The 49,387-nt window shown below is 61.3% G+C and carries 47 protein-coding genes and 1 pseudogene; 17 read left to right on the forward strand and 31 right to left on the reverse strand.

Annotated features, from left to right (window positions below; genetic code table 11):
- Positions 1-442: 442 nt before the first annotated feature.
- The 10 genes and pseudogenes from ABFY71_RS16845 (at position 443) to ABFY71_RS16890 (ending at position 6,693) form a co-directional block, all read left to right on the forward strand.
- A complete protein-coding gene (locus tag ABFY71_RS16845; RefSeq protein WP_371136149.1) occupies positions 443-583 on the forward strand; it encodes an ATP-binding cassette domain-containing protein in 141 nt (46 codons plus the stop codon).
- Between the two features lie 107 nt (positions 584-690).
- Positions 691-852, forward strand: a pseudogene (locus tag ABFY71_RS16850) (ATP-binding cassette domain-containing protein); the annotation flags it as partial.
- A gap of 51 nt (positions 853-903) precedes the next feature.
- Entirely contained in the window at positions 904-1,026 is a 123-nt protein-coding gene (locus ABFY71_RS16855; protein ID WP_347947120.1) for a hypothetical protein, read from the forward strand.
- A gap of 94 nt (positions 1,027-1,120) precedes the next feature.
- Positions 1,121-1,555: an Rrf2 family transcriptional regulator gene (locus tag ABFY71_RS16860; protein ID WP_347947118.1), complete on the forward strand. Its 435-nt coding sequence runs from the start codon at positions 1,121-1,123 to the stop codon at positions 1,553-1,555.
- Positions 1,556-1,711: 156 nt separating this feature from the next.
- On the forward strand, positions 1,712-2,767 hold the full coding sequence (locus tag ABFY71_RS16865; protein WP_305578978.1) for a FecCD family ABC transporter permease: 1,056 nt from the start codon (positions 1,712-1,714) through the stop codon (positions 2,765-2,767).
- Positions 2,764-3,582: an ABC transporter ATP-binding protein gene (locus ABFY71_RS16870; protein WP_347947092.1), complete on the forward strand. Its 819-nt coding sequence runs from the start codon at positions 2,764-2,766 to the stop codon at positions 3,580-3,582. The genes ABFY71_RS16865 and ABFY71_RS16870 overlap by 4 nt, the downstream gene beginning before the upstream one ends.
- A 3-nt stretch (positions 3,583-3,585) precedes the next feature.
- Positions 3,586-4,653: an ABC transporter substrate-binding protein gene (locus tag ABFY71_RS16875; protein WP_347947093.1), complete on the forward strand. Its 1,068-nt coding sequence runs from the start codon at positions 3,586-3,588 to the stop codon at positions 4,651-4,653.
- A 9-nt stretch (positions 4,654-4,662) separates the two neighbouring features.
- Positions 4,663-5,733: an ABC transporter substrate-binding protein gene (locus tag ABFY71_RS16880; RefSeq protein WP_347947094.1), complete on the forward strand. Its 1,071-nt coding sequence runs from the start codon at positions 4,663-4,665 to the stop codon at positions 5,731-5,733.
- Between the two features lie 53 nt (positions 5,734-5,786).
- Entirely contained in the window at positions 5,787-6,407 is a 621-nt protein-coding gene (locus tag ABFY71_RS16885; protein ID WP_347947095.1) for an FmdE family protein, read from the forward strand.
- A complete protein-coding gene (locus ABFY71_RS16890) occupies positions 6,391-6,693 on the forward strand; it encodes a TehB family protein (RefSeq protein ID WP_347947096.1) in 303 nt (100 codons plus the stop codon). Before ABFY71_RS16885 ends, ABFY71_RS16890 begins: the two co-directional genes overlap by 17 nt.
- Here the strand turns inward: ABFY71_RS16890 and ABFY71_RS16895 are convergent.
- The 12 genes from ABFY71_RS16895 to ABFY71_RS16950 form a co-directional block, all read right to left on the reverse strand.
- Positions 6,690-7,886: an NnrS family protein gene (locus ABFY71_RS16895; RefSeq protein WP_347947097.1), complete on the reverse strand. Its 1,197-nt coding sequence runs from the start codon at positions 7,884-7,886 to the stop codon at positions 6,690-6,692. The two genes, ABFY71_RS16890 and ABFY71_RS16895, sit on opposite strands and share 4 nt — an antisense overlap.
- Positions 7,883-8,620: an ABC transporter ATP-binding protein gene (locus ABFY71_RS16900; RefSeq protein ID WP_305578964.1), complete on the reverse strand. Its 738-nt coding sequence runs from the start codon at positions 8,618-8,620 to the stop codon at positions 7,883-7,885. Before ABFY71_RS16900 ends, ABFY71_RS16895 begins: the two co-directional genes overlap by 4 nt.
- Positions 8,617-9,501, reverse strand: a complete 885-nt coding sequence (locus ABFY71_RS16905; RefSeq protein ID WP_347947098.1) for an ABC transporter permease — start codon at positions 9,499-9,501, stop codon at positions 8,617-8,619. Before ABFY71_RS16905 ends, ABFY71_RS16900 begins: the two co-directional genes overlap by 4 nt.
- Positions 9,491-10,471, reverse strand: coding sequence for an ABC transporter substrate-binding protein (locus ABFY71_RS16910; RefSeq protein ID WP_347947099.1), 981 nt, complete (start codon positions 10,469-10,471; stop codon positions 9,491-9,493). The genes ABFY71_RS16905 and ABFY71_RS16910 overlap by 11 nt, the downstream gene beginning before the upstream one ends.
- A 49-nt stretch (positions 10,472-10,520) precedes the next feature.
- Positions 10,521-11,324: a TehB-like domain-containing protein gene (locus ABFY71_RS16915; RefSeq protein ID WP_305578958.1), complete on the reverse strand. Its 804-nt coding sequence runs from the start codon at positions 11,322-11,324 to the stop codon at positions 10,521-10,523.
- A gap of 761 nt (positions 11,325-12,085) precedes the next feature.
- Entirely contained in the window at positions 12,086-12,322 is a 237-nt protein-coding gene (locus ABFY71_RS16920; protein WP_347947100.1) for a hypothetical protein, read from the reverse strand.
- Between the two features lie 270 nt (positions 12,323-12,592).
- On the reverse strand, positions 12,593-13,039 hold the full coding sequence (locus tag ABFY71_RS16925) for a phosphatase domain-containing protein (RefSeq protein WP_305578956.1): 447 nt from the start codon (positions 13,037-13,039) through the stop codon (positions 12,593-12,595).
- The gene (locus tag ABFY71_RS16930; RefSeq protein WP_305578954.1) at positions 13,036-13,593 is read right to left on the reverse strand and encodes a histidine phosphatase family protein; all 558 of its coding nucleotides are present in this window, start codon (positions 13,591-13,593) and stop codon (positions 13,036-13,038) included. Before ABFY71_RS16930 ends, ABFY71_RS16925 begins: the two co-directional genes overlap by 4 nt.
- A complete protein-coding gene (locus ABFY71_RS16935; protein WP_305578952.1) occupies positions 13,590-14,699 on the reverse strand; it encodes an MBL fold metallo-hydrolase in 1,110 nt (369 codons plus the stop codon). The genes ABFY71_RS16930 and ABFY71_RS16935 overlap by 4 nt, the downstream gene beginning before the upstream one ends.
- Positions 14,692-15,765, reverse strand: coding sequence for an ABC transporter ATP-binding protein (locus ABFY71_RS16940; protein WP_305578950.1), 1,074 nt, complete (start codon positions 15,763-15,765; stop codon positions 14,692-14,694). The genes ABFY71_RS16935 and ABFY71_RS16940 overlap by 8 nt, the downstream gene beginning before the upstream one ends.
- Entirely contained in the window at positions 15,753-17,453 is a 1,701-nt protein-coding gene (locus ABFY71_RS16945) for an ABC transporter permease (protein WP_347947101.1), read from the reverse strand. Before ABFY71_RS16945 ends, ABFY71_RS16940 begins: the two co-directional genes overlap by 13 nt.
- Entirely contained in the window at positions 17,450-18,421 is a 972-nt protein-coding gene (locus ABFY71_RS16950; RefSeq protein WP_347947102.1) for an ABC transporter substrate-binding protein, read from the reverse strand. Before ABFY71_RS16950 ends, ABFY71_RS16945 begins: the two co-directional genes overlap by 4 nt.
- Before the next feature lie 172 nt (positions 18,422-18,593).
- Between ABFY71_RS16950 and ABFY71_RS16955 the strand changes: the two genes are divergently transcribed.
- The 3 genes from ABFY71_RS16955 (at position 18,594) to ABFY71_RS16965 (ending at position 20,444) form a co-directional block, all read left to right on the forward strand.
- Entirely contained in the window at positions 18,594-19,361 is a 768-nt protein-coding gene (locus tag ABFY71_RS16955; protein ID WP_347947103.1) for a DeoR/GlpR family DNA-binding transcription regulator, read from the forward strand.
- Between the two features lie 118 nt (positions 19,362-19,479).
- A complete protein-coding gene (locus tag ABFY71_RS16960) occupies positions 19,480-20,031 on the forward strand; it encodes a DUF1622 domain-containing protein (RefSeq protein ID WP_305578942.1) in 552 nt (183 codons plus the stop codon).
- Positions 20,031-20,444: a hypothetical protein gene (locus tag ABFY71_RS16965; RefSeq protein ID WP_347947104.1), complete on the forward strand. Its 414-nt coding sequence runs from the start codon at positions 20,031-20,033 to the stop codon at positions 20,442-20,444. The genes ABFY71_RS16960 and ABFY71_RS16965 overlap by 1 nt, the downstream gene beginning before the upstream one ends.
- Before the next feature lie 185 nt (positions 20,445-20,629).
- Here the strand turns inward: ABFY71_RS16965 and ABFY71_RS16970 are convergent, their stop codons facing one another.
- Together ABFY71_RS16970 and adh are read right to left on the reverse strand one after the other, a co-directional pair.
- On the reverse strand, positions 20,630-21,019 hold the full coding sequence (locus ABFY71_RS16970; RefSeq protein WP_305578938.1) for a DUF779 domain-containing protein: 390 nt from the start codon (positions 21,017-21,019) through the stop codon (positions 20,630-20,632).
- Positions 21,020-21,158: 139 nt separating this feature from the next.
- Positions 21,159-22,679: an aldehyde dehydrogenase gene (gene adh, locus ABFY71_RS16975; RefSeq protein ID WP_347947105.1), complete on the reverse strand. Its 1,521-nt coding sequence runs from the start codon at positions 22,677-22,679 to the stop codon at positions 21,159-21,161.
- 203 nt (positions 22,680-22,882) lie between these two features.
- On the opposite strand from adh, the gene ABFY71_RS16980 reads away from it, so the two are divergent.
- Positions 22,883-24,730: a sigma-54-dependent Fis family transcriptional regulator gene (locus ABFY71_RS16980; RefSeq protein WP_347947106.1), complete on the forward strand. Its 1,848-nt coding sequence runs from the start codon at positions 22,883-22,885 to the stop codon at positions 24,728-24,730.
- 576 nt (positions 24,731-25,306) lie between these two features.
- Positions 25,307-25,738, forward strand: coding sequence for an Rrf2 family transcriptional regulator (locus ABFY71_RS16990; RefSeq protein WP_347947119.1), 432 nt, complete (start codon positions 25,307-25,309; stop codon positions 25,736-25,738).
- A 447-nt stretch (positions 25,739-26,185) separates the two neighbouring features.
- On the opposite strand, the gene mog is transcribed toward ABFY71_RS16990, so the two are convergent.
- From mog to ABFY71_RS17030, 8 genes are read right to left on the reverse strand one after another with little or no spacing between them, the layout of a single operon-like run.
- Positions 26,186-26,707, reverse strand: a complete 522-nt coding sequence (mog, locus tag ABFY71_RS16995) for a molybdopterin adenylyltransferase (protein WP_305578932.1) — start codon at positions 26,705-26,707, stop codon at positions 26,186-26,188.
- Between the two features lie 4 nt (positions 26,708-26,711).
- Positions 26,712-27,722: a GTP 3',8-cyclase MoaA gene (gene moaA / locus ABFY71_RS17000; protein ID WP_347947107.1), complete on the reverse strand. Its 1,011-nt coding sequence runs from the start codon at positions 27,720-27,722 to the stop codon at positions 26,712-26,714.
- An 11-nt stretch (positions 27,723-27,733) separates the two neighbouring features.
- Complete coding sequence (locus ABFY71_RS17005; RefSeq protein ID WP_347947108.1) at positions 27,734-28,609, reverse strand: peptidylprolyl isomerase; 876 nt, start codon at positions 28,607-28,609, stop codon at positions 27,734-27,736.
- 5 nt (positions 28,610-28,614) lie between these two features.
- On the reverse strand, positions 28,615-29,316 hold the full coding sequence (narI, locus tag ABFY71_RS17010) for a respiratory nitrate reductase subunit gamma (RefSeq protein WP_305578926.1): 702 nt from the start codon (positions 29,314-29,316) through the stop codon (positions 28,615-28,617).
- A 1-nt stretch (position 29,317) separates the two neighbouring features.
- A complete protein-coding gene (gene narJ / locus ABFY71_RS17015) occupies positions 29,318-30,028 on the reverse strand; it encodes a nitrate reductase molybdenum cofactor assembly chaperone (RefSeq protein ID WP_305578924.1) in 711 nt (236 codons plus the stop codon).
- Complete coding sequence (gene narH / locus ABFY71_RS17020; protein WP_347947109.1) at positions 30,025-31,569, reverse strand: nitrate reductase subunit beta; 1,545 nt, start codon at positions 31,567-31,569, stop codon at positions 30,025-30,027. The genes narJ and narH overlap by 4 nt, the downstream gene beginning before the upstream one ends.
- On the reverse strand, positions 31,566-35,312 hold the full coding sequence (locus ABFY71_RS17025; RefSeq protein WP_347947110.1) for a nitrate reductase subunit alpha: 3,747 nt from the start codon (positions 35,310-35,312) through the stop codon (positions 31,566-31,568). The genes narH and ABFY71_RS17025 overlap by 4 nt, the downstream gene beginning before the upstream one ends.
- A gap of 11 nt (positions 35,313-35,323) precedes the next feature.
- Positions 35,324-38,059, reverse strand: a complete 2,736-nt coding sequence (locus ABFY71_RS17030; RefSeq protein WP_347947111.1) for a nitrate/nitrite transporter — start codon at positions 38,057-38,059, stop codon at positions 35,324-35,326.
- A 246-nt stretch (positions 38,060-38,305) separates the two neighbouring features.
- Here ABFY71_RS17030 and ABFY71_RS17035 point away from each other — a divergent pair, with 246 nt between their 5' ends.
- Positions 38,306-39,004 (forward strand): cyclic nucleotide-binding domain-containing protein, encoded by a 699-nt coding sequence (locus ABFY71_RS17035; protein WP_305578236.1) that lies wholly within the window; start codon positions 38,306-38,308, stop codon positions 39,002-39,004.
- Positions 39,005-39,725: 721 nt separating this feature from the next.
- Here the strand turns inward: ABFY71_RS17035 and ABFY71_RS17040 are convergent.
- Positions 39,726-40,181, reverse strand: a complete 456-nt coding sequence (locus tag ABFY71_RS17040; RefSeq protein ID WP_305578234.1) for a pseudoazurin — start codon at positions 40,179-40,181, stop codon at positions 39,726-39,728.
- A gap of 474 nt (positions 40,182-40,655) precedes the next feature.
- Here ABFY71_RS17040 and ABFY71_RS17045 point away from each other — a divergent pair, with 474 nt between their 5' ends.
- Positions 40,656-41,120, forward strand: a complete 465-nt coding sequence (locus tag ABFY71_RS17045; protein WP_305578232.1) for a hypothetical protein — start codon at positions 40,656-40,658, stop codon at positions 41,118-41,120.
- Between the two features lie 473 nt (positions 41,121-41,593).
- Here the strand turns inward: ABFY71_RS17045 and ABFY71_RS17050 are convergent, their stop codons facing one another.
- The 8 genes from ABFY71_RS17050 to ABFY71_RS17085 all read right to left on the reverse strand — a co-directional run bounded on the left by ABFY71_RS17050 (position 41,594) and on the right by ABFY71_RS17085 (position 49,140).
- Positions 41,594-42,379, reverse strand: a complete 786-nt coding sequence (locus ABFY71_RS17050; RefSeq protein ID WP_305578230.1) for an IclR family transcriptional regulator — start codon at positions 42,377-42,379, stop codon at positions 41,594-41,596.
- Positions 42,380-42,436: 57 nt separating this feature from the next.
- Positions 42,437-43,753, reverse strand: coding sequence for a TRAP transporter large permease (locus ABFY71_RS17055; protein ID WP_305578228.1), 1,317 nt, complete (start codon positions 43,751-43,753; stop codon positions 42,437-42,439).
- Positions 43,754-43,774: 21 nt separating this feature from the next.
- The gene (locus tag ABFY71_RS17060) at positions 43,775-44,311 is read right to left on the reverse strand and encodes a TRAP transporter small permease (protein WP_347947112.1); all 537 of its coding nucleotides are present in this window, start codon (positions 44,309-44,311) and stop codon (positions 43,775-43,777) included.
- A 29-nt stretch (positions 44,312-44,340) separates the two neighbouring features.
- On the reverse strand, positions 44,341-45,336 hold the full coding sequence (locus ABFY71_RS17065; protein ID WP_347947113.1) for a TRAP transporter substrate-binding protein: 996 nt from the start codon (positions 45,334-45,336) through the stop codon (positions 44,341-44,343).
- Between the two features lie 91 nt (positions 45,337-45,427).
- Positions 45,428-46,408: an aminopeptidase gene (locus ABFY71_RS17070; RefSeq protein WP_347947114.1), complete on the reverse strand. Its 981-nt coding sequence runs from the start codon at positions 46,406-46,408 to the stop codon at positions 45,428-45,430.
- A gap of 8 nt (positions 46,409-46,416) precedes the next feature.
- Positions 46,417-47,790 (reverse strand): MmgE/PrpD family protein, encoded by a 1,374-nt coding sequence (locus tag ABFY71_RS17075; RefSeq protein WP_347947115.1) that lies wholly within the window; start codon positions 47,788-47,790, stop codon positions 46,417-46,419.
- Complete coding sequence (locus ABFY71_RS17080; protein WP_347947116.1) at positions 47,787-48,710, reverse strand: NAD(P)-binding domain-containing protein; 924 nt, start codon at positions 48,708-48,710, stop codon at positions 47,787-47,789. The genes ABFY71_RS17075 and ABFY71_RS17080 overlap by 4 nt, the downstream gene beginning before the upstream one ends.
- A 271-nt stretch (positions 48,711-48,981) precedes the next feature.
- Entirely contained in the window at positions 48,982-49,140 is a 159-nt protein-coding gene (locus tag ABFY71_RS17085) for a hypothetical protein (RefSeq protein ID WP_305578217.1), read from the reverse strand.
- Positions 49,141-49,387 lie beyond the last annotated feature (247 nt).

Consider the following 49,387-nt stretch of genomic DNA (forward strand, 5'->3'; position numbering starts at 1 on the left):
CAGCACTGAGCTTGCTGAACAGGGGCAAGGTGCGCACCAGACTCGGGTCAATTCCGGCCAAAATCACTGCCTCATCGTGTTGTAGACTGTGCCTATCATAACAGCGCTGCGCTCTGATACTCGTCAATCGGCCGCAGCGGACAGCCGCTTGGCCTGCCATTCACCGAAAGCCTGCTGACGTGGCTGCCAGGCGCCATCGCCACGTGGCAGGCTGATCGCGGCCATACCGAGGCGCAGCTTGCCGTGGGCGCGAGTTGGTTGCCGGTTCTGCGATAACCCGCGCCGCAGTCGACGCCACGCAACGTGCAGCCGCAGATGCTGTCGCGGTGGCAGGCACCCGGCCGTCACTTGGCAAGCCGGGCTAGGAAGACCCACCCGATTGCTGACGGGCCTTGGCAAGTCCTTTGGCCATGGCAAACACCACAGGACCATCCTGGATTGTGTGGATCTGGTACTCCATGCTGGAGAGGTGGTCGGTATTACCGGACCCTCTGGCCGCGGAAAATCAACCCTTCTGCGCATTATTGCGGGGCTCGAGCCGACAAGCTCAGGCACAGTTGTCGGCACCGTTGGCAGCAATTAGGGCGGCGCGACCATGCCGGTGTTTCAGTATCCTGTTGCGAGCCTCGACCCGCGCTGGCTCATCTGGCGCAGCCTGGTCAGCCACTGACCGCCCCCCGCCGACCCAGGCTGGCGCAGGCGGAGCACCTAAAACCGGCCCGGCAGGCGCTGGCGCAACTCGGGCTGGCCGATGTTGACCCGTGCAGCCTGCCGGCTGACTTATCGTCGGGACAGTGTCAGCGCGTTTCTGTAGGCCGTGCCCTGATTGCCAGCCCCCGCCTGCTACTTGCGGACGAGCCGGCCAGTGCTCTCGATACCCTGGCCAAGCGACAGGTCCTCGACATGCTCGTTGAAGCCGCCGCGGCAGGCACTGCCATCCTACTGATCAGCCATGACCGCAAGATGCTTGGCACACTGTGCGACCGGGTGCTCGAACTCCAGCAGGGCCAATTGCGCGCTGTTTAACCTTATAATACAGGCGTAAGAGTTGAACTTGCAGCCGTTCTGGGCAAACCTGCACTGGCTTGAAGTGGCCGATCCGCTGGCTTACAGGACGACCATGCGACTCACTCAATTTACCGATTACGCCCTGCGCCTGCTGATCTATGCGGCAATGCATGCCGATCGGCTGGTGACGATTGAAGAAACCGCCGCCGCCTACGGGATTTCGCGCAGCCATCTGATGAAGGTAGCCAACCTGCTGGCGCGCGAAGGCTTCCTCAAGGCGGTGCGCGGCCGCTCAGGGGGACTGACGCTGGGCAAGCCGGCGCAGGAGATCGTGTTGGGGCATGTGGTACGGGCAACCGAGCCCGACTTCGCCATGCTGGAGTGCTTTGGTCGGGAAGAGCAAACTTGCTGCCTCTCACCGGAATGTCATCTGCGCGGCATTCTGGGTGGCGCGCTGCACGCCTTCATGACGGAGATGGATCGGCATACCCTTCAGGATTTGGCCAGCAATCCCGTCCACTTCGGAGTTCAGCGCCCAGCCGACTGAAGATGGTGAGTGCGACATTTTCGCTTGACGCTAAAACATGACTATTAAATACATGTATTTGCTGTATAGCTGATCACACCCATGTGATCTGTGCTCCGGATGTCCGTCACAGACCGGATGTAACAGCATCGTACCATTATTGATCAAAGGCCTTCCATGACCGATTTCGCGCCAGCGAAACGGGCGAGCCTGCATGCGCGCACTGCTACCCGTACCAGCGTCCTCACTGCCATTCTCATTATCCTGCCACTATTGCTCGCCGTGCTGGCTCTGTGCCTAGGACGCTATATCGTCAGTCCCGGCAATACCCTGTCCATCCTGTTCAGCCACGTGTTGCCGATCGAGCCCAATTGGGAGGCGGTGGAAGAGACCGTCGTGCTCAACATTCGCCTGCCGAGGGTGCTGATGGCGCTTTTTATCGGCGCGGGCCTCGCTGTGTCAGGCGCCGCCTTTCAGGGCCTGTTCGGCAATCCATTGGTCAGCCCGCATATTCTAGGAGTATCCTCGGGCGCGGGCTTTGGGGCGGCCCTCACCATCCTGATCTTCCGCCATATGGCATTTGTGCCCGCCGGGGCGCTGGTCTTCGGCATTGTGGCCATGGTGTTGGCGCTGTGGATTTCGCGGCGCGGCGGCAGTTCGTCGCTCTTTATGCTGATCCTGGCCGGCGTTATTACCGCCGCCATGTTCGAGGCGCTGCTGGCGCTGCTCAAATATGTCGCCGACCCCACCGATACTCTACCCACCATTGTCTATTGGCTGATGGGCAGCCTCACCTCCGCATCCTATGAGATGCTGGCCTGGGGCGTGCCCCTGATCGGCATCGGTATTGCCGTATTGTGGGCAGTGCGCTGGCGGCTCAATGTCATGTCGCTGTCGGAGATTGAGGCCCGTTCGCTCGGCACCGATGTGAAGAAAATCCGCTGGGTCGTCATTATCGCTGCCACTCTCGTCACCGCGACCACCGTGTCGCTGGCTGGCATTATTGGCTGGGTAGGCTTGGTCATTCCCCATGTCGCGCGCATGCTGGTGGGCTCTAACCACTCAGCCTTGATCCCCGCATCGATTTCGATGGGCGCCATCTACTTGCTGGTCATCGATACGGTCGCACGCACTGCCACCAGCGCCGAAATCCCGCTGTCTATCCTGACGGCGCTGGTGGGCGCACCGTTCTTTGCCTACCTGCTGAAGCGCAGCAAGGGAGGCTGGTCATGAGCCTCACCATCCGCAATGCCAGCTATGGCTACAGGCCAGGACAGCCGCTGTTTTCGGGTCTCGATTTCGCCCTCTCTCCCGGTGACATCATGGCGGTGCTCGGTCCCAATGGCTCGGGCAAGACGACGCTGCTCAACACCATTACGGGCATGATGGCCTGGCAGCAGGGCGAAACCCGTATCAATGACAAGCCGCTGGCCGCCTATGGCGAACGGGCCTTGTGGCGCCATATCGGCTATGTGCCGCAGGCGCGCGCCAATGCCTTTGCCTATTCGGTTCTGGACATGGTGCTGCTCGGTCGCGCGGCGCATCTGGGCACCTTTTCCCGACCCGGCGCCAAGGATCGCGCCCTGGCCCGCCGGGTGCTGGAGCGCCTCGAAATCGGCCATCTGGAGACGGCCTATTGCAACGCCATCAGCGGGGGTGAACTGCAGTTGGTGTTCATCGCCCGTGCGCTGATCGGCGAACCATCGATCCTGTTTCTCGATGAGCCAGAATCGCATCTCGATTTCAAAAAGCAGCTGATCATCCTCGATATCATCGAGCGTCTCGCCCGCGAGGATCGCCTGACCTGCGTGATGAATACGCATTTTCCCAACCACGCACTACGCATTGCCGATTCCGTGCTGATGCTGGGCGGCGATGGCACCCATCGCTTCGGCCCCACGAACACAGTGCTGACTGAAGACTCTATCCGCGCGTGCTTCGGCGTTAATGCGCGCATCGACACCATTGTCGCCGAAGGTCGCGCCATGCGTGCCATCTATCCAGTGTCGCTCGACCGGCCCCCTGCCCCTTCTCAACCGGAGAGCTGAACCATGTTCAAGCCATCGCTGTTCACCGCCCTGCTCATCAGCACCGCCCTCGCGACCGCGCCAACCCTGGCGCAGGACACTCACAAGGTCACCGACCGCATGGGTCGCGAAGTCAAGTTGCCGATCAAGGTCGATCGCATCGTGACCGAGTTCCTGCCTTTCCCCTCTGCATGGTTCATCTCCACTGGTTCGGCCGACGCCATCGCCGGCATGCATCCGGACTCCATGCGCATGGCCGAACGGGCTTTGCTGGGCCGCATAGCCCCGGCATTGCACAACGCTGAAACTGGCTTCACGCAGGGCAATTCCGTCAATGTCGAAGAACTGCTGCGGCTGGCGCCTGATGTGTTCGTTTCTTATGAAACCATGCCCGCCATTGCCGATGTCGCGCGCACCGGGATTCCGGTTCTGGCGATGGATGTGCTGTCCAATTCCGGCGGCAATGTCATTCAGACCTACAGTGGCTGGATGCAATTGCTCGGTCAGGTGGCCGGGCAGGAGGCGCGCACCCAGGAGATCATCGCCTATGGCCAGGGGACGCTCGATGATACGCGCTCCCGCCTGGCCAGCCTGAGCGATGCCCAGAAGCCTGGCGCCCTGTTCTTCGCACGGCTTGAAGAAAAATCGCTCAAGGTCAACGGCGCCGGTCATTTCGGGAATTTCTGGCTCACCGAGTCAGGTGCCGTCAATCTGGCGCCGCCTGAGTTCACACCGCTAGCCGACATCGACATGGAACAGATCTACAAGCTCGATCCGGAGGTTATGTTCATCTCCAATTTCTCCGCTACCCAGCCGGAAGATCTCTACGAGAACCGCATTCCGGGGCAGGACTGGAGCCACGTCAGGGCGGTGCAGAACCAGCGTGTCTACAAGATTCCGGAGGGCATTTTCCAGTGGTATCCGCCCAGCGCCGACGCGCCGCTAATGCTCAAATGGATGGCCCAGAAAAACCAGCCTGAGCTGTTTTCGCACTTTCGCATCGAGGACGAAATCAAGACCTACTACGGCCACTTCTATGGCTACGACCTTAGTGACACCGACGTTCAGCTCATTCTCAACCCACAATTCTAAGAACCTCCAATGACCCATACCGCCATGTTGCGCATGCTTTGCCTCGCCGCCCTTTTCGTCCCCGTCACCGCTGCCCAGGCGCAGGATACCCATATTATCACCGATGGCATGGACCGGGAGATCGAGCTACCGATCAATACTGAACGCATCGTCGCCGGATTCTTCCCATTCCCCTCGGCGTTCTTCATCGCCACCGGCTCGCTGGATCACCTGGTGGCCATCAGTTCGGACTCCCATCACGCCGCTGAGCGCTCAGTGTTTGGCAAGATCGCGCCGGGAGTGCTTGAGCTGCCCACCAATCACATCGAGGGCGGCGTGCTCAACGCTGAGGAATTGCTCAAGTTCAATCCCGACGTCTACGTGACACATGAGGGCAACGCTTCCATAGAGGTTGCGGAACGGACGGGCGTGCCGACGCTGGTGCTCGACGTGCTCTCCAAAGGCAAGGGCAACACCATCCAGACCTTTGCCAACTGGATGGACATCATCGGCGCCGTAACCGGCGAGACCACCCGGACTGGCGAGTTGATCGACTATGCCAACCAGACGCTGGCAAATACCCGCGCCATCATGGGCGGGCTGGACGCGGCGGATCGACCCGGCGCCCTGTTCTTTGCGCGGCTACATGAAGGCGAGCTCAAGATCAACGGGCCCGGCCACTTCGGGGATTTCTGGGTCACCGAGGCGGGTGGGACCAATCTGGCTGGCGAACGTTTCCCGTCCTTCTCCGATATCAGCATGGAACAGGTTTATGCGCTTGATCCGGAGGTGATCTTCATCACCAACCTCTCTCCCACCCTGCCTGAGGACCTCTATGAGAACCGCATACCTGGGCAGGACTGGAGCCATGTCAGCGCCGTCAAGAACCATCGCGTATACAAGATCCCAGAAGGTGTGTTCCAGTGGTATGTGCCCAATGGGGACGTGCCGATGATGCTGAAGTGGTCAGCGCAGAAAATGCATCCTGAACTGTATGCCGATTACAATTTTGCCGCCGACCTCAAGGCCTACTATCTGCGCTTCTACGACTATGCTCTGACAGATGCAGACGTCGAGTCCATCCTCAACCCCACATTCTGATGCCCCGGCCATCGGTGTCATCCGGTGGCCAAATTTCATTGCCGAGGACGATCATGACTTTTCCTGCTTTCTTTGACGAAGCGCCCGCGGTGCGGTTGCGTGAACCCCTCGCGGCCTTTCTCGGGGCGACCAGTGATGGCACCATCGAGTATCGCTATGCCGATGCCGTGCGGCTGGCGGGACATTCCTGCCCTGCCGTGGCCAGCGCCTGGCTGATGGTCGCCAACGGACTGAGCTACCTCTACGACGACGAGTTGCCCGAGCGCGGCAACATTGAAGTGGCCATGCGCGATGCGCGCGACTATGCCACCACCGGCGTGCTGGCCTCAATCGCGACGCTGCTCACCGGTGCCGCCGCCGAAACCGGCTTTCAGGGCATCGGTCCGACGCACCGCTTTGCCCGGATGAGCCAGCTCTCCTTTAATGCCGAGATCGATGGCAGGCTGGCTTTGCGGCGGCGTGACACCGGCAAGGGCGTGGTGGTCGACATCAATACCGATTGCGTCCCACACGATCCGGCCATGGCGAACCTGATGCCCAAAGCCGTCGCTGGTACGGCCACACCGGACGAGCAGGCCCACTTCGCCCGGCTGTGGCAGGAGCGCGTCCAGCGCATGTTGATCGAGCATCATGACGATCCCAAGCTGGTCCATCTCTATGACTGGGCCCAGTGACGTGGCGGCCGAGCGTCACTGGCCCGCAGGGATCACGCCATACAAGCGCACGCCCGATTTCACCGAAACCACCATCCCCGCGGGCCTGCTCAAAGCGCATTCAACCAAGACCGAGGTCTGGGCCCAAATCCATGTGCAGCAGGGGCAGTTGCGCTTTCGCGATCTCGAAACCGGAACGGAAAGCGTGCTGCCAGTCGGCGTGCACCAGGTGATTTTTCCGCAGGCTTTGCATGAAGTCGAGCCGGCGGGAGCGGTGCGGTTTTACGTCGAGTTTCACCGCGCCTAGTCCGTCGACGGGCTCACCAGCGCCGGAGCCTTGAAATAGGGCAGGAAGGCGTGGAGCCAGACGCCAAAGGCTGCAGCCCATAACAAGGCGGCCAGTGCGTAGTGCAGGCCGAGAAGGCGCTCGCCTATGCCAAGTTCAGGCAGCGTGCGCACCAGGGCTGCCAGCAGCATCAGCGCCAGTGCCCAATGCCCCTGACGCGGTAGAACCAGGTCGCGGCCGGTGTGGCGCAGCCCGGCAATGATGAAGACCGAGATCACCGCCAATCCCAGCGAACCCATAGAGAGCAGGTGCAGGCCGGTATGGGCGGCGACGGGTGCGCCAAGACCGGCCAGGCCGACCACCAGAAAACCCAGCCCGGCCATCAGATTGGCGCCGGCCAGCCCCAACACTTCGGCCTTGAGCACAGCGCGGCCGATAAACCACTCGGCCAGCCGATCAAAGAACGCGGCACCGGCCGCCAGAGCCAGAAAGGCCGGCGCCAGTGAGTCGGGCAGCAATAGCAGGGCGACGACATAAAGCGCGACGAGGCCGGCCGCTAAATTCTGTCGCCCCGGATGGGGGCGGTAGGGGGTCGTCTCGCCGCTCGGATCGAGCGCCAGATTGATCACCACGACATTGATCCGAGCCACCGAGAGCGAAAGGAACACCAGGAAAACCGCAAGCGCGGCCTCGAGCAGGCGCCCTGAAAGTTGGTGGGCGCCGGTTAGCCAGGCCAGCCGAATGGCGATCTCCAGGCCGGCAAACAGGCCGCACCAGACCGGAAAGGACAAGTGCTTGGTGCTGCGCCGGTCAAGCAAGGGCTTGCTGATGAACCACGTCAGCAATAGCAGGAAGAAAGCATCCGTCACTCCGGTCAGCCCCGCCAGCAGATCAGCGCCAAAGAGTCCCGCGATACGCCCGGGCAGCCACAGGCCGAGCAACCACAACAGATCGCGGTCGCGCCGGCGCGGCGTATCGGTCCATTCCGGCAGGGTCGTGGTCAAAAACCCCGCCAACGCCATGCCATAGGTGCCAAATATCATCTCATGGGCATGCCACTGGCTCACCGGGATGGCATGCGCCAGCGGCAGGTCGAGCCCGTAAAGCATGGTCCATAGCAGCGGCCACAGCGCGCCATGAATAGCGGCGGCAGGAAACAGCAGGCGAAAGCCCTCGTCGAGCATGATCGGTGGCAGTAGCGTTCTCCGGGTCACGATTGCCGCCTCGGATCGAACAATTCGGCAAATTCAGGCTCGCGCGACCAGGAATCCACCATATCGAAGATCTCACGATCGCTGCGCCGGCCGCGTTGCCCGGCCACCTGACGGCTGTCAAGCACGCGGCCGTCCTCGCCTGACAGCAGGATCAGCCGGTCCGCGACCCGCACGGCCTCGCTCAAATCGTGGGTGACGAAAATGGCCGAAAAGCTGCGCGTTTCAGCTGCGGCGATCACCAGATCCTGCAGCGCCCGCTTTAGCCCGACATCGACGGCGGTGAAAGGCTCGTCAAACAATACCACATCCGGATCGACAGCCAGCGCCCGGGCCACGGCGGCGCGCTGGCGCATGCCGCCAGACAGTTCGGCGGGATACTTGTCGAAATCTTCCGGCAACAGCCCGACATCGCGGGCCCGGGCCGCGGCCTGCGCGTCCCGCAACGACCGGCTCATGCCCGATGCTGCCAGCCCATAACCGATATTGGCCAAGGTGGTTTGCCAGGGCAGCAGGCGCGGCTCCTGAAACACCACGGCGTGGCGACGATAGGCACGCTCCACACGACCGCGCAGCGGCTCGATCAACCCGGCGGCGATCTGCAGGATTGTGGTCTTGCCGCAGCCCGAGGGGCCCAGCAGAGCCACGACTTCTCCCTCCCCCAGCGTCAGTTGGAAACCCTCGAACACGCTGCGCCCGAGAAACGAGTGGCCCACGCCATGCAGTGCCAGCTTCATCGTTTGACACCCCAGGGCAAGCTGGCGCTGCGCCAACGCTCCACGGCCTCGCGGATGGGATGCAGGATGCCGAAATCGGAAATCAGCGCAAAAATGACGGTAACGACGATCCACGCCGTTACGGCGGGAATGTCAAATAGGGCGCGCGCCGTGGCCAGTTCCCCGCCGACGCCGCCGGTATTGGACAGCAGCTCCGCCATCACCGTCACCTTCCAGGCCGATCCGATGGTCGTGGTCCAGGCCGCAAACATGTAAGAGAGCAGGTGCGGCAGCGTGACGGTGCGAAAGCGCGTGACCGCAGAGACGCCAAAGGTCCGCGCCATGGCGTCGAGCGAGCGATCCCTGGTGGCGACGCCCTCCAGCGCGCCCGCAAAGGAGATCGGCACGCCGGCCAGCACCACGGTCATCACCGCCGAGCCATTGCCCGAACCAAACCAGATCAGCGCCAGCACGATCCAGGCGATGGGCGGGACGCCCAGAATCACTGTGACGATGGGCTTGAGGATACGCATGGTGGCAAAGGAGTAGCCGGCCGCTGCCCCCGCAATCGTCCCGATCCCGGCCGCCAGCGCGAAGCCGGTCAGGGCGCGCTCGGCAGTCACCCCCGCTATGGCCGGAAATCCCGGCGACAGCAGGATCTGCTGCACCTTGGCAAAGGTTTCGCCCGGCGCCGGCAGGATGAACGAGCCATAGAGCTCATGGCCGAGCTGCCAGGCTGCAACGAGGCAGAACAGCCCCGCCAGCCCGGCCCAGCCCGACCAGATATAGCGCCCCAGCCAAGCGCCGGCCCGTCCCAGCAGATTCAGCCCGCCCGCCGCCATGGGCATCGGACGCGGTGCATCGGTCCAAGGCCTCGCCGGCGCCGTGCTGTCAGAGAGCATAGAAAGCATCGTCGGGCAGCTTGCCGCCCAGGATTGCCGGATTAACCGCCGCCAGCACCTCGAAGAATTCGACCAGATCGGGCTTGATCAGGCTGGCCCGCCCGGCGGTGAGATTGCTGAAGGGCAGCGCCCGGGCAATCACTGCAGCTGGCAGGCCGAAGGTTTCGGTCACCAGCGAGGCGGCGCCTTCCGGATCAGCCAGCACGGTGTCAACGGCCTTTTCCATGGCTGCCTGCAACACCTCGATACCATCGGGACCGAGACGCTCAACCAGAGCGTCAGTCAATGCCAGTCCGGCCTGCGGAATCACCGCCTTGCCGGTTACTGCCGTCCACGCCTGCGAGATATCGATGACCCGATGCAGTGGCTTGCCGGCTTCGGCAGAACGCGCCAGGGCGGCCGTTGCGGCCGGCTCGGTGGTCAGCACCGCGTCAAGCCGCTCCGCCAGCAGCATCTGCACCGCCTCGGCCGGTGTGGCGGTATATTCCAGCGTCAGATCAGTGCCCGCTATTAGCCCCGCCTTCTCCAGCAGGCGCGCCAGCACGTAGTCGGGCATGTCGTTCTTGAACGGTACCCCGACCCTCCTACCCTTCAGGCCGGCGATGTCGGCAATGGATCCGCCACTGGCCAACACATAGAGCAGCCCATTAGTATTGATGTTGAGCAGCCGCACGCCCAAGCCGCGGTTGTAGAAATTGGCGGCGACATAACTCGGGACCACGCTGGCGGGCATGGAGCCGGAGCTAAGGCCGGCACGCAACTCGTCGGGCGTCTTCCACGCCTGGAACGTCGCGCCGGGGGCAACGCCATCGAGATCGCCACTGGCTATAGCCTGGGCGACGACAATTGAGGGCGTAGCTCCCGGCCCCCAGAACACGAGCGGCTCCTGGGCGCGCAGCAAAGCCGGCGCGAACAGCGCCGAGCCTGTGGCAATGGCGGTTCCGGTAAGGAAGGTACGACGGTTCAACATTTGGATCTCCAGGGCAGGCGTTGTGAAAGGGACGGGTCGACGTATTGCTCTAGTCAGCCGCTATGACGCCGGCGCGCAGCGGCACGATACCAGCGCTGTCCTCGCCGCGGTGGAAGGCGAGACCAAGCCGGAAACTCTGGGCGATGCGTTCCGACCGGTCGATAAACAGCGCCGCCGTGGGAGGCAGGCACAACTCCTCCACCGTCTGCCGGAACAGCGCCAGCCAACGCACAAAGTGCGGATCGCTCAGTTCGGAGTTCGCCATATGTTTGGGCATTGGCCGACCGTCATAGCGGCCCGAGCCGAGCAGCAGCGAAGACCAAAAGTCATACATCTTGCCCAGATGAATTGGCCAACTCGCGGCCGCGATATGGGTGTCGAACACTGGTCCAATCAGTGGATCGACCCGGACCTTGGCATAGAACGCATCGACAATCCGCGCGATGCCGGCTTCATCCAGACCCGGCGGCGCAATCTTGCCCGGCACCGCAGGATGTATAGGCTTGCTGAGATCAGCAGCGGAGACAGCAACCATCGGCTCGCCGGGCGGTATTTGCTGGGGCTGTCCGGTCGGGGTTTCCGAAAAGAACTCGACGTAAAAGCGCACTGAGCCAAGGGGCTCGAGCTCGTGCGCCTGGCGCGGACAGACGATGCCAAACCGCTCGGGAACGAGCAATTTTTCGCTGCCATCTTCGATGAAGCGCAGCGTCAACTGCCCTTCGATGACGGAAATCTTGCCCCAAACGCCGCTGTTGGTCTCATGCATGCTCCGCCATGCCGTGGGGATTGAGTGCGCATCAAAGATCTGCGTCCGCTGGTAGGGCCGCAACGCGGTGGGGAGGGAGGGAGCCATCGGGCATTCCTTGCAAAGACCGGAGCACCCTAAACGCCAATAGTTGATATTGTAAGTCATGTTTACTTGCGGCAGGGTGTCGCAAGTCGATGCGGTAACCGCACAATTGGTACCGGCTACACAACGAGGATATCCCTGTTGCTCTAGCCACCCTCGCGCCGGTACTACTCGTCCATCTGTCGATGAATGCTGCCATTGTCTTGCTCATAGGCCTCGAGCGTCACCGTCAGCCAGCCTGGACAGACGCATGGGCCGACATCCCCTGCCCGCAGGGCCGCCAGCCATTCGCCACGCGAACAGCGACAATTCGCATCGGCATGCTCGAGGGACCAATTTCCAGCAATTTGGTGTATCGCCGGATTTTGCGCTGATGCCGGCCCCGACTTGCTTCCGCGGCGAAACAGTCCTGTCAAGAACCCTTGCGGGAGTGTCATCGCCGGCACCCCACTGGCGCAAGAAACGGATGGCAGTTCCCCACTAGGCCGTCTGAATGCCCCTGGCATGCCTCATTGCGCTGAAGTGACATCACGTCCTCTTTTCAAGGCACGCAATCCTGATCGTCGCGAGCCAACAAGAGTGTCATTGCATATCCATTTAATATGTCAATGATTGTCATCTTTCCAGCGACCAAAAGCACACCTTCTCATGGTCGACCAGCCCAGGTGTGACCTTGCGTGGCAACAGGAGGGCTGGCAGGATTGGGCACTGCGCTGCTTGTTTTCCTCGCGCCGGGACTGCGCTTGGGCTGATGCGACGCGGTTTCAGCACGGGTAGACCACCCCTTCGAGCAGTTTGCGTGCAGCGCGGATGGTGGCGGCCGCCTTGACGCCGCCGTCTTCGGTCATTTCAAGAAGCACCTCCATGGTCACGGTGGATGCTCGATCTGAAAGCGGCCATCCGCCGGAATGACCGACAAGGGTTGGGCGCAGTCCACCCTTGTGCTTGGCCGGAACAAGCTGAGTGTTTTCGGGTCCGTGCATGTCCAGGAGAAGCCGCAAAACGTGGTACTCCCATGGTGGCCATCGACGGGTCACGCTTGCGCGCGGTGAACACGCACGAGAAGAACTATACCAAGGGCAAGCTGGGGCGACGCAAGGTCCATGTTGAGGAGAGCATCGCGCGCTATCTTGCCGCGCTTGAAGAAGAGACCGGCCCGGCTACGCCCCGGATCGAGCACCTGACCGAGAGACTGGCGTCGCTGCGCGGGCGTCTCGGGGAACTTGAGGAGATTGCCTATGGGTCAATGCCGCAACTGCCGCGTCCTGACTTCAAAAGTCCCCGGAGGCGCATTGAAGGCAGGTCAGGCCGGCCTCGCGCCAGAAGGCGACGACCGAGGAGCGATCGTCCACAACCAGCCAGGGTTCATATCCGTCTCTGCGGATACGCTGCAGCGCCATGGCTTTGGCATCAGGATCAGCCAGCGTGTCTTCGTCGCCTTGGCGCAGGTAAACCGCGTCAAACGGGATTTGAGCCTGATGCAACCACTCTTCCGTACGCTGCTGCCAGCCAACCGGCCGGCCCGAACAGATGACGATCCGCTCGCCCTGAGCCTTGAGGTGCCGCAGCAGCCGGACGATGGGGACGATCGGCAGGGCATCGGCCATGGCGTCGTGAAAGGCGTCCCAGTGTTTTTCAACGCCATGGACCAGATGACCGAGCCGATCAGCATCGAACGTGGCCAGCGTTCCGTCCACGTCGAAAATCACGCAATTCATGAAAATGTTCCTTCCGCAACGAGCGGATGTTCATGCCACTGGCCAGTGGCGTGAGTGTAGAGCAGTGGGGTGGTATTGGGCGCCGACGGACCCGTTGCGTCATACCCCGTAAGGGCACGGGCGGCCCGGATAACGCCGGAATGGGCCACGATGACGGGCAGATTCCCGCCTGCCAGGGTCATGCCTTGGCCAATCGCCGCTGCCATGCGCGTCAGGGTCGCCTGCCAGGCCTCGCCACCTTCAGGCGTAGAGGTCCGTAGCGGCAGGTCTGCAATGGGCCGGCCCTCGTAGATGCCCCAGTCGCGCTCGCGGAGATCGTCCACGACATAGGCGCTCAACGAAGGGAAGGCGAGCAATGCGGTGGCCCGGGCGCGAGCCTGTGGGCTCGTGAACAGCATGATTGGCTGGCCGAAGGACTTGCCCGCCAGCGCTCTTGCGGCCCGGCGCCCACATTCGGTCAGTTGCGCTTCCGTGCGGCCCGCAATGATCCCGTCGCGATTGGCGTCCGTTTCCCCGTGGCGAATAAGCGCAAAGGCGCGCTGGGGCAGGATCACAGCAGGGTTCTCCCGGCGAGCATCGCTGGGAAACCGGCCTGTTCGCCGTAGGCTGCCGGCTCGCGGCAGAAAAGTGGCGCAAAACACTTCGCGCCGAGCCGCGCCAGCATCAGTTTCTGGTCTCTCAGCGGGGGGTGTACGTTCCAGCGCGTGAAGAGGCCGCCTAGAGCAGCCACGTCACGGGCGTGAGCGGTCATATGCCCAGTAAAGAGCACGACGCCGCTTTGCCCAAGAGCGCCGCTGTCGCGCCAAGCCTGGACGGTCTTCCAGGCCATGCCGTCGTCGGCATTGGGCGTGTCACAGATCAGGAAGCGCGCCGATGGGTCGAACGGCTCTTCCAGAAGCGGAACGATCTTGTGCGCGCTTGGCGAAACGCCACCGGATTGCAGTCCGTCCAGCAGTGCAGCGCGGCAGGTGTCGTCCAGGGAAACCGTACCCCGGCTCATCAGGTGCAGCGCCAGTTCACCGGCCCGACCGGAGGGCGGCACTGGAAACAGCACCTGCACGGCCGGATCGAGCCGGTCAAGTGAGGCATCGAGCGCCGCCTTGCGCGCCGATTGCGGCACCGGGTCCAGGTGATAGGACGCGTCGATCAGGGCCGTTCCTGCCGGTGGAGGCATGTCGAAGGCGAACCACTCGGATTCTTCGGACCAGTCGCCCGAATAGAACAATGCTTCACTGCCCAGGGCGAAATGCAGCCACACGCCGCCAAGAGCATGTCCGTTGCGTCCCGTGGTTACGACGACACCATCGATTGTCACCTGTCCCCGCTCCGGGAGGAGGTGCAGATCTGCTCCGTTTGGAAGGACCCGCGCGGTTTGTGCCGTGGTGTGGATCGGAAGCCGGCCTGCAATCACGTGTTCTGCGCCGCCGATATGGTCGATGTGGTCATGGGTGATGAACACGGCATCTGCACCATCGAGCCATTCGACCTTGAAGGGCGATGTCGGCTCGGGGCCGAAGCCCACATCCAGCAGCCAGAGTTGGCGACCGGTCCATAGCCGAATGCAGGCGGGCCCCTTCTCGCCAAGACCGGACAGGACTTCAATCCAGGGTGCGGTGCCGCGTGTTTCCGTGGCCGGGCTCGGCGCCGGTTTATCAAGCATACTCGTCACCCTTGGCCGCCGCCAGGCCGGCGGGGTCGCAGAATGCCCAGGGGCTGTGCAAGGAAAGCCGTAGTTCTTCGCCGATACTGGCTCGCATGGGCGTATGGGCGATCAACGTCGCCCCCTGAGCTTGAAGGGATAGCCGGAAGCGACCGCCCTGGTAAGTGCAGGTGGAGACCCGCGCGGTGATCGGACCATCCGCATCGAGCCGCACCTGTTCGGGGCGAATGCAGATATGGGTGGGGGTCATGCCGTGACCGCGCGCTTCGATCTCCTGACCAAGCGCCTGAACGACCACCGTCCCGGCCGCCGGCGTCCCGGCGCGGTCCACTTTCACCACCGCACCGTCGCCAACGAAGCTGGCGACGAAGCAGTCCTGTGGCTGGTCGTAAAGGGCTTCGGGCGCCGCAAACTGCCGAATGCGGCCCTTTTCCATGACCGCCACGCGGTCGGCCAGGGCAAGTGCCTCGGTCTGGTCGTGAGTGACATAGACCATGGTGGCGCCGGTGCGCCGGTGGAAGGCCGCGAAGGCCTCCTGCATGGCGCCACGCAGGGCAAGATCAAGATTGGCCAGCGGCTCGTCCAGCAACACGGCCTGCGGATCGGCAACCAGGCACCGAGCCAGTGCAACCCGCTGCCTCTGCCCGCCCGAAAGCTGGGCAGGGGCTCGATCGGCGAAGGTGGAGAGCCCTGTCAGTTCCAGCGCTTCGGCAACCCGGCGCTTGCGCTCGTCTGCGGCAAGGCCCCGCACCTCGAGTGGATAGGCAATGTTGCCCGCCACGCTTTTGTGCGGCCAGAGGGCGTAGGACTGAAAGACGATCCCGATATTGCGCTCTTCGGGCGGCACCAACGTGTTCCGGTCCGCGAGCACCCGCCCGCCAAGGGTCACACGGCCCCTGTCCGGGGATTCGAAGCCGGCAGTCAGACGCAACAAGGTCGTCTTGCCGCATCCAGACGGACCGAGCAGTGCCACAAACTCGCCTCTGGCGATTTCTGCGTCGATGCCGTCCAGGGCCGGAGTGCCGTCGTAGAGCTTGGAAACACTTGAGAAGGTCAACCCTGCCACGGCACGGTTCCTTTCGGTAAGCGGGAGGCAGAGAGCTGGACGATGGCCATCAGGGCGATCACCACCGCGACGATGGACGTAGCGAGGGCCGAAGCCATCACCGTGTCGCCGCTGTCCTCAAGGTTGAAGATGACCACGCCCAGGGTTTCCGTGCCGCCGGTCCAGAGTAGCGCCGAGACGGTCAGCTCGTTCACGGCGGTCAGGAAGACCAGGATGGCGCCTGCTGCCGCTGCCGGTGCCGAGAGAGGCAACACGATGTCGAAGAGACGGCGGCCCAATCGCGCGCCGGAGCTGGCGGCAGCCTCCTCCATCGCCGGATCGAGTTGGCCAATCGCTGCCTGGACCGGTCGAAGCATGACGACCAGGAAGCGGGAAAGGTAAGCGAGCAGGATGATGGTCAGCGTGCCATAAAGGGTGATGCCGAACGGCAGGCGCATGAAGGCGAGGATGCAGGAGATCGCCAGCACCACGCCGGGCAATGCATAGGGCAGGTCCACCAGCGCATCGATAGCGCGGGTCAGCCTTGTGGGGCGGCGGTTCATGAGCCAGGCCAGGGGAACGCTGACCGCCATCAGGATCACTGCGGCGGAGGTGGCGAGCAGCAGCGAATTGGCGTAGGCGCGGCGCGTGACGGGCTGGTTAAACAGCACTTCGACCCAAGCCTTCAAGGTTGCGGTGTCTGGAGTCAGCGGTACACCGTAAGCAGGAATCAGCGACGTCGATACAAGGGCCAGCAGCGGCACCACCAGGGTCAGGAAAATGAAACTCCAGAGGATGATCTCGACCAGTGGCCGTTTGCGTCCGAGCGAGAGAACCAGCGGCTGGGACGCCAGCCCGACTAGGCCATAGGCGCGACGTCTCAGGAACAGACGACCGGCAAGGACACCCGCAATGGCGACCACCCCGATCAAGAGCGCCAGCACGGCGACTTCCGCCAGCACGGATTGTCCCATGCCGACCAAGCGCTGATAGATCAATGTAGGCAATGTGGAATAGCGGGCTGGAATGCCGAGCATGGCCGGAATGCCAAAATTGCCCAGAGCGGTGACAAAGGTCATGGCCGCGCCCGCGGCAAGGCTCGGGAGACTGAGCGGCAGCACGATCTGCGCCCAGACACGCCAGCTTCGTGCGCCGGAAATGCGCGCGGCTTCCACCAGATCTCCGGGGATCATCCGCAGGCCGGCGCGCAGGATGAGGAAGATGATCGAGGCATGCTGGATGCCTAGAAGCAGCGAGATGCCCCAGGCTGAGTGAAGGGGCTGAGGGCTGCCCAGTGGCGGGGCAATTCCCAAGGTCTTGAGCAGCACCGAGGAGGGGCCGGTGGCCTGCATCCAGGCCAGCGCGGTGATCTGCGGCGGGATCATCATCGGGATCATGAGGCAGAAGACGAGCGCCGCCTTGGCGCGGATGTCGGTGAGCGCCACCATGAAAGCAAAGGCCGATGCGATGATGATCGACAACAGCGTGCCGGCACCAGCCGTAATCAGCGAGTGCTGCAACGCGGTCAGCGTGCTGGGGCGCCCAAGGACCTCGGTGGCATGGACAAGCGTCAGCTCGCTGCCGATGCCAAAACCCTCGCCCAGTAGGCGCAGCATAGGGCCCAGGGCGATCAGTGCGACCGGCAGCAGCAATAGGGAGATCAGCCGGTCCGGAGACCGGCTGATCTTATTTGCGGACGCGGCGATCATTGCACGCCAAAGATTTCCGAGAAGCGGGCCTTGTTCGCTTCGGTATCGGCGAGCGCCTTGGCGGCGTCGAATGCCATCAGCTTGAGGCTGTCGCGGGCGGGGAAGCCTTCGGGGCTTTCCATGCCGTTGCGGGCGGGGATGTAACCCATGTCGACGACCAACTGCTGGCCCTCTTCGGAGAGGACGAAGTCGACGAATTTCTGGGCCGCTTCCTTATTGGCGGCGCCTTCCATGATCGCCACCGGCTCGGTTACATAGGTGAGGCCTTCGGAGGGGAAGACGAAGTCGACGGGCGAACCTTCGGCCTTGGCCCGCAGGGCCATGTAGTCAACCAGAACGCCATAGGGCTTCTCACCCGCGGCAACGGCTGTGAACACGCCGCCATTACCACCCTGGGCGACGGTCTCGTTGGCGGCCAGTGCCTCGTAGTGCTCCCAGCCCAGCGCCGGATTATTGGTGAGGGCGGCGAGATGGATAAGGGCGGCGCCAGAATAGAGCGGCGAGGGCGAAGCGATCAAACCCTTGTGTTCGGGCTTTTCGAGATCACCCCAGGAGGTCGGCACATCGGATGCTCCAGTGTTGTAGACGATGCCGGTGGTGATCAGCTTGGTGGAGTAGTAGTAGCCATCGGCGCTGTAGAGAGCCGGGTCATAGCTCTCGGCCTCGGGTGAAACATATGAGGCGAGCTTGCCTTCCTGCGCCATGCCCTCGAGCGTCACCGTGTCGGCAATCAGCAGCACGTCCGGCTGGGCGACGCCGGCGTCCATTTCGGCTGCCATGCGGGTCATCAACTGGGTGGTGCCATCGCGCACCCACTCCACGGTGATATTTGGGTTTTCCGCCCGGAACGCATCAACCGTCTTCTGGGCATCTTCGTTGGGCTGCGAAGTGTAGAGCCTAAGCGTTTCGGCCGAAGCAACGGCTGGCAACGAGAGCGAAAGCATCAGCGCAAGGGCAAGGCGGGACATCGTCATCTCCGAGAGAATTGTTTTCGAACGAAAGCTTCGCGCTGTCGTCGGTTGTGTCTCTACCTGCGGCTCATGACGATGAGGTGACGATTGCCTTGATCGGCAGAATTTATAGGCTTGGATGTTTCAAGGTGGCTGACTATGCTGACGGCTTTCAGAGCTTCGAACGAAAATGAAAAACTCGGATATCGCTCGCCGTCATGATCGCATTCTAAGCCTATTGGCCAGCCATGAATCGCTTTCGGCCTTAGCGCTGGCCGATCTATTGTCCGTTTCGGTGCAGACGATCCGCAGCGACCTGCGCATGCTGGACGAAGAAGGAGCGGTCAGGCGCCGCCACGGCGCCGCGCATCTGCTGACGCCTCGCGACAATATCGGCTATGAGCCTCGGCTGGAGGTGTCGCGAGATGAAAAGTCGAGAATCGGTGACGCGGTTGCCAACACTATTGCGCCGGGTGCGACCATCGCCCTGGGTACCGGCACGACGGTTGAGGCTTGCGCGCGGGCCCTGGCACACCACGAGGGTTTGACGGTATTCACCAACAGCATTCACGCGGTTCTTGCGCTGCATCTGGCGCCGAAGGTTTCCGTGTCGTTAGCCGGTGGAAATGTGCGGCTGCGGGATCTGGACTTCATCGGCTTAGAGAGCGTGGATTTCTTCGCTGGCCTGTGTCTCGACTACGCGGTCTTCAGCGTCGGAGGGCTCTCGCCTGCGGGAGACATGCTGGACTTCAACATGGCGGAAGTCCGCGCCAGACGCGCCATTTTCGACTGCGCGCGTCATCGCATCCTGGTTGTGGATCAATCCAAGATCGGGCGCCCTGCACCGCACGCATATGGCAAGCTCTGGGAGGCAGAAACCATCGTGTGCGGTCGTGAGCTTGCGGGAAACTTGCAAGATGAAATGAGGCTTGCTGGCCACACGACGATCAAAGTCTAAGGACGGCACCAGCCCTTATTGCTATTTGAAGATGGGTGCTAGTGCATCATCGCCCTGATTGGCGAGGCCATAATTACCAGAGCCGCTTCCGACCCATGCACGAACAGGAACGCGGCAGATGGACCAGCTTTTCGCCCAAACCTTGCACTTTGCCACGCGGACCATTGAGGTCGTCGGCGTTCTCGTAATCGTGGTCGGCATCGTGCGCGCGGGTTTCAACTATGTTCGTCACCCCTCGGCCAGAGATGCCTACCGCCAAGTTCGCTGCACACTCAGGCGCACCATCCTCCTCGGTCCTGAGCTCTCAGTGGCTACCGACATTGTCAACACGGTCACTATGGAGCCGTCTTGGGACAGCGCATTGGTGCTCGGCGGAGTCGTCTTGATCCGCACCTTCGACAAGCTCTCCGATGTGAGCCGCGGTGACCGGGAAAACCCGGCGGAAGCCTTGCTGCCGTTTTTGGAGCCGGCGACGGCTGGACGGGTGCGTGAGCATTTCATGCAGGTCGATCTCGACCTGCGGTTCGTCAATTGGGTGCTGCGCGGCAACCATCTCGACAAGGTGCCCAGGACCGTCCGCGACCGCTGCAAGGTCATTCAGATCCCGCCGCTGACGTCCAAGGATCTGGCCGCTGTGGCAGCCGCATGGTTGGGCCGGACATCATCCTGATGCCGGAGGGGAAGCGTCATGCCGAAGGTCAGCAGGCCTATGCTGCGGCCCTGGCAGAAAAGCTCCAGGCCAAAGCGCCCGGCCTCCCTGAGAAGATCCCCAGCACAGTCGCTTCCGACGCCGATCTCCACCTTGTGTCTGCAGAGTGGAGTGCATTGGCCAAATTGGTCGGGGCACGGGACCTGCAGCAGTCCATCCAGGATGAGCTGCCGCGGCTGCTGCTCTGGCTGCAGGCCATTGAGCGGCTGAACAACGCCACGGGACAGGACAAGGAAGTGACTGCCAAGGTGGTGGCGGCTTGTGCCGCGGCAGTTCTCACCTTCCGCACGGGAAAGCACTGTGCACCGGCCGCGGGGTTCAACGCCGATCGGCAGAGGGGTTACGACCTTGAGGCCAGCAAGTCTAGGACTTGAGCGACTGCCAATGCCGTCTGCGGGGTCAAATTTGGATCAGTATTCACATCATTGGGGTTCATCCCGGCTGCCGATGCCGGCCCAGTGCCGGATGGAGGCTCGCTCCCGAAATGCGAGTGACGGACGCTGCAGCCCGTGGGATTTAGGCCTCCGACTGGCCCGAGCAGGGGCCGAAATGCCTGGATTTACAAAGGAGGTGAATCCGCGCCCAGCGGTTTTTTTCTCTCGTTCTCGTCATCGGTGAAGAGCCTGGACCGGGTGAGGAAACGGCGCTCGGTGCCATTGTCGAGGCTAAACATTCCCCCGCGTCCCGGGATGGCGTCGATGATGAGTTGGGTATGCTGCCAATATTGGAATTGGCTTGGCGACATATAGAACGGCGCCCCACCGATCTCGCCCATCCTGACGTCCCGGTCGCCAAGGATGAAGTCGCCATCGGGGTAGCACATGGGCGACGAACCATCGCAGCACCCTCCCGACTGGTGAAACATCACCTTGCCATGGCGTTTTTCGATTTGGACGATCAGCTCAAGGGCGGCAGGGGTTGCCACCACGCGATCCACGTAGTCGGTCATGACCTTCTCCCAAAAGCGTCGCTCCGGTGGCCGCTTGCCTTGGGGGAGAGTTAGGGGTGGAGGTCAAGCCGCCCACCGGAATGAACTGGTGCGGCGAGGGCGACCAGCGGCGGCCCTCGCCTGACATCGACCGCCAAACCTAGAAAAAGCCCAGCTTCTTGGGCGAGTAGCTCACCAGCATGTTCTTGGTCTGCTGGTAATGGTCGAGCATCATCAGATGGTTCTCGCGGCCGATGCCGGATTGTTTGTAGCCCCCAAAGGCCGCATGGGCCGGATAGGCATGGTAGCAATTGGTCCAGACGCGGCCGGCCTGGATGCCGCGGCCAAACCGATAGGCCCGATTGGCATCCCGGGTCCACACACCTGCTCCAAGGCCGTAGAGCGTGTCATTGGCAATTTCGAGGGCTTCGGCATCGTCCTTGAAGGTGGTCACCGAAACGACCGGCCCGAAGATCTCCTCCTGGAAAATGCGCATCTTATTATGGCCTTCAAAGACCGTTGGCTTGACGTAGTAGCCGCCCGCCAATTCGCCTTCGAGATTGTTGCGCTCGCCGCCGGTCAGGACCTTGGCGCCTTCCTGTTTGCCAATGTCGAAATAGCTTAGGATCTTTTCGAGCTGCTCGCTCGACGCCTGCGCGCCGATCATGGTGCTCATCTCGAAGGGTGAGCCCTGTTTGATCGCTTCCACCCGCTTGATTGCTCGCTCCATGAACCGGTCATAGACCGACTCCTGGATCAGCGCGCGACTGGGGCAGGTACAGACCTCGCCCTGGTTGAGTGCAAACATGGCGAAGCCTTCAAGCGCTTTGTCGAAGAAGTCATCATCCTCGGCAAGCACGTCGGCAAAGAAGATATTGGGTGACTTGCCGCCCAGTTCCAGCGTCACCGGGATCAGGTTCTGGCTGGCATATTGCATGATCAGCCGCCCTGTCGTCGTCTCGCCGGTAAAGGCGATCTTGGCGATACGGTTGGAGCTGGCCAGCGGCTTGCCCGCTTCGAGCCCGAAGCCATTGACGATATTCAGGACGCCCGGCGGCAGGATGTCCTCGATCAACTCCATCAGGAACAGGATCGAGGCCGGCGTCTGCTCGGCTGGCTTCAGGACCACCGCATTGCCGGCAGCTAGCGCGGGCGCCAGCTTCCACACCGCCATCAGGATCGGGAAATTCCATGGGATGATCTGCCCGACCACGCCGAGCGGTTCGTGGAAATGGTAGGCGACCGTGTCGTTATCGATCTCGGAAATGCCGCCTTCCTGGGCCCGGATCGCCCCGGCGAAATAGCGGAAGTGATCGATCGCCAGGGGAATGTCGGCCGCAGTCGTCTCGCGGATCGGTTTGCCATTGTCCCAGGTTTCGGCCAGCGCGATTTCGTCCAGATGCTCCTCCATCCGGTCGGCGATCTTGTTGAGCATGACGGCACGCTGCGCCACCGAGGTCTTGCCCCAAGCCGGCGCCGCCTTGTGCGCCGCGTCCAACGCTTTCTCCACATCCGCGGCCTTTGAGCGCGCTACTTCGCAGATTACCTGACCGGTAACGGGCGAAGTATTTTCGAAGGTCTCGCCATCCAAGGCGTCCAACCATTGTCCGCCGATGTAATTGCCGTATTTGGGCTTGAACGGAGATTTGGTCCGCTGGCCCAGGAATTCCGGTTTGTTCATGGCATCCTCCCTTGTTTTTGTATGCCCGACATCTTGCAATTGCCATGCCAGCACCGGCTAAGCAGTTGATAAGAAGGCCGAACTATTCGTGACATGCAATGTGCTGGACGCATCGGGAGTTCGGATGCAACACTTTGCCACAACCAGAAGGGATGGCCGGTGCAACACCTGTTGCAAACTGCCACAACTGGGAGGAAACGAGCATGAACCTTGCGTCCAACGCGGCAATGTCTGTAGCGCGCGAAAAATTCTTCTCTGGCCATGCGTTACCCGAGGGGCTCGTCCCGGCGCCTATCCTGCGCTCGTGGCAGCGCTGCGCCGAACGGGGGCTCGATGCCGGCAGTACCATCCGCGCCGAGGCCATGAGCGCCTCCGAATTGCGCGTTCTGCACGAGCAGAACGAAACGCTTCGCCTACTCTCCCGATCCGAGCTGGTCTCCCTCCGTACCGAGGCCAGGCTGACCGACAGCGTCGTCATTCTTACCGACGCCAAGGGCCTCGTGCTGGATACCGCCGGCAGCCCCGAATTTGTCGGTCAGGCCGCCGCGGTTTCGCTCCGGCCCGGCGTCGCCTGGTCCGAAATGTCTACCGGGACCAATGCCATCGGCACTGCGCTTGCGGAGCGTCGCGCAATCGAGGTTCATGGCGCCGAGCACTTCTTCGAGCCGCACCGCATTCTGCATTGTACCGCCTCCCCCATCTTCGACCCCTATGGCAAACTTGCCGGTGTGCTCGATATGTCGGGCCACGCCTCGGCCGAGCACACCCACGCCATGGGTCTGGTTCGGCTCGCTGTGGAGCAGATCGAGCACCGCTTCTTCAATCGCCGCTTCGACGAGATGACAGTCGTCCGCTTTCATCGATCCGCCGACCTGCTGGGCACAGCTCGCGAGGGCATTCTCGTCTTCGACGGCCACAGGCTCATCGCCGGCAACCGCCGCGCCCTTCACCTCGTTGGGCTCGACCGCAAGGCATTGCGGCAATCCAGCCGTGAGGAAATCTTCGAAGGCGCCGGCCTGGTCATCGATCACGGCGAACTGCGCGCCCGCAATGGCGAACGCTATTTCGCCGCGGTGTCGCAACCCCGCTCCACACCCTTGCACATTGCGGGCACCCTGCCCCGTGTTACAAAGCCGAAGCGTAACGCGCCCTTCCTCACCCAACAGACGCGCACCGATCTCGCCAAGGCGATCCGCCTCGTCAATGCCCAAATCCCATTGCTGATCGCCGGAGAAACCGGCGCTGGCAAAGAAGTATTCGCCCGTCACCTGCACGCCCAAACCATCCGCGCCGGCAAGCCCTTCATCGCCATCAACTGCGCTGCCCTCCCCGAATCCCTGATCGAGGCCGAGCTGTTCGGCTACGAATCCGGCGCCTTCACCGGCGCGAAGAAATCCGGTGCAAAAGGTCTCGTACAGCAAGCCGAAGGCGGCATTCTATTTCTCGACGAGATCGGGGACATGCCGCTGCTGCTGCAATCCCGCCTGCTCCGTGTGCTGCAGGACAAGGAAGTCGCGCCACTCGGCGGGGGTAAGCCGCAAATGGCCGATTTCGTGCCCATCTGCGCCACCAACCGCAATCTGAACGCCATGGTCGATGCTGGCACTTTCCGCGCCGATCTCTATTTCCGCATTGCCCAATATACCATCGCCCTGCCATCTCTGGCAGATATGCCCGACCGGCGTGATCTGGTCGAGACGCTATGGTCCCAATTTGCTGAACAGCATAGACCGCTGACCCCAGAGGTGCGCGACCAGTTAGCGGACCATCATTGGCCAGGAAATTTCCGAGAGCTGGTCGGCTGCCTGCGGTCCATCGCGGCGCTGCATGATCCGGACGAGCCGGTTTTGGCCTCGGCTCTTCCGCGTTCCGGCCATCCGGTTGATGCGCCTGCATCTGCGATCAATGGCGACCTAGGGTCGCTGACGGACATGGCGATGCGGAGGGCCGTCGAGCAACATAGAGGAAACCTGTCCGCCGCAGCTCGTGCCCTGGGCGTTGACCGCTCCACTCTTTATCGCCGCTTCGTTTGGAGGGACGGTCGACCCTAGCAAAACGGATCGGCTCTCAAAGTGCTCGCTAACTGAGGCCGCTTCTGGCTGGGATAGAACGTGACCTCTAGGGGGACATGGCGACCTTGGTAAGTCTCGCCGCGGGCCATGATCGCCCAGACCACGCGAGCCATTTTGTTGGCCATGGCTACACTGGCCACGCACGCCGGCTTTCTGGCAAGCAACGCCAAGAGGTGAGGTCTGCCGCCTCGGGCTTGTGCCTGGCTCGGCGGATCAGTGAGGTTGCACCTATCACCAGGAGCTTTCTCAGAAAGTCATGTTTTGGTGCGACAGGACGACGCCGGGCCCAGGGCGGACGCAGCGTCCCTCCAGGAACCGCTCCCGAACTGTCTTGACGCCCCTACGGGCCATTCCCTGCCAATGGGCAGAGCGGCCGCTGCAGTTGAGCCCGAAAACCGGGCGGACAAACTGCCGGGAGAATCATCTGCAGACGCTCCCGTCCCGCAGCAGACAAAGTCCCTCGATCATTCTGCGGCGCCGAGAGGTTGAATTTTTATTGTTACGCGCGATCTTGGTTTGGGTCCGATGGGCGCCCGCGCCATTTTCAGGAATTCCATGCGCCTTACACAATTCACTGACTATGCACTACGACTGCTCATCTATGCGGCGGCATACTCTGATCGTCTGGTCACAATCGAGGAGACGGCCGCGGTCTATGGGATCTCGCGGAACCACCTGATGAAGGTTGCCAACCTGCTTACCCGACATGACTTCTTGAGGGCGGTCAGGGGCCGCACCGGAGGGTTTATGCTGGCCCGAGCGCCAGAATCCATCGGCCTGGGCCATGTAGTTCGCTCAACCAAACCAGACTTTTCCATAGTTGAATGCTTCGGGGACACCTATCAGTGTCGCCTCACACCAAGCTGCCAGCTCAAGGGAATCCTCGGCACGGCGCTGGCAGCTTTCCTCAACGAGATGGACCGGCACACACTCGCCGATCTCGTGCTAAACCCGGCCCAGTTCGGCATTGAACGCCCCGCAGCCTGACCAAACATACCGCGCGTTGAGGTGCGACTCGCCAACCGCTGCTGGCCCAGGAGACCCACATTGTTAACGACCGTGTCGACTGCGAAGTCGAGGTGCCGGTGTCCCCGAAGCGCATCGCCACAGTGCCGCTCCCGCACGATAATCAAACTACGCGGGCGATCTTCTTAACTGAAGGCGCGTCGCCGGTTGGAAGGCGGCATAGCGGCGATAGCGTTTACTGAACTCTCGCACAAATGCGTAGATGTTGGAGGCCCGGAACTGGACCGAAGAGGCAGAGGGCGGACATGACAATGTCACCCGCTCCAGAGACCCTGAATAGAGGAACAAGGACTGGGAGCCTCGATATCCCGGTCATCAATGACCTCGCGGTCACATCAGGCGTCACCAACCAACAAATCCGCTGCAGTCAGCCACCAATTTTGGCGCCAGCTTGCCGCTCCGATCCCGTCAGCTGTTGGGTCGATATGCGGCCACAACGAGCGGATCCACGTCTATCCGCCCCGCGCCGATCAGGTCGAGACAATAGGGAACGGCGGGGAATACGGTCTGCAGACACAGATTGATGGCACCGGGACTACCCGGAAGGTTGATGATCAACGTCTTGCCCCGGACATAGGCCGACTGCCGAGACAGTATGGCAGTGGGCACCTGCTGGAAGCTGACGCGCCGCATCAATTCGCCGAACCCGGGCAGTTCCTTGCTTGATACCGCCTGCATGACCTCGGGCGTCAGATCGCGCGGACTGGGCCCGGTGCCACCCGTGGTCAATATCAGGTCAACCTGCAACTCGTCACAGAGCCGGACCACGCAGTCCCGCACCGACTCCAGCCCGTCCGGCACCGTCTCGCGCACCACATCATAGGGCGAGGAAATCGCCGTTTTCAGCCAAAGCGCGATGGCCGGGCCGCTTTTGTCCGCGTATTCACCCCGACTGGCCCGGTCGGAAATCGTCACAACGCCAATCTGCATCTTGCTATCCACCCAGTGCTGACATGGTGCGGGTGACCCCGGAAACACTGGTGTCGGCAATGGCGAAGCTGTGCCGCTCCGGCTTCGCCGCCACCGCCTGGCGGATCAATCCCTCGACCTCGATATTGCTTTCCGAGCCGCGCAGGGCCGCGCGCAGATCAACAGAGCCCTCCTGCCCCATGCAGGTAAACAGCTGGCCGGCACTACTGACCCGCGCCCGATTGCAGCTGTGGCAGAAATTGCACGACATTGGCGTGATCAACCCCAACCTCCCGCCGGTCTCGGCCACCCGCAGATAGCGGGCCGGCCCACCGGTCGCATCGGCCAGTGGCGACAATGTCCAGCGCGTTTCGAGGTCCTGGCGCAATTGTCCCAGCGGCAGATATGTGTTGGCCCTATCGAAGCCTGCCAGGCCAAGCGGCATTTCCTCGATCAGCGTCAAGTCCATGTGCCGGCCATGGGCAAAGCGGATCAGGGCATCAACTTCACGCTCAAAACTGCCGCGCATGGCAACAGCATTGAGTTTGACATGCAGGCCCGCGGCCAATGCCGCCTCGATCCCCGCCAACACCCGTTCGATCTGCCCGCCCCGGGTAATCTGCCGATAGCGCCCGGCATCCAGCGTGTCGAGCGAGACATTGACCCGCCTGACGCCAGCAGATGCCAGCATGGTGGCATGCTGGGCCAACTGGGTGCCATTGGTGGTCAACACCACTTCATCCAGATCGTCATTGCCGAGATGGCGGGACAGCGCATTGAACAAATGCCCGATGCCCTTGCGTACCAGCGGCTCGCCGCCGGTAATCCGGATCTTGCGCACGCCGAGGCCGATAAAGACCGTGCTGAGCCGGTAAAGCTCCTCCAGCGACAGCAGCTCACGACGGGGCAGAAAGGTCATGTCCTCGGACATGCAATAGGTGCAGCGTAGATCGCACCGGTCGGTCACCGACAGGCGCAGATAGGTGACCTGCCGGCCAAAACGATCAACCAGCGGCCCAGCTCCCTCATGGGTCATGCGCTATGCCTTTACTGAACCAGCGGCCCGTCGGCAGCATTCATGTTGATCCCGGTGATGTCAGCCTTGCTGGCAAGAATGCTGACATATTGCGCCACGGCCCGGCTCCAGCTCGATGCTTCCAGCCAGGCAGCAATCCGGGGCTCGACCATGCCGAACGGCAATTGCTTGCCTTCAACGATGCGCTCGAGACGGATGATATGATAGCCAAACTGGCTGGCGACCGGGGTGGGGGCCAGTTGCCCGGGCTCAAGGGTGAACAGGGCAGCCTCGAATTCGGGCACGGTTGATCCCTTGGTCAACTGGCCCAGACTGCCCCCCTGCCCCTTTGACGGACAGGCGGAAAATTCAAGGGCCAGTTCGGCAAAGCGCCCTGGCGCCTCGGCCAAAATGCCCAGCACGGCTTCGGCCTGGCTCTTGGCCTGTTGCCGCTTTTCGGGCGCAGACTCGGGCGCCGCAAACAGGATGTGGCGGGCTTCATAGAGCGTTTCCGAGCAGAATTTGCGGGGGTTGGCGTCGTAAAACCGACGACACGCTTCGGTATCGGCACTCGGGGTATGGACCTCTGCATCGAGCAGGCCGCGGATGGCCGCCTCTTCATCGGTTTCGCGCTTGCCGATCGCAACGCTTTCGGGCGTCACCACAATGCCTTTTGCAGCCGCTTCGTTCACCAGCAGCGCCCGCACTACAAGGGCCCGCGCAGCGGCATCGAACGCGGCCGCAGGCGATGATGCGGGATGATGCTGGGCCTCGTCACGGATGGCGTCTTCGGTGATTTCAACGCCGCCAACCGAGATCTTCGCATGTGGCTTGGCGGCAGGCCGAGGCGGCACTTTCACCTTTCCGGTGGGCACGACGGTGTTTGTCAGATCAAAAAGTGTTGTCATGAGTGCTACTCCGCCGGATTGCGACGTTTGGTGCGGACGATCTGATAGCCTGGCCGCCAGAAATAGCGGATCGGGACACTCAGCATGTGCACAAGCCGGGTGAAGGGGAAGAGAACAAAGATCGTCAGACCCAGCGTGATGTGTGCCTTGAAAATCAGGTTGGCATCAGCGACGTAGCTTGCGGCGTCCGGATTGAAGGTGAAAATGCCCTGCGCCCAGGACATGAACTTGACCATTTCGTACCCGTCCAGATGCTGCAGGGATATCGAGATGGTACCAAGCCCAAGCGCCAGCTGAACCCACAGGATGACGATGATCATGTTGTCGGCAAAGCTGGACGAGGCGCGGATGCGGGCGTCAAAGAACCGGCGATGGATCAGCAATGTCGCTCCGACAATGCCGGCGATCCCGGCGACGCCGCCAAGAATGATCGCCACCATCTGCTTGGCGCCATGGCTGACCCCCAGCAGGTCCCAGACCCAGATCGGCGTCAGCAGACCCACCACATGGCCACCGAAGATAGCCAGCACGCCGAGATGAAACAGCAGGGAGCCGGCAACCAGTTGCTTGCGCCGCAACAGCTGGCTTGAGCCGGAGCGCCAGGTATAGGGTTCGCGATCATAGCGGATCACCGAGCCCAGCACCAAGACCGTCAGGGCGATGTAGGGATAGATGCCGAAAACAAAGCCATTGAGAAATTCGGTCATGTTACTGTTCTCCCCTGGTCTCGGGTTGCTCCGGCGGGCGTTGGGCGGCGCGCAACTGGGTGCGCAGGCGGTCCGGCCCGCAGGCGGCCCCCTTGCCGGCCATGAAGGTCACGGCTTCCTCTTCCCAGATGTCATCCAGCGCCTGCAGATCGTGCGGATCGTCTTCGGGCTGTTGCCGCAGTTCGGCGACGATGGCCGCATCTGCCTTGCCGCCCGCGATCGCTTCCAGCACCAGCATGGCGTTGGCATAGATCGAGCCGCGCGCTTGTAGCCGCTCCCGCAGAATGGTGTAGATGTGCAGCGTCTGGCCGAGCAGATTGTGGGTCTCCTCGGCCGACTGGGTCGAGAGATATTCAAGAAACAGCGGCAGGTAATCGGGCAGTTCACGGGCGTCGATTTCAAAGCCCTGCGCTTCATACATCGCCGCCAGATCAACCATGGCCTGGCCGCGATCGCGGCTTTCACCATGCACATGCTCAAACAGATGCAGCGACAAGGTCCGCGTCCGGTCAAACAGGAGCACGTAGCGCTCCTCGGCATCATAAAGATCGCGGCCGCAAATATCGTCGATCAGCGCGCCCAGCCAGAGCCGGCTGCGTGCATCAATGCTCGTATCAGCAGCCAGGGCTGCATGCAGTTCCTCGCCGGCTGCCAGCAAATCCTTGCTGGGATAGGACAACAGGACCGAGAGTAGCTTGAGTGCATTGGTCATTTGCCCAGATCTCCGTTGATGAAGGCTGTTGGCGTCTGCACGGTGCGCGGCCGCTTGGCGCCGAAGAGATCGGCGTCCGATGTACCGCCCGAGCAGCCATTGCCGAACGAGAAACCGCAGGAGCCGCGCAGGTCATAGGCATCCTCGCCAATCTCGCGATGGCTGGTGGGGATGACGAAGCGGTCTTCGTAATCGGCGATGGCCATATAGCGATACATCTCGTCGATTATCGCACTGGTCAGCCCGACCCTTTCGGCGATGTTCTCGTCGATCACGCCATCCACGGTTTTCGAGCGCATATAGGCGCGCATGGCGAGCATGCGTTCGAGCGCCGTGATCACCGGCGCGTCATTGCCCGCTGTCAGCAGGTTGGAGAGATAGCGGACAGGAATGCGCATGGATTTGACGTCGGGCAGGCCACCATCCCAGCCGATCTTGCCGGCTTCGGCAGCGGACTGCAGCGGCGAGAGCGGCGGCACATACCAGACCATCGGCAAGGTGCGGTATTCAGGATGCAGCGGGAAAGCCACCTTCCATTCCATGGCCATCTTGTAGACTGGCGACTGCCTTGCCGCCTTCAGCCAATCCTCGGGGATGCCCTGCTTGCGCGCTTCGGCAATGATTTCAGGATCATTGGGGTCCAGGAACACCGAGAGCTGGGCGTCGTACAGGTCCTTTTCGTCGGGTGTCGATGCGGCCTCCTCAATGCGATCTGCATCATAGAGCAACACGCCAAGATAGCGGATGCGGCCGACACAGGTCTCCGAACACACGGTCGGCAAACCGGCCTCGATGCGCGGATAGCAGAAGGTGCATTTCTCGGATTTTCCGGACGACCAGTTGTAGTAGATCTTCTTGTAGGGGCAGCCGGAGACGCACATGCGCCAACCGCGACACTTCTCCTGGTCGATGAGAACGATGCCATCATCCTCACGCTTGTAGATGGCCCCGGAAGGACAGGCGGCAACGCAGGTTGGATTTAGGCAATGCTCGCACAGGCGCGGCAGATACATCATGAAGGTATTTTCGAACTGGCCGTAAATCTCCTTCTCGATGCCCTCGAAATTGCTGTCCACCGAGCGCTTGGAGAATTCGCCGCCAAGGATTTCTTCCCAGTTCGGGCCCCACTCGATCTTTTCCATGCGTTCGCCGGAGATCTTTGAGCGTGGGCGCGCGGTGGGGAAGGCTTCGACTTCACCGGCGGTCTGCAGATGGGCGTAGTCGAAATCGAACGGCTCGTAATAGTCGTCGATTTCCGGCAGGTCGGGGTTGGCGAAGATTTTTGCCAGGACCCGCCATTTGGCGCCGATCTTGGGTTCGATCTTGCCATTGGCCTTGCGCACCCAGCCGCCGTTCCACTTCTTCTGGTTTTCCCATTCCTTGGGGTAGCCGATGCCAGGCTTGGTCTCGACATTGTTGAACCAGGCGTATTCGACGCCTTCGCGGTTGGTCCAGACGTTCTTGCAGGTCACCGAACAGGTGTGACAGCCGATGCACTTGTCGAGATTGAGCACCATGCCGATTTGTGCGCGGATTCTCATTCTGCTGCCTCCAGCTTCTGTTTCAGCGGACCTTCGAGCCAATCGATCTTGGTCATCTTTCGGACGATGACGAACTCATCGCGATTGGAGCCGACAGTGCCGTAGTAGTTGAAGCCATAGGAGAGCTGCGCATAGCCGCCGATCATGTGGGTCGGCTTGATCACCGCCCGGGTCACCGAGTTATGGATGCCGCCGCGGTGGCCGGTCATTTGCGAGCCGGGGGTGTTCACGATCTTTTCCTGGGCGTGATACATGTACAGAGTCCCCTCCTTCATGCGCTGGGAGACCACGGCTCGGGCGACCAGTGCGCCATTTGCGTTGTAGGTTTCCACCCAGTCATTATCGACAATGCCTGCCTTGGCGGCGTCCACTTCAGAGATCCAGACGACCGGGCCACCCCGATTGAGCGTCAGCATCAGCAGATTGTCGGTGTAAGTGGAGTGGATGCCCCACTTCTGGTGCGGCGTGATGAAGTTCAGCACGATCTGCTTTTCGCCGTTCGGCTTGCTGTCGATCACCGGCTTGACCGACTTGGTGTCGATCGGCGGGCGATAGACGCAGAGCGCCTCACCAAAGGCCCGCATCCACAGATGGTCCTGATAGAGCTGCTGACGGCCGCTCAGCGTGCGCCACGGGATCAACTCGTGCACATTGGTGTAGCCGGCATTGTAGCAAACCTTCTCGCTTTCAATCCCCGACCAGGTCGGTGACGAGATGATCTTGCGCGGCTGGGCGACAATGTCGCGGAAGCGGATTTTCTCGTCTTCCTTGGGGAGCGCCAGGTGGGCATGCTCGCGACCGGTGAATTTGCTCAGTGCTTCCCACGCCTTGACCGCCACTTCACCATTGGTTTCCGGCGCCAGCATCAGCACCACTTCGGTGGCGTCGATATCGGTGTCGATCCGGGGCATGCCCAGCGTTGGCCCGGCTTCGGTGACCACGCCATTGAGCTTGCCGAGCGCGTCCACCTCATGCTCGGTGTTCCAGCCAATGCCCTTGCCACCATTCCCCAGCGTATTCAGCAGCGGACCGACGGCCGTAAACCGCTTGTACAGATTGGGATAATCGCGTTCGACGACGACGACATTGGGCATTGTCTTGCCCGGCATCGGGTCAATTTCGCCCTTTTTCCAGTCGGCAACGTCAAAGGGCTGGGCCATTTCACCGGCGGTGTCATGCTGGATCGGCAGCAGCACGGTGTCCTTCTCCACACCCAGCACTTCGGGGGCGATGTCGGAAAAGCTCTTGGCCAGGCCTTTGAAAATTTCCCAGTCGCTCCGCGCCTCCCAGGCAGGATCGGCCGCGCTGGAAAGCGGGTGGATGAAGGGATGCATGTCGGAGGTATTGAGATCGTTCTTTTCATACCAGGTGGCAGTCGGCAGAACGATGTCGGAGTAGACACAGGTGGTCGACATGCGGAAATCAAGGGTCACCAGCAGGTCGAGTTTGCCCTCGGGCGCTGTGTCATGCCAATTGGCTTCCTTGGACTGCTGCACACCCTCCGCACCCAGATCCTTGCCCATAACCCCATGGGTGGTGCCGAGCAGATGCTTGAGCAGGTATTCATGCCCCTTGCCCGAGGAGCCCAGCAGGTTGGAGCGCCAGATGAACATGTTGCGCGGCCAGTTCACCGGATTGTCGGGATCCTCGCAGCTCATTTTGAGCCGCCCCGACTTCAGGCTGGCGGCCACATATTCGGCGGGTGGCTTCTTCGCTTTGGCCGCGGCCTTGGCGATATCGAGCGGATTGGTCTCCAACTGCGGCGCGGAGGGCAGCCAGCCCATGCGCTCGGCCCGGATATTGTAGTCGATCAGGCTGGCGTCCCAATCGCCCTGCGGCGCGGTCGGGGACAGAATCTCCTTCACATTGAGGGTTTCGTAGCGCCACTGATCGGAATGGGCATAGAAGAAGGACGTCCCGTTCATCTGGCGCGGCGGGCGACCCCAGTCGAGGCCAAAGGCCAAAGGCAGCCAGCCGGTTTGCGGGCGCAGCTTCTCCTGCCCCACGTAGTGGCTCCAGCCGCCACCCGACTTGCCGATGCAACCGCACATGATCAGGAGATTGATGATCCCCCGATAGGTCATGTCCATGTGATACCAATGGTTGATCCCGGCCCCCAGAATGACCATTGATCGCCCTTCGGTCTTCTCGGCATTGTCGGCAAACTCACGCGCCACCGCGATGATGTTCTCTTTGGAAACACCGGTGATCTTTTCGGCCCAGGCCGGTGTGTAGGGCACATTCTCGTCATAGGTCTTGGCGACATTGGCCCCACCAATGCCCCGGTCCAGCCCGTAATTGGCCGCCATAAGATCAAATACGGTGGCTACCAATGCCTCGCCGTCATTGAGCAGAACCCGCTTGGCCGGCACGGAACGTACCAGCACACTGTCATGGTCGGTTCCGGCGAAATGGTCATGTTCGCGATTGCCGAAATAGGGGAAAGCGACCTCGGCGACGCTGTCCCGATCCTCGGGAAGGATCAGGCTCAGCTTCAGATGGAGTGGAGCCCCCTTACCGTCTTTCTGTTCAAGGTTCCAATTGCCCGGATCGCCCCAGCGATGACCGACGGAGCCATTGGGGGCCATGACCTGGCCGGTATTTTCGTCGATACCGACGGTCTTCCATTCAGCATTGTTGGTTTCGCCCAGCTTGTCCTTGAAGTCAGACGCGCGAACCAGACGCTCCGGGACCAGGGTTCCATTCTGCTCAACCAGCCGCACCAGCATCGGCATGTCGGTATAGCGGCGGCAATAATCCTCGAAATACTCCGCCTGGCGGTCAAGGTGGAACTCCCTGAGAATGACATGGCCCATCGCCATGGCCAGGGCGGAGTCGGTCCCCTGCGTGGGGTGCAACCAGAGATCGGAAAACTTGGCTGCTTCGGAATAGTCGGGCGATATCACCACCGATTTTGCACCCTTGTAGCGGGCCTCGGTGTAAAAATGCGCGTCCGGCGTCCGGGTTTGCGGAACGTTGGAGCCCCACAGCATAAGAAAGCCTGCATTGTACCAATCGGCGCTCTCGGGCACGTCGGTCTGTTCGCCCCAGGTCTGGGGAGAAGCCGGCGGCAGATCACAATACCAGTCGTAGAACGACAGGCAGACCCCGCCCATCAGCGAGAGATAACGCGAGCCCGCGGCATAGGAAATCATCGACATGGCCGGGATCGGCGAAAAGCCGATAACCCGATCCGGCCCGTACTTGCGTACGGTATAGGCATTGGCGGCGGCGATGATCTCGTTGGCTTCTTCCCAATTTGCCCGCACGAAGCCGCCATGGCCGCGGATCTTGGTGTAGGCACCGCGCTGGCTCTTGTCCTCGACAATGGACGCCCAGGCGGCCACCGGCGTCCGGATCACCCGGGCCGCACGCCAGAGCTTGAGCAGACGCGACCGGATCAGCGGATATTTCACCCGGTTGGCGGAGTACATGTACCAGGAATAGCTGGCGCCTCTGGCGCAGCCGCGCGGTTCATGATTGGGTAGATCGGGCCGGGTGCGGGGATAGTCGGTCTGCTGGGTTTCCCAGGTGACGATCCCGCCCTTGACGTAGATTTTCCACGAGCACGAGCCCGTACAGTTCACCCCATGGGTGGAGCGGACGATCTTGTCGTGCTGCCAGCGCTTGCGGTAGGAGTCTTCCCAGTCCCGGTTTTCATTGGTGGTCACACCGTGACCGCCAGAGAATTTGTCGACATTCTTGCGGGCAAGAAAATTCAGTCGATCAAGCAAAAGAGACATAGTGGGCTCCCTCAACGAGCAATGTTTGGTGTAGCGGTGACAGGGTGTCTCCGTTCGATCTCATGCAGGCTGCCGCCGGGGCGGGTATAGACCCACCAGGTCATCAGCACGCAGGTGGCGTAGAAGATCATGAAGCCCCAAAGCGCTGCCTCGGGGCCACCGGTCATATCGATCGAGGAGCCGTAGGCTTTGGGAATGAAGAAGGCGCCATAGGCGGCAACCGCCGAGGTGAAGCCGATAATGGCCGCACTTTCCTTGTCGCCCTGACGGGCGATTGCCGTCGCATCAAGCTCGGGCATGGTGCGTTTGACTTCCTGATGCATGATCACGGGGATCATCTGGAAGGTGGAAGCATTGCCGACGCCGGTGGCGAGAAACAGCACCATGAAGCAGGCAAAGAAGCCCCAGAACGCGCCGGGTTGCTCTTTGGTGGCGAGGAAATAGATTACCCCGCCGACCGCGATCATCATCGCTACAAAGGTCCAGACGGTGACGCGTCCGCCGCCCCAGCGGTCCGAAATCCAGCCGGTGCCGGCGCGGGACAATGCGCCGACCAGGGGGCCCAGGAAGACAAACTGCAGGGAATTGACCTCGGGGAACTGGGTCTGGGCCAGCAGTGGGAACCCGGCAGAATAGCCGATGAACGATCCGAAGGTGCCGGTATAGAGCCAGCACATGATCCAGTTGTCCTTGCGCCCGAAGATCACCGCCTGATCGCGGAACGAGGCTTTGGCCGAGGCAATGTCATCCATACCGAACCAGGCCAGCAGCGTGGTGACAATCAGGAACGGCACCCAGATAAAGCCGGCATTCTGCACCCACAGGCGCGTGCCTTCATCGACCTGTTGCGGTTCCCCGCCAAGGACGCCAAAAATGCTGGTGGTGATGACGACCGGCACCAGAAACTGCATCACCGAGACGCCGAGATTGCCCAGCCCTGCATTCAGTGCCAGGGCGTTGCCCTTCTCCTTTTTGGGGAAGAAGAAGCTGATATTGGCCATGGACGAGGCAAAATTGCCGCCACCAAGCCCGCATAGCAGCGCCAGCACCAGAAAGATCAGATAGGGCGTTTCCGGATTCTGCACCGCGTAGCCGATGCCGAAGGCCGGCAGCAGCAGGGAGGCCGTGGTAATGGTCGTCCACAGGCGCCCCCCCAGAATGGGCACCATGAAGGAGTAGAAAATGCGCAGCGTTGCGCCCGACAGCCCGGGCAGCGCCGCCAGCCAGAACAGCTGGTCCATGGTATAGTCGAAACCGATCGCCGGCAGCTTGGCGATCACCACGCTCCACACCATCCAGACGGCGAAAGCCAGCAGCAGGCTCGGGATCGAAATCCACAGATTGCGCCGGGCAATCGCCTTGCCTTTGCTCTCCCAGAACTCGGCATCCTCGGGGCGCCAGTCAACAATGGTCTTGGACGCTCCGGGAACCTTCGTGCTGTCGTGAATCGGCTGCATTTCAGGCAGTTGCGGCAGTGTTGTCGCCGTTCCGGCTGCAGCGGATTTCTCCATGGCCCGGACCGTGAAATGCATCCAGAGCATTGACACCGTCGCAATCAGGAACAATAGCGCGAAGGCACTGGTCCAGATGCCGGTGAGATCGTTCATCACGCCGAAGACGATGGGCAGAACAAAACCGCCAAGACCGCCAACCATGCCGACCAATCCCCCGACCGAGCCGACATTTTCGGGATAATAGACGGGGATGTGCTTGTAGACGGCCGCCTTGCCCAGCGACATGAAGAAGCCCAGCAAGAACACGGCAAAGACGAAGGGCACCAGTCCCATTTCCGTCGAGAAGGCGATCGGTCCGTCAATGCCGTGAATGACGTAGTCAGTCTGCGGGTAGGCCAGCATGAAGGTGCACAGCATGGCGACGCCGAAGGTCCAGTACAGGATCGTGCGCGCACCATATTTGTCCGACAGATGTCCGCCATAGGCGCGGAAGATGCTGGCGGGAACCGAATAGAAGGCGGCCAATACACCGGCGGTGCGAATGTCGAGGCCGTAAACGCCGATCAGGTAGCGCGGCAGCCACAGCGCCAGGGCGACGAAGGCGCCAAAGACGAAGAAATAGTACAGCGAAAACCGCCAGACCTGGATGCTCTTGAGCGGTTCGAGTTGTGCCATGATTGACCGAGGCTTCCGCCCGGCCGCCCGGCGCGCCTGCAATGCGGGGTCATCCTTGGCCAGCACGAAGAACAAGACGCCGACTGCCGCCAGCACCAGGGCATAGACCTGGGCCGTCTGCTGCCAGCCAAAGGCCACCAGCAAAAAGGGCGCTCCGAAACTCGTTACGGCTGCGCCCAGATTACCGACACCAAATATTCCCAGGGCTGTGCCCTGTTTCTCGGCGGGAAACCATTTCGACACATAGGCCACGCCCACCGAGAAGCCACCACCCGCCAGGCCTACGCCCAGGGCCGCCACGAGAAACCACTGATAGGTCGTCACGCTCGCCAGCAGCCAGGTGGCCGCCGCCGATGCCAGCATCACCAGGCTGAACACCCGGCGGCCACCATATTGATCAGTCCAGATGCCCAGCAGCACGCGGCTCAGGGAGCCCGTCAGGATCGGCGTGGCGACGAGCAGACCGAACTCGGTTTCGGATAGCCCCAGATCCTGCTTGATCTGCACACCAATGATCGAAAAAATCGTCCAAACGGCGAAGCACACCGTGAACGCAAAGGTACTCAGGCCCAGCGCCGTGCTCTGTTGGCTGCGGGTAACTCTAGTCAGCGTCGTCATGTAATCTGCTCCCCCACGGTGCGCGAACCTGAGCCCGCAGGCCGGTTTGGGAGCAACAATTCAGTTTGATGTTTGCAAGAACTTTGATCTGGATCAATTAATGGAAGTCATGCCGCGAAAACAAGTCGATCACCCCCATGCGTCATCATGGACTGCGCCAATACGACCTGCGAACTTTACAATCGCGTAAGGTGGATGCAAAAATATCAACTAGTAAATTGATGTGCATCAATTGGGGGGACTGCAATGCGCCTGAGTGATTTTCCGCACATCCGCGAGCTGCATCTCTTCAAGAGCATGCGGGAGGACAATTTCGCCACGCTGAGTCAGGCGGCCTATCTGCAGACCTTCCCCGAGCAGGTTCAACTGATCACCGAGGGCGATCGTGCCGATTTTCTGTTCGTGGTGATCGAGGGATGCGTCGAATTGTTTGCCACGGCCAATGGCCGCGAAGCCACCCTGGCCATGGTCCATCCGATTGGCACATTCATTCTGGCTGCCGTGCTCAAGGATGCGGTCAATCTGATGTCGGCCCGCACCACCAAGAAGTCACGCGTGCTGATGATCCCCGCGCAGGATATTCGCACGGCCTTTGAGACCGATGAGGGCTTCGCGCGCGCCCTCGTCGTTGAACTGGCCGATTGCTATCGGTCGACGATCAAGGAGCACAAGAACCTGAAGCTGCGCACAGCGGTGGAAAGATTGGCGAACCGGCTGCTGAAATATCATGCCGACCAGGGTGCCCATGGCCGCATTTCATTGCCCCATGACAAGCGCACGCTGGCGGCCCTGCTGGGGATGACGCCGGAAAATCTGTCGCGCGCCTTTGCAACCCTTCGGCAATTTGGCGTCCATGTCGACGGCGCCACAATCGAGCTTACCGACATCAAGGGGCTGACCGGGCTGGCCAAGCCAACGCCGCTCATCGACGACCGGACCACCTGACGCACCAGCGTCTTGCGTTTATGGCGACATCGCTGCGCGGGCCGATCGCATGGGGGCTACTACACTCCTGCTAAGCCGAGTGAGACCGAGCTTGCGCCTGAGCAAATACCGGGACATGTTCAGCGGCTACGCGACGGGTCAGTCGGTGTTGGTGGATGGCGGCGCTTCGTTGGTCTAGTGGATGTTAGGTGCGCGGACATGTTTTGCGTCCGTTGCGACGGTCAACGGCAGCTTTTAGGAATGCGCGCTAGGGGTTCGAACGACCGGAATGGGGTCGGAGAACTAACCCGCTGCGCGGGAGGGTGTGCGGGGTGAGGTAGCGGCCAAGGCCAGGGTACTTGCCGTGCTCATCTCGCCGTGGGGCGTCGCCTGAACAGGGACGCGTTCGTTGGTGCGCCATTAGAGCCGTCACCAGAAGCGTCTCCGACTTCCCTTTCAGAGTCGGAAAGCAGGTTTTTTGGATTTTTCGCAATTTTTGTCATGTTGACCACCATCAGTACGAACCAGGTCGTCTCGTAAGGAGACGCGGGAGCAAGCATCGACGGACAAAAAACTGGAAGCGCAGCAGCGCTGTCTCAATCACTCCGCCCAAGATCGAACGGCAATGATGCGCAGGGAAATGGAGCGGCTATGGTAGACAAGACGATCGACGCCGTAGATCTTGCGAGCAACGTTCCAACGCCCCCTTCGGCACAAGTTGGAGACCGGACAGTCGGCCTCTTTACTGACCGTTTGCGGCTTCCGCCTCCGCGAGTAGGTCGACCAAGCGCTTCTCCGCGCGCAGCGGAAGACTTTCAACATCGGCTTGGTTAAGCTGTGCGGGCGCATCGCCGACCTGGATTAGTCCCACCATCCCCAAGCCTAAATGCGGCTGGCACTTGTAGGCATAGAGACCCTCCGTCTCGAACAGCACAGTGATCTCCTCATTGATCTTACCCTTCCATGCCTCAACACCTTCGGGCATGAGTGTCAGGATGGATTCGGAATTGTGCCCCTTGTAGGTTGTCACAAAAGTCACCGTGTCGCCGAGGGCTACTTTGAGGAAGGCGGGCTCGAATTGCATCGCCCGGCCGTGCGTATCCTGGTTCAGCATCTGGACCTTGTAATCTTCAGCCAGCGCCGGAGACACGCAGATGCCGAGGACCCCGCTGACCATGAGAAACACTGCAATTTTCACTTCTCTTCTCCTGATATCGTGTTCGGTAGTCACCACGCGTGATGGTCTAAAAGAGAGCCAAGAGCTCTAAAGAATGGCGCATCGGGAGCCGCCTTATCGCAGGAGCCTCGTATCTGAACGTCGCGGAGTGGCGGCGCAACAGGCGGCATTCTGCAACAGCATCCTCACATTGACCTAGCGCGTTGTCCAAGCAAAGTATTTGCGCATTGAGAGCATAAAGTTTGCTACAATCTACGGGTCTAGTATCGATGAGCCCCGACAAGAGTAGATACACCGGTTTTGCCGCTCGACCAGAGTTGAAGCGGAGGCCAGTCGACTGACCCAGGATATCCGCCGAGCTATTTCGTCGTCGTGACGGTTCCTGGATCACGCTGGTATCCTCATCGGGCTCCGGCGAAAAGGACCCTACCGGTCAGTGATCCGCGTGCACCAAGCCGATCTGGACGATTTCATCAGAGAAAGGAGGCGCCAAGGATGTCCATCTTCGAACGTAAGAACGCCAAGGAATACTCTTACGATTTCTTCGTCGGTGGAATCCGGTTTGCGGGCAATACGGGAGCGGCTAACCAGCGAGAGGCCAAGAGGGAAGAAGACCGGCTCAAGGCAGCCGCTCGAAAGGACATGGAATCCCGACGTCCCCAGTCGGACATGACCTTTGAAGCCATGGCACTTCTGTGGATGGAGCAAGTTGGGCAGCATCACAAGAACGCTCTGACCTCCCTTAGGGACGTCGAACGTCTGATCGACCGCGTCGGCGCAAAAACGCTGAGCTCGCAGATTGGTAACGATCTGGTTGCGCAAGTGGTCGCGAAAAGGAGGATGGACAGGCGCGACGTCGGGAACGGTGAGCGTGAACATGGTCTGGTTTCCAACGCCACGGTGAACCGGTCAACGACCGAACTGCTGAAAAAAATCCTGCGCCGCGCCAGCAAGGTTTGAAAATGTCCCGTTCAGGACATCGACTGGTCGGAGCACCGACCAAAGGAGCCCAAGGAGCGCGTGCGCGAGGCCAGCGATCGGGAAGAACGCCTGCTCTTCTCGCAGTTGAGTGAAGGTTATGACACCGCTGTCAGGTTTGCCATCATGGCCGGGTGCCGGCTTGCCGCTCCGCTCAATGACCAGCTCCGCGCCAGCCCCCGTCGCTCACCCCGGCCAGATCGGCCAAACCAACCGCCCGAGTCTACATCACGCTGGATAGAAGCTGGGGGCAACGTCAATCCGGTGCGCTCGGCGCCGGGGTCCAATCCGAAGACGGCCTCCAAGCGGCGGCCGCCTTCCTGGAAGCGGCGAGCCTCTAGCCATCTCGCCTCGTTGCAGCACGGTGCTGCCATTCGCCCATTGTCCGCTTTCCACCCAGATCAGCTCAGGGGCAAAACAAACTGACCGCGGCCCAATCGCCTCATCAGTTTCAATCAAGCCGTTGTGCGACCCACTGACGCGCGAAATCTTGCCGTCTCATCAAGGAGAAGCTTGGACAAAACCTGCTCCTTTCCATCATCGAAGCGGATTTCAGGGACCGTTATGCAAAAGCTCCCCAGCACCACTCCCGAGCCGTTATAAATAGGCGCGCCGATCCCCACCGCGCCCTTTACCTTCTCCCCGCGCGTAAAGGCGTAGCCGCGATTGCGGATAGCATCGAGCTCTGGCTTGAGCTCCTCCCATGCAGGCAAGGGCTTGCCGGAAGCCGGTGAATTGCCTGCGCGATCTGCGATCGACCGCTGCTCCTCCTCTGGCAGGAAAGCGTAAATCGATCGACCCGTCGCCCCCCAAACTACGGAATGGGGAACGTACAGTTCGATCTCATAACGCAGGGGGTGTCGCGAATTGACGGCAGCCATCACGCTCACCTGCTGTGTCGCCGGCAGGTAGGCGACGAACATGCAGGCCTCTTCGCACTGGTCGGCGACGCGTTGGAGATAGGGTCGTGCAATATCCCTGAAGCCATTCTTGAAAGCCAGCAGCGAACCCAGGCGTTCGAGATCGAGACCGGCGCGATAACGCGACGTACGCGGGTCCTTCGATACCATCCCTTCCTGCGACAGCACTCGGAGGAGCCGATGGGTGGTGCTCGCCGGCAGTTCGAGATGTTCGGCGGCATCCTTGATTGAAATGTCCGTGTCGATCTCGGCAAGCAGCCGGATCAGGCGCACGCATCGCACAATGGGGCCATCAACCTGAGCGGCTTCTGTCTTGGTCATTGCGCTGTAATGTCCCCACCGATTGGCAACGTTCTACACAGGACTTACATGAAGCTGTCAAGCAGGTCCCATCATCAGATTGGGCAGCCACAGGCTGATTTGGGGGACCAGGATCAGCGTCACAAGCGAGAGGATCAGCAGGGTCGTATAAGGGAGTGCACCTTTGATCACCTCCGTCATTGGCTCGCCGGATATGGCTTTGACAATGAACAGGTTCATCCCCACCGGCGGCGTGATCAACCCCACCTCCGTGTTGACGACAAAGATGATGGCGAACCAGACCGGATCGTAGCCATAGGAAGAGATAACCGGGAACAGCAGGGGGATGGTGATGACCGTGATAGCCGCACCGTCCATGAACATGCCCAGGAAAAACAGCAGCAGCATGATCCAGATGATGACCACCCAGCCCGGCTGGCCGGTCCCCTGGATCAGGTTCACCAGGTCCTGGGAAATGCCCAGCAAGGTGATGGCCCGCCCCAGGATCAACCCGCCCAGCAGGATGGTACCGATCATGGTGATGGAATAGATCGAGCGCACCGCCGCCCGGTGCACGCCGGCCCAGGACAGGCCCTTGAGCACATAGACCCCGATGAACATCGCGGCGAGTGCGCCCAGGGCCGCTGCCTCGGTGGGAGTGACCACGCCGAAGAAGATGCCGCCCAGCACCGCCAGCATCAGCACCAGCGCGGACCAGATCTGGCGCAGGGAAATCCAGCGATCGAGCCAGGTGACATCCTCCTCGATAGTGGGAGGAGCCTTCTTTTCCTCGATCCGCGACACGAAGGTCGTATAAGCGATGAACACCGTCAGGATCAGCACGCCCGGCACCACACCGGCCAGGAACAAGCGCGCAACCGACGTTTCGGTCAATTCACCATAGACGATGAATGCAGTGCTCGGCGGGATCAGCACGCCCAGCGTTCCCCCCGCAGCCACCGCGCCCATCCCCCGCCGCACATTGAGGCCGCGCCGCCTGAACTCGGGAATGACCACGCCGCCAATGGCACCCGCCGTCGCCACGCTGGATCCGGACATGGTGGAAAATGCCCCACATGCCGCGATGGCAGCGTTGTAGAGCGCTCCGGGGAACTTCGAAAACCACTTGTCGGTAAAGTCGAGTAGGCGCGGGCCCATGCCGCTTTCGGTAATATAGGCGCTCATCAGCATGAAGAGCGGAATGGCGAGCAGGCTCGAGCTCGACAGATGCATGGCTGCACCCGATGTCAGCGAGAGCCAGGCATCGGTGCCATTGGTCGCGGAAAACAGACCAAAGATACCGGTCATGCCCAGGACATAAGCAATCGGAATTCCGACAAGCAGCAGCGCCACGAGTCCAATTGTCACCAAGCCGGCAGTCAGGCCAAGTTGCATGTTTTTTCTCCTGCGCCGGGTTCAGTTCACACCGCTTGCCCGGCGCCGCGTCACCCGGCGAAACACCTGGACAAGCAGGATCACGATAAGAAGGCCACATCCGAGCGGAACCACCGCTGCGAAGGGCCACATCAGAATTGCCGGGCGTGACGGGGTGGTCGTGCCGCTCTGGAACATCTGGACCGTGGCGACCCAGCCTGCCCATCCCAGGAGGGCCAGATAGAGCCCGCTCATGACCGGAATGACGTAGCCTTCAAGCATGTCCCGAAACCGCTGCGGCAGTGACGCCAGGGCGATCTCCACCTGCACATGGCCCGAGACGAGATGGGTTCCCGCCAGCCCCAGAAACACCACGACCAGCAGCGCGAAGCGGGTGACTTCGGCGATGACACCGAACCCGCCCCCCACCGTGTAGCGGTAGACGGCATTGACCACGAGGGCGACGGCGGCGACCTGCAGGATTATTGCTGCCAGATGAACCCCAGCCACCGCGAGCTTTTCGATGCCGGTGGCCGGTGCCTGTTGGGCTTCATCGTCTGACTGTTTAGCTGGAGTCATCTTCGCCTCCGTCGTCCTCGTGGGTATGATCAGCGGTTGTCTTCGACGAGCTTGAGCACGTCGTCGATGACGGGCAGCTCGGCACGATACAGGTCGTAAACCGGCTGAACCTTTTCCTGCAGAGCCTGACGCTGTTCGGGGCTGGGGCTCGCGACATTCACGCCCAGTTCTTTCCACTGCTCCACGCAATCGACCGCTTCCTGGCGCTCAACCAGCTTCCACTGCATGTCCTCCATTTCGTCGCCCGCCTGCATGACCAGAGCCTTCTGCTCTTCGGTCAGCCGGTTCCAGACACCCAAATTCATGCCGAGAGCCTCGAAGTCGTTCTTGATTGCGACGACGGAAGCGTATGGCGTCTGCTCGTACCAGGAGCGACCGATATGGGCGCTGCAGCTTGTCACCAGACCGTCGGCGACGCCGCGCTGCAACGCTGCGGTCACGTCGGTGGTGGGGAGCCGTACGACATTGGCGCCAAGTGCCTCGAGCACAGCGTCAGAAACGCCGCCGACACCACGCAATTGCGCACCCCCGAAATCTGCAGGTTCGAGCAAGAATTTGGACTTGTGAAACACCTGATCGTTGCCCTTGGGGAAAAAGCCCAGGAGCTTTATGTTCTTTTCTTCGTACCAACCGCCAACCATGTCAGCGAGACCTGCATCGGCCACGCGGCGGTAGTGTGCGTAGTCATCGAACATGAATGGCATGCCAACTGCGGCGACCTGAGGGATATCGCCCACCTGGAAACCACCGATCATGTTTGAAGCACTGACCGATCCCGTCGAAACGGCCGAGAAAGCCTCGTCGCTGGCGATCAGGGTGCTGCCGGGGAAGACGCGTACGGCAATGTCGCCGCCGCTCAATTCCTCGACACGCTCGGCCCAGTAATTGTAGGCGTCACCAATCACCTGAGTGCTCGGATATTGGTGCGCCAGTGTCAACGTCACCGATTGCGCGGTGGCGCTCGAGGCCAGTAGCAGCACAATGGCTGATGCGCTGGCCGTCATCGTCAGGAATAGGCGTGTCATTTTTGAAGTTCCTCCTCTGTTCATTCTTAGTCCTCCTGGTTTGTTCTGGTTGGAGTTGGGGTTGGGCGCCGTGAACGCGCCTTCGTTTTTCTCAAACGAGAATTTGTCCGCCTCGCGCGACCGGCAGCCCATCGACAACAATTTCAGGTTTGCTCACGACGCCTTCGAGACGCAGCTTGGCATGGCATGTACCCCCAAGGGTCACTGTGTCACCCATGCCGATATGGGCGGTGCCATACATCTTCTTGTCGGTGCGCATGGAGCCGGTAGGTTTGACATTGGGGTTGAGGCCCAGTGCAATTTCGGCCGGCGCGTTGTAGCTGGCCGCGTCACCATGCGTGTCCAGGATGCGCTTCCACACATCGGCCTGGGCTCCGCCTTCGATGTTGGTCACGAAGCCCTTTTCGATGGTGAGGACGATGGGTTCGCTCAGCGCCCCGACGGAGTGAGCCGTCAGGTCGAACACCACCTTGCCTTCGCCGGTGCCTTCGACGGGGCAGATATGGGTTTCACCATCGGGAAAGGCGCAACCCCCGCCGCCATTGTCACGCATCTTGAAGATCGTGCCCGCGATCGCCCGGCCCGGACGCCCTTCGATGCTCGCGCGCAGGTCGGTGCCGTTGGGGCAGGTCACGTGGATCGACTTGCCCTGGCTGAAAATGTCCTGTACCCGTGTGCCCAACACATTCATCGCCTTGTAGTCGGCGCCGGCAGGGCCGTCCGGCTTGAGCATGGCGGTGGTCAGCTCTTCCATCAGGATATGCCGCTTACCGATATTGAGCAGTTCGGCATTCAGCGGCGAATGCGCCAGCGCGGTGCTGGTCAGGTAAATGACAATGTCGGTACCCGGATCTGTTGCCGCGGCGCAGATCGCACTGGTCGGGCTGATTGCATGGGTCGCCCTTGGCGTCATGATCGCGGTGGTCGACTCGATGCCCATCGTATTGGCTGCCGTGGCCAATGCCTCCCACAAGACGGGCTCCATGGCCGTATCGGTGATGATGAGAATCTTGTCACCCGCCTTGGCATTGAGCTCCAGCGGCGTGCGCAACATTTTGACAAGTTCGATCATTTGAACGCTCAAGACTTTACTCCGTAAGATTTTTCGTCGGACGAGATGTATGAGGCCGGGATCCATGCCTCTGTCGCAAGTCCGGACATGCGCGACAGGATCGGCAAACGCTGCCCGGTCCAACTTTCGAAAACAGTCAGGCAGCCGCCTATCTTGTCCCTCAGCGCCTGTGGCGATGGAGGATCGATGGGCGAGCCTGGCAAAGCAGCTCGTGTAAACTGCGACACCGCAGAATCGGCGCGGGTTATCGCCAGACGCGCCTGGCCGAACTCGATATCGCCCTGGCTTGGCTGTGCCTGATCCTCTTGCACCGAGATGCGCGCCATCATCGCGACAATATCGGGCTCATGTAGTGCCGCGTCATAGAAGTCGGGGAGGGTAGGTGTGCCCCGAAGGAGTGCCACTGCTGCGGGATAGGTCTTGGAGAAGCGCGCCTCGAGACCGTTGTCCGGCTTGTCGAAACGGAGAATGGCGATGCTGCCGGCCGGGACGCTGAACTCGAACCTCAGGGTGGGGTCGAGGAGTTTGTCGCCGAGCGCGGCACATGCATCCAGCGCCAGTCCAATCAGGCGGTGAGTGGCATAGCAGCACGGAAAGAGCTTGACCGAAATCTGGTCAGGACGCGCTTCAAACGCTTCGTCGGGCGGGTCGATATCACCATCGCCTGCGCCATAGAGATCCGGATAGCCTCGGGTTTCGAACACGGCGCGAGATCCGGTCATTCCAGCCTTGGCAAGGCGCGCTGCCCGCGTTCCCGCAACTGCTGCGAAACCGGCGTGGGCCGGCTTGGCCTGAGTTGAGAAATTGGCCTGCAATCCGCCTGACATGGAGGCGGCAAGGGCAAAGGCGTTCGACATCTGGTCGGCATCAAGGCCTTCCAGTCGCCCCGCCGCTGCAGCGGCCGCCAGCGCACCGATAGTGCCGGTGCCATGCCAGCCCAAATTGTAGTGACCCCGCCCAACCCTGCGGGCCACGGCCCTGGCGGCGACTAGCCCTGCGGCAAAAGCGGTCAGCACGGTCTCTGGATCGTCCCGGCCATCGCGCAACACAGTTGGCAATAGGACCGTGCTGATATGGGTCATGCTCTCGACATAGACATCATCGAAATCGAGGGCGTGGGACGCGGTCCCGTTGATCAGCACAGCCGCTTCGAGGCTTTCGCACTGTTCACCGGACCAGGTCACCGCACCCTGCCCTTCATAGGCTGCAAGGGCATTGCGCGCCGCGGGCTCCAGGAAACCCGCTGCCGCCACAGCGACCGTGTCGGCAATGGCTCGGCCGATAAGTCGGCGCGTTGCGTCTTCCACGAGCAGGTCTGGTTTGAGAACGGCGTGGCAGAGCCGCGTCATGAAGTCTTCTGGCGTGCCGGCATTCCGGTTCATTGTTGACCCTCTACCTGAAGATAAATGGCGTGGCCCAGGGCGACATCGAGCGCCGTGGTGCCCTGAACAATGGCCATGGACAGGCCGGTGTCGTTCAGATGCGCCGTCACTTGATCAGCCGCCAGCGCAGCGACCGTGCCGGTCAAGCTGGCGGCAAAACTAAGTTCGTCAAACAGGCCTGCTTTGATCCACGCAGCGGCGTCTCCCTGATGCAATGCGTAGCCGAGATCATCGACAAAGCGCTGACTGCATGCGGCCCAGACCTTGTGGTCGACTTCCTGGCCACCGCCCATCGATAGAACGACAGCGCCGGGAGCGAGATCCTCAATCCGGACCAGCACTTCATTCGCCGAGGTGATGGTAATCACCAGATCGGCATCGCGAACCGCATCGGCCACCGAATTCTGGGGCACGACGTTGACGCCGGCCTCCTGGGCTTCCCGGGCAAAGCGTTCCGCCGAATCCACACTGCTCGCCACGACCCGCATGCTAGCCGGCTCGACAAGTTCGTTGACGGCCAGCGCCAATTGAAAAGCGATAGGTCCGGCGCCGATGATAGCCACGTTCGGCTCTGATCCAGTCGGCAGCAGGTAACGGGCGCAGACTGCACCTGAGACACCGGTGCGAAAGCGATAGGCGTGGCTTTCGTCGATTAATGCAAGCGGCTCACCGGACTGCAGCGACCACAGCATCAAGCGCGGCGCGGCACGGGAAATGAGCCTCACACCGGCGATGCCGAGATGATTGAGCACCGCTCCCTTAGCTCCCAGGCGAAAGGGTTCGCTCGTTATCTGCAGCAGGGAAGGCGTCGATGCGGTGACTGTCCCCTCCGCGATCCCGCGGTAAGTCGCCATGACAATCTCGGCCGCAGACCGAATGGAAAGCGCGTTTCGTGTCTGATCTTCCGTGATGCAAAACATGGCGCCTCCTTGCCACAAGAGGTGACTCGTCGGGTGTCGCATGTCAATTGATAAAATGATGTTCTACTCAGTGGAACAATGAAGCAGGCCGGACATCTCCGATCGAGGGTGTTGAATTCTCCACAAAGCGGACCAGGCGGAGCCCCCAAACGGCCGGCCGAGCTCTAGCGCTCGGAAAGCCAGTCCGCTTGATCCGGGGCTTGATCAGATCAAGACGCTTCATAGCCTCGATCGCGGTGTCACCCGCCTGAAACACTTCAGAATCTTCCTTCTACTGCCCGGTCAGATCCATGGCGACTATCGGCAGTTCTGGCGCGACTACGCCGTTTCGGCGCAGGGCACCAAGTTCAGCCTGCCGCAGGGCTTCTGGATAGACCGCATTGGCGCCCGATCCTGCGAGCTGAAATGCTTCCGCAGCATTCTTTGCCACTTCATTCGGCATCTTGGCATGAACGTCGCCAGCGCCACGATCATGGACAAGTTAGCCGTTCACGATCAGCTAAGTGCCATGGAGAAGGTCTTCAGGCAGTAACATCGTGATAAGTCGCAAGCGATAATCAGGTCGCTTGTTGCGGCCGCTATTGGCTCAGAGGAAGCGGCGCACCAGTGGCAGGTATGGGGTCGAGGCTGTGTGAAAACTCCCGATTATGCTATGATCGGGCACTGCTTCGGAGGTG

The sequence above is a fragment of the Devosia alba genome (assembly GCF_039938915.1).
In the GTDB taxonomy this organism is placed as follows: domain Bacteria; phylum Pseudomonadota; class Alphaproteobacteria; order Rhizobiales; family Devosiaceae; genus Devosia; species Devosia alba.

Coding starts and splice junctions, on each gene's coding strand:
- ABFY71_RS16855 (WP_347947120.1), top strand. CDS start 904: ATGCTCGTTGAAGCCGCCGCGGCAGGCACTGCCATCCTACTGATCAGC.
- ABFY71_RS16860 (WP_347947118.1), top strand. CDS start 1,121: ATGCGACTCACTCAATTTACCGATTACGCCCTGCGCCTGCTGATCTAT.
- ABFY71_RS16865 (WP_305578978.1), top strand. CDS start 1,712: ATGACCGATTTCGCGCCAGCGAAACGGGCGAGCCTGCATGCGCGCACT.
- ABFY71_RS16870 (WP_347947092.1), top strand. CDS start 2,764: ATGAGCCTCACCATCCGCAATGCCAGCTATGGCTACAGGCCAGGACAG.
- ABFY71_RS16875 (WP_347947093.1), top strand. CDS start 3,586: ATGTTCAAGCCATCGCTGTTCACCGCCCTGCTCATCAGCACCGCCCTC.
- ABFY71_RS16880 (WP_347947094.1), top strand. CDS start 4,663: ATGACCCATACCGCCATGTTGCGCATGCTTTGCCTCGCCGCCCTTTTC.
- ABFY71_RS16885 (WP_347947095.1), top strand. CDS start 5,787: ATGACTTTTCCTGCTTTCTTTGACGAAGCGCCCGCGGTGCGGTTGCGT.
- ABFY71_RS16890 (WP_347947096.1), top strand. CDS start 6,391: ATGACTGGGCCCAGTGACGTGGCGGCCGAGCGTCACTGGCCCGCAGGG.
- ABFY71_RS16900 (WP_305578964.1), bottom strand. CDS start 8,620: ATGAAGCTGGCACTGCATGGCGTGGGCCACTCGTTTCTCGGGCGCAGC.
- ABFY71_RS16905 (WP_347947098.1), bottom strand. CDS start 9,501: ATGCTCTCTGACAGCACGGCGCCGGCGAGGCCTTGGACCGATGCACCG.
- ABFY71_RS16910 (WP_347947099.1), bottom strand. CDS start 10,471: ATGTTGAACCGTCGTACCTTCCTTACCGGAACCGCCATTGCCACAGGC.
- ABFY71_RS16915 (WP_305578958.1), bottom strand. CDS start 11,324: ATGGCTCCCTCCCTCCCCACCGCGTTGCGGCCCTACCAGCGGACGCAG.
- ABFY71_RS16925 (WP_305578956.1), bottom strand. CDS start 13,039: ATGAATTGCGTGATTTTCGACGTGGACGGAACGCTGGCCACGTTCGAT.
- ABFY71_RS16935 (WP_305578952.1), bottom strand. CDS start 14,699: ATGCTTGATAAACCGGCGCCGAGCCCGGCCACGGAAACACGCGGCACC.
- ABFY71_RS16945 (WP_347947101.1), bottom strand. CDS start 17,453: ATGATCGCCGCGTCCGCAAATAAGATCAGCCGGTCTCCGGACCGGCTG.
- ABFY71_RS16950 (WP_347947102.1), bottom strand. CDS start 18,421: ATGTCCCGCCTTGCCCTTGCGCTGATGCTTTCGCTCTCGTTGCCAGCC.
- ABFY71_RS16955 (WP_347947103.1), top strand. CDS start 18,594: ATGAAAAACTCGGATATCGCTCGCCGTCATGATCGCATTCTAAGCCTA.
- ABFY71_RS16960 (WP_305578942.1), top strand. CDS start 19,480: ATGGACCAGCTTTTCGCCCAAACCTTGCACTTTGCCACGCGGACCATT.
- ABFY71_RS16965 (WP_347947104.1), top strand. CDS start 20,031: ATGCCGGAGGGGAAGCGTCATGCCGAAGGTCAGCAGGCCTATGCTGCG.
- ABFY71_RS16970 (WP_305578938.1), bottom strand. CDS start 21,019: ATGACCGACTACGTGGATCGCGTGGTGGCAACCCCTGCCGCCCTTGAG.
- adh (WP_347947105.1), bottom strand. CDS start 22,679: ATGAACAAACCGGAATTCCTGGGCCAGCGGACCAAATCTCCGTTCAAG.
- ABFY71_RS16980 (WP_347947106.1), top strand. CDS start 22,883: ATGAACCTTGCGTCCAACGCGGCAATGTCTGTAGCGCGCGAAAAATTC.
- ABFY71_RS16990 (WP_347947119.1), top strand. CDS start 25,307: ATGCGCCTTACACAATTCACTGACTATGCACTACGACTGCTCATCTAT.
- mog (WP_305578932.1), bottom strand. CDS start 26,707: ATGCAGATTGGCGTTGTGACGATTTCCGACCGGGCCAGTCGGGGTGAA.
- moaA (WP_347947107.1), bottom strand. CDS start 27,722: ATGACCCATGAGGGAGCTGGGCCGCTGGTTGATCGTTTTGGCCGGCAG.
- ABFY71_RS17005 (WP_347947108.1), bottom strand. CDS start 28,609: ATGACAACACTTTTTGATCTGACAAACACCGTCGTGCCCACCGGAAAG.
- narI (WP_305578926.1), bottom strand. CDS start 29,316: ATGACCGAATTTCTCAATGGCTTTGTTTTCGGCATCTATCCCTACATC.
- narJ (WP_305578924.1), bottom strand. CDS start 30,028: ATGACCAATGCACTCAAGCTACTCTCGGTCCTGTTGTCCTATCCCAGC.
- narH (WP_347947109.1), bottom strand. CDS start 31,569: ATGAGAATCCGCGCACAAATCGGCATGGTGCTCAATCTCGACAAGTGC.
- ABFY71_RS17025 (WP_347947110.1), bottom strand. CDS start 35,312: ATGTCTCTTTTGCTTGATCGACTGAATTTTCTTGCCCGCAAGAATGTC.
- ABFY71_RS17030 (WP_347947111.1), bottom strand. CDS start 38,059: ATGACGACGCTGACTAGAGTTACCCGCAGCCAACAGAGCACGGCGCTG.
- ABFY71_RS17035 (WP_305578236.1), top strand. CDS start 38,306: ATGCGCCTGAGTGATTTTCCGCACATCCGCGAGCTGCATCTCTTCAAG.
- ABFY71_RS17045 (WP_305578232.1), top strand. CDS start 40,656: ATGTCCATCTTCGAACGTAAGAACGCCAAGGAATACTCTTACGATTTC.
- ABFY71_RS17050 (WP_305578230.1), bottom strand. CDS start 42,379: ATGACCAAGACAGAAGCCGCTCAGGTTGATGGCCCCATTGTGCGATGC.
- ABFY71_RS17055 (WP_305578228.1), bottom strand. CDS start 43,753: ATGCAACTTGGCCTGACTGCCGGCTTGGTGACAATTGGACTCGTGGCG.
- ABFY71_RS17060 (WP_347947112.1), bottom strand. CDS start 44,311: ATGACTCCAGCTAAACAGTCAGACGATGAAGCCCAACAGGCACCGGCC.
- ABFY71_RS17065 (WP_347947113.1), bottom strand. CDS start 45,336: ATGACACGCCTATTCCTGACGATGACGGCCAGCGCATCAGCCATTGTG.
- ABFY71_RS17070 (WP_347947114.1), bottom strand. CDS start 46,408: ATGATCGAACTTGTCAAAATGTTGCGCACGCCGCTGGAGCTCAATGCC.
- ABFY71_RS17075 (WP_347947115.1), bottom strand. CDS start 47,790: ATGAACCGGAATGCCGGCACGCCAGAAGACTTCATGACGCGGCTCTGC.
- ABFY71_RS17080 (WP_347947116.1), bottom strand. CDS start 48,710: ATGTTTTGCATCACGGAAGATCAGACACGAAACGCGCTTTCCATTCGG.